Annotated in this window: 50 protein-coding genes (1 of these 50 running past the window's edge); 19 read left to right on the plus strand and 31 right to left on the minus strand. The window is 69.9% G+C overall.

The genetic code is table 11. From position 1 onward, the window contains the following. The 5 genes from F3S47_RS00540 to purC form a co-directional block, all read right to left on the minus strand. Nucleotides 1-630, minus strand: the start of a protein-coding gene (locus tag F3S47_RS00540; RefSeq protein WP_191090035.1) for a sensor histidine kinase. The gene continues 1,083 nt to the left of window position 1, outside the view; only the first 630 of its 1,713 coding nucleotides appear in the window; it begins with the start codon at nt 628-630; its stop codon lies off the left edge, out of view. Between the two features lie 94 nt (nt 631-724). Continuing rightward, nucleotides 725-1,393, minus strand: a complete 669-nt coding sequence (gene purQ / locus F3S47_RS00545; protein WP_150443277.1) for a phosphoribosylformylglycinamidine synthase subunit PurQ — start codon at nt 1,391-1,393, stop codon at nt 725-727. A 141-nt stretch (nt 1,394-1,534) separates the two neighbouring features. Then, on the minus strand, nt 1,535-2,572 hold the full coding sequence (locus tag F3S47_RS00550) for a zinc-binding dehydrogenase (RefSeq protein WP_150443278.1): 1,038 nt from the start codon (nt 2,570-2,572) through the stop codon (nt 1,535-1,537). Further along, nucleotides 2,572-2,799: a phosphoribosylformylglycinamidine synthase subunit PurS gene (gene purS / locus F3S47_RS00555; RefSeq protein ID WP_150443279.1), complete on the minus strand. Its 228-nt coding sequence runs from the start codon at nt 2,797-2,799 to the stop codon at nt 2,572-2,574. The genes F3S47_RS00550 and purS overlap by 1 nt, the downstream gene beginning before the upstream one ends. A gap of 51 nt (nt 2,800-2,850) precedes the next feature. After that, nucleotides 2,851-3,612, minus strand: a complete 762-nt coding sequence (gene purC / locus F3S47_RS00560) for a phosphoribosylaminoimidazolesuccinocarboxamide synthase (RefSeq protein ID WP_150443280.1) — start codon at nt 3,610-3,612, stop codon at nt 2,851-2,853. A 184-nt stretch (nt 3,613-3,796) separates the two neighbouring features. On the opposite strand from purC, the gene F3S47_RS00565 reads away from it, so the two are divergent. From F3S47_RS00565 to bmt, 3 genes are all read left to right on the plus strand, one after another. After that, complete coding sequence (locus F3S47_RS00565) at nt 3,797-4,114, plus strand: DUF1476 domain-containing protein (protein WP_150443281.1); 318 nt, start codon at nt 3,797-3,799, stop codon at nt 4,112-4,114. Between the two features lie 148 nt (nt 4,115-4,262). Then, nucleotides 4,263-6,119 carry a phosphatidylglycerol lysyltransferase domain-containing protein gene (locus F3S47_RS00570; RefSeq protein WP_150443282.1) on the plus strand — a complete coding sequence of 619 codons (1,857 nt, stop codon included), beginning with the start codon at nt 4,263-4,265 and terminating at the stop codon, nt 6,117-6,119. Between the two features lie 33 nt (nt 6,120-6,152). Continuing rightward, on the plus strand, nt 6,153-7,166 hold the full coding sequence (gene bmt, locus F3S47_RS00575; RefSeq protein ID WP_150443283.1) for a betaine--homocysteine S-methyltransferase: 1,014 nt from the start codon (nt 6,153-6,155) through the stop codon (nt 7,164-7,166). Nucleotides 7,167-7,170: 4 nt separating this feature from the next. Here bmt and F3S47_RS00580 read toward each other — a convergent pair whose 3' ends face one another. Beyond that, the gene (locus F3S47_RS00580) at nt 7,171-8,250 is read right to left on the minus strand and encodes a PA0069 family radical SAM protein (protein ID WP_150443284.1); all 1,080 of its coding nucleotides are present in this window, start codon (nt 8,248-8,250) and stop codon (nt 7,171-7,173) included. Between the two features lie 171 nt (nt 8,251-8,421). Here F3S47_RS00580 and F3S47_RS00585 point away from each other — a divergent pair, with 171 nt between their 5' ends. The 7 genes from F3S47_RS00585 (at nt 8,422) to F3S47_RS00615 (ending at nt 13,367) form a co-directional block, all read left to right on the plus strand. Next, entirely contained in the window at nt 8,422-9,129 is a 708-nt protein-coding gene (locus F3S47_RS00585) for a corrinoid protein (RefSeq protein ID WP_150443285.1), read from the plus strand. A 76-nt stretch (nt 9,130-9,205) separates the two neighbouring features. Then, nucleotides 9,206-9,424, plus strand: coding sequence for a hypothetical protein (locus F3S47_RS00590; protein WP_150443286.1), 219 nt, complete (start codon nt 9,206-9,208; stop codon nt 9,422-9,424). Beyond that, on the plus strand, nt 9,424-9,738 hold the full coding sequence (locus tag F3S47_RS00595) for a YbjQ family protein (RefSeq protein WP_150443287.1): 315 nt from the start codon (nt 9,424-9,426) through the stop codon (nt 9,736-9,738). Before F3S47_RS00590 ends, F3S47_RS00595 begins: the two co-directional genes overlap by 1 nt. After that, entirely contained in the window at nt 9,735-10,370 is a 636-nt protein-coding gene (locus F3S47_RS00600; protein WP_150443288.1) for a DUF1638 domain-containing protein, read from the plus strand. The genes F3S47_RS00595 and F3S47_RS00600 overlap by 4 nt, the downstream gene beginning before the upstream one ends. A 103-nt stretch (nt 10,371-10,473) precedes the next feature. Then, nucleotides 10,474-11,463, plus strand: coding sequence for a hypothetical protein (locus F3S47_RS00605; RefSeq protein WP_150443289.1), 990 nt, complete (start codon nt 10,474-10,476; stop codon nt 11,461-11,463). A 39-nt stretch (nt 11,464-11,502) separates the two neighbouring features. Next, nucleotides 11,503-12,024, plus strand: a complete 522-nt coding sequence (locus F3S47_RS00610; protein WP_191090036.1) for a DUF421 domain-containing protein — start codon at nt 11,503-11,505, stop codon at nt 12,022-12,024. Between the two features lie 56 nt (nt 12,025-12,080). Then, nucleotides 12,081-13,367 carry an O-acetylhomoserine aminocarboxypropyltransferase/cysteine synthase family protein gene (locus F3S47_RS00615; protein ID WP_150443291.1) on the plus strand — a complete coding sequence of 429 codons (1,287 nt, stop codon included), beginning with the start codon at nt 12,081-12,083 and terminating at the stop codon, nt 13,365-13,367. Nucleotides 13,368-13,406: 39 nt separating this feature from the next. On the opposite strand, the gene F3S47_RS00620 is transcribed toward F3S47_RS00615, so the two are convergent. After that, nucleotides 13,407-14,111, minus strand: coding sequence for an SIMPL domain-containing protein (locus F3S47_RS00620; RefSeq protein WP_191090037.1), 705 nt, complete (start codon nt 14,109-14,111; stop codon nt 13,407-13,409). A gap of 198 nt (nt 14,112-14,309) precedes the next feature. Between F3S47_RS00620 and F3S47_RS00625 the strand changes: the two genes are divergently transcribed. Together F3S47_RS00625 and F3S47_RS00630 are read left to right on the plus strand one after the other, a co-directional pair. Beyond that, nucleotides 14,310-18,479 carry a hypothetical protein gene (locus F3S47_RS00625; RefSeq protein WP_150443293.1) on the plus strand — a complete coding sequence of 1,390 codons (4,170 nt, stop codon included), beginning with the start codon at nt 14,310-14,312 and terminating at the stop codon, nt 18,477-18,479. A gap of 98 nt (nt 18,480-18,577) precedes the next feature. Further along, entirely contained in the window at nt 18,578-20,497 is a 1,920-nt protein-coding gene (locus F3S47_RS00630; protein WP_150443294.1) for a cation:proton antiporter domain-containing protein, read from the plus strand. 2 nt (nt 20,498-20,499) lie between these two features. On the opposite strand, the gene cobT is transcribed toward F3S47_RS00630, so the two are convergent. After that, nucleotides 20,500-21,516, minus strand: coding sequence for a nicotinate-nucleotide--dimethylbenzimidazole phosphoribosyltransferase (cobT, locus tag F3S47_RS00635; RefSeq protein WP_150443295.1), 1,017 nt, complete (start codon nt 21,514-21,516; stop codon nt 20,500-20,502). An 84-nt stretch (nt 21,517-21,600) separates the two neighbouring features. On the opposite strand from cobT, the gene cobS reads away from it, so the two are divergent. After that, nucleotides 21,601-22,353, plus strand: coding sequence for an adenosylcobinamide-GDP ribazoletransferase (gene cobS / locus F3S47_RS00640; RefSeq protein ID WP_150443296.1), 753 nt, complete (start codon nt 21,601-21,603; stop codon nt 22,351-22,353). A gap of 1 nt (nt 22,354) precedes the next feature. Here cobS and F3S47_RS00645 read toward each other — a convergent pair whose 3' ends face one another. Together F3S47_RS00645 and F3S47_RS00650 are read right to left on the minus strand one after the other, a co-directional pair. After that, nucleotides 22,355-23,074 carry an FG-GAP repeat domain-containing protein gene (locus tag F3S47_RS00645; protein ID WP_150443297.1) on the minus strand — a complete coding sequence of 240 codons (720 nt, stop codon included), beginning with the start codon at nt 23,072-23,074 and terminating at the stop codon, nt 22,355-22,357. Beyond that, nucleotides 23,074-23,397 carry a 2Fe-2S iron-sulfur cluster-binding protein gene (locus F3S47_RS00650; RefSeq protein ID WP_150443298.1) on the minus strand — a complete coding sequence of 108 codons (324 nt, stop codon included), beginning with the start codon at nt 23,395-23,397 and terminating at the stop codon, nt 23,074-23,076. The genes F3S47_RS00645 and F3S47_RS00650 overlap by 1 nt, the downstream gene beginning before the upstream one ends. Nucleotides 23,398-23,513: 116 nt before the next feature. On the opposite strand from F3S47_RS00650, the gene F3S47_RS00655 reads away from it, so the two are divergent. The 4 genes from F3S47_RS00655 (at nt 23,514) to F3S47_RS00670 (ending at nt 27,583) form a co-directional block, all read left to right on the plus strand. Next, on the plus strand, nt 23,514-23,984 hold the full coding sequence (locus F3S47_RS00655; RefSeq protein WP_223877669.1) for a methyltransferase family protein: 471 nt from the start codon (nt 23,514-23,516) through the stop codon (nt 23,982-23,984). Nucleotides 23,985-24,094: 110 nt separating this feature from the next. Further along, on the plus strand, nt 24,095-25,669 hold the full coding sequence (locus F3S47_RS00660) for a Re/Si-specific NAD(P)(+) transhydrogenase subunit alpha (protein WP_150443299.1): 1,575 nt from the start codon (nt 24,095-24,097) through the stop codon (nt 25,667-25,669). A 13-nt stretch (nt 25,670-25,682) separates the two neighbouring features. After that, nucleotides 25,683-27,137, plus strand: coding sequence for an NAD(P)(+) transhydrogenase (Re/Si-specific) subunit beta (locus F3S47_RS00665; protein ID WP_150443300.1), 1,455 nt, complete (start codon nt 25,683-25,685; stop codon nt 27,135-27,137). 68 nt (nt 27,138-27,205) lie between these two features. Beyond that, a complete protein-coding gene (locus F3S47_RS00670) occupies nt 27,206-27,583 on the plus strand; it encodes a VOC family protein (RefSeq protein ID WP_150443301.1) in 378 nt (125 codons plus the stop codon). A 4-nt stretch (nt 27,584-27,587) separates the two neighbouring features. Here the strand turns inward: F3S47_RS00670 and F3S47_RS00675 are convergent, their stop codons facing one another. After that, complete coding sequence (locus tag F3S47_RS00675) at nt 27,588-29,126, minus strand: bifunctional GNAT family N-acetyltransferase/carbon-nitrogen hydrolase family protein (protein ID WP_223877670.1); 1,539 nt, start codon at nt 29,124-29,126, stop codon at nt 27,588-27,590. A gap of 405 nt (nt 29,127-29,531) precedes the next feature. On the opposite strand from F3S47_RS00675, the gene F3S47_RS00680 reads away from it, so the two are divergent. After that, nucleotides 29,532-31,079 (plus strand): Do family serine endopeptidase, encoded by a 1,548-nt coding sequence (locus F3S47_RS00680; RefSeq protein WP_150443303.1) that lies wholly within the window; start codon nt 29,532-29,534, stop codon nt 31,077-31,079. Between the two features lie 256 nt (nt 31,080-31,335). On the opposite strand, the gene F3S47_RS00685 is transcribed toward F3S47_RS00680, so the two are convergent. The 12 genes from F3S47_RS00685 to rpiA form a co-directional block, all read right to left on the minus strand. Beyond that, nucleotides 31,336-31,935, minus strand: coding sequence for a M35 family metallo-endopeptidase (locus F3S47_RS00685; RefSeq protein ID WP_150443304.1), 600 nt, complete (start codon nt 31,933-31,935; stop codon nt 31,336-31,338). Between the two features lie 44 nt (nt 31,936-31,979). Further along, on the minus strand, nt 31,980-32,696 hold the full coding sequence (locus F3S47_RS00690) for an alanyl-tRNA editing protein (RefSeq protein WP_150443305.1): 717 nt from the start codon (nt 32,694-32,696) through the stop codon (nt 31,980-31,982). Further along, complete coding sequence (locus F3S47_RS00695) at nt 32,693-35,143, minus strand: DUF3772 domain-containing protein (protein WP_150443306.1); 2,451 nt, start codon at nt 35,141-35,143, stop codon at nt 32,693-32,695. The genes F3S47_RS00690 and F3S47_RS00695 overlap by 4 nt, the downstream gene beginning before the upstream one ends. After that, the gene (locus tag F3S47_RS00700) at nt 35,140-36,168 is read right to left on the minus strand and encodes a cysteine synthase A (protein WP_150443307.1); all 1,029 of its coding nucleotides are present in this window, start codon (nt 36,166-36,168) and stop codon (nt 35,140-35,142) included. Before F3S47_RS00700 ends, F3S47_RS00695 begins: the two co-directional genes overlap by 4 nt. A 58-nt stretch (nt 36,169-36,226) precedes the next feature. After that, nucleotides 36,227-37,333 (minus strand): NUDIX domain-containing protein, encoded by a 1,107-nt coding sequence (locus F3S47_RS00705; RefSeq protein WP_150443308.1) that lies wholly within the window; start codon nt 37,331-37,333, stop codon nt 36,227-36,229. Further along, entirely contained in the window at nt 37,333-37,779 is a 447-nt protein-coding gene (locus F3S47_RS00710; protein ID WP_150443309.1) for a TrgA family protein, read from the minus strand. Before F3S47_RS00710 ends, F3S47_RS00705 begins: the two co-directional genes overlap by 1 nt. A 35-nt stretch (nt 37,780-37,814) precedes the next feature. Next, entirely contained in the window at nt 37,815-39,023 is a 1,209-nt protein-coding gene (locus tag F3S47_RS00715) for an SAM-dependent methyltransferase (RefSeq protein WP_150443310.1), read from the minus strand. Between the two features lie 91 nt (nt 39,024-39,114). Continuing rightward, complete coding sequence (locus F3S47_RS00720) at nt 39,115-39,309, minus strand: DUF2065 family protein (RefSeq protein WP_150443311.1); 195 nt, start codon at nt 39,307-39,309, stop codon at nt 39,115-39,117. Beyond that, nucleotides 39,309-40,397: a protease modulator HflC gene (hflC, locus tag F3S47_RS00725; protein ID WP_150443312.1), complete on the minus strand. Its 1,089-nt coding sequence runs from the start codon at nt 40,395-40,397 to the stop codon at nt 39,309-39,311. The genes F3S47_RS00720 and hflC overlap by 1 nt, the downstream gene beginning before the upstream one ends. Further along, on the minus strand, nt 40,397-41,596 hold the full coding sequence (gene hflK, locus F3S47_RS00730) for an FtsH protease activity modulator HflK (protein ID WP_150443313.1): 1,200 nt from the start codon (nt 41,594-41,596) through the stop codon (nt 40,397-40,399). Before hflK ends, hflC begins: the two co-directional genes overlap by 1 nt. A gap of 75 nt (nt 41,597-41,671) precedes the next feature. Beyond that, nucleotides 41,672-43,123: an FAD-dependent oxidoreductase gene (locus F3S47_RS00735; protein ID WP_150443314.1), complete on the minus strand. Its 1,452-nt coding sequence runs from the start codon at nt 43,121-43,123 to the stop codon at nt 41,672-41,674. Between the two features lie 149 nt (nt 43,124-43,272). Next, nucleotides 43,273-44,058, minus strand: coding sequence for a ribose-5-phosphate isomerase RpiA (gene rpiA / locus F3S47_RS00740; protein ID WP_150443315.1), 786 nt, complete (start codon nt 44,056-44,058; stop codon nt 43,273-43,275). Nucleotides 44,059-44,200: 142 nt separating this feature from the next. On the opposite strand from rpiA, the gene F3S47_RS00745 reads away from it, so the two are divergent. Further along, complete coding sequence (locus F3S47_RS00745) at nt 44,201-45,577, plus strand: L-serine ammonia-lyase (RefSeq protein ID WP_150443316.1); 1,377 nt, start codon at nt 44,201-44,203, stop codon at nt 45,575-45,577. A gap of 136 nt (nt 45,578-45,713) precedes the next feature. Here F3S47_RS00745 and murD read toward each other — a convergent pair whose 3' ends face one another. From murD to F3S47_RS00785, 8 genes are all read right to left on the minus strand, one after another. After that, nucleotides 45,714-47,108 (minus strand): UDP-N-acetylmuramoyl-L-alanine--D-glutamate ligase, encoded by a 1,395-nt coding sequence (murD, locus tag F3S47_RS00750; RefSeq protein WP_150443317.1) that lies wholly within the window; start codon nt 47,106-47,108, stop codon nt 45,714-45,716. 180 nt (nt 47,109-47,288) lie between these two features. Next, a complete protein-coding gene (gene mraY / locus F3S47_RS00755; RefSeq protein ID WP_150443318.1) occupies nt 47,289-48,371 on the minus strand; it encodes a phospho-N-acetylmuramoyl-pentapeptide-transferase in 1,083 nt (360 codons plus the stop codon). A gap of 4 nt (nt 48,372-48,375) precedes the next feature. Next, nucleotides 48,376-49,818 carry a UDP-N-acetylmuramoyl-tripeptide--D-alanyl-D-alanine ligase gene (locus F3S47_RS00760; protein ID WP_150443319.1) on the minus strand — a complete coding sequence of 481 codons (1,443 nt, stop codon included), beginning with the start codon at nt 49,816-49,818 and terminating at the stop codon, nt 48,376-48,378. Beyond that, a complete protein-coding gene (locus F3S47_RS00765) occupies nt 49,818-51,314 on the minus strand; it encodes a UDP-N-acetylmuramoyl-L-alanyl-D-glutamate--2,6-diaminopimelate ligase (RefSeq protein WP_150443320.1) in 1,497 nt (498 codons plus the stop codon). The genes F3S47_RS00760 and F3S47_RS00765 overlap by 1 nt, the downstream gene beginning before the upstream one ends. Nucleotides 51,315-51,328: 14 nt before the next feature. After that, nucleotides 51,329-53,107 carry a peptidoglycan D,D-transpeptidase FtsI family protein gene (locus F3S47_RS00770; RefSeq protein WP_150443321.1) on the minus strand — a complete coding sequence of 593 codons (1,779 nt, stop codon included), beginning with the start codon at nt 53,105-53,107 and terminating at the stop codon, nt 51,329-51,331. After that, nucleotides 53,104-53,454 carry a cell division protein FtsL gene (ftsL, locus tag F3S47_RS00775; RefSeq protein ID WP_150443322.1) on the minus strand — a complete coding sequence of 117 codons (351 nt, stop codon included), beginning with the start codon at nt 53,452-53,454 and terminating at the stop codon, nt 53,104-53,106. Before ftsL ends, F3S47_RS00770 begins: the two co-directional genes overlap by 4 nt. Then, entirely contained in the window at nt 53,451-54,416 is a 966-nt protein-coding gene (gene rsmH / locus F3S47_RS00780) for a 16S rRNA (cytosine(1402)-N(4))-methyltransferase RsmH (RefSeq protein WP_150443323.1), read from the minus strand. The genes ftsL and rsmH overlap by 4 nt, the downstream gene beginning before the upstream one ends. Nucleotides 54,417-54,419: 3 nt before the next feature. Beyond that, nucleotides 54,420-54,941, minus strand: a complete 522-nt coding sequence (locus tag F3S47_RS00785) for a division/cell wall cluster transcriptional repressor MraZ (RefSeq protein WP_150443324.1) — start codon at nt 54,939-54,941, stop codon at nt 54,420-54,422. Nucleotides 54,942-55,561 lie beyond the last annotated feature (620 nt).

Below are 55,561 nucleotides of genomic sequence, written 5' to 3' on the forward strand. Positions count from 1 at the left end.
CTGACGCTCCAGCGCCTCGGCCTCCTGGAGCCCGCGCCACCGCGGCTCGGTCGAGAGGATGATCCGGCCCTCGCTGTCGGCCACGAAGACGGCGTCGGCCACCCCCGCCCACTGCCGTTCGAGCTGGGCGAGGTCGACGGCCACGGCGATGACGCCGAGCGTCTGGCCGCCCTCGTCGATCTTGCGGGAATAGGTGTACTGGAAGCCGCCCGACTCCCGCTCGGTCACCGAGAAGACGGTCGAGGAGGCGCGCAGCGCGTCGACGAAGTAGGAGCTCTGCGGATGCGTCTCGCCCAGGCGGTTGCGGTCGGTGGCGGCCACCATCCGCCCCTCGCGGTCGAGCAGCATGATCTCCGCCGCGCCGATCTCGTCCACGAAGGAGAGTAGCCGCTGGGTGGACTGGGTGTAGTCGCCCGAGTTCAGCGCGCCGATCAGCTGCGGGTCGCGCGCGAGCAGCTGCGGCACGATGGAGGCCCGCTGCAGCTCGCTCATCAGGTTTCCGACGTAGAGCGTCGAACGGACCTCGGAGCGGTTGCGCGTGGACTCGGTGAAGCGCTCGGTCAGGAACTGGTTGGTGACGTAGACGACGATGATCGCCAGCACCACGAGCACGCCGAAGGCGGTGCGCATGGGCCAGCGCGCTCCGGCGCGGGAAAGGGACGGCGTTTCCGTCGACATGGGCGCGAATCTACGGGGCGGGACTGCCGGTCACAAGCGCGGGGCCTCAGGCCTCGGCCAATGCGCCGACAAGGGAGCGGAAAAACGCCTGCCCGTCGGTGCCGCCGTGGCCCGCGTCCACCGCCCGTTCGGGGTGGGGCATCATGCCCAGGACGCGGCGGTTCGGGCTGAGGATGCCGGCGATGTCGTCGCGGCTGCCGTTGGGGTTCTGCGCATAGCGGAAGGCGATGCGGTCCTCGCCGCGCAGCCGCTCCAGCGTCGCGTCGTCGGCGTAATAATTGCCCTCGTGGTGGGCGACCGGGATCATGATCTCCTGCCCCGCCCGGTAGCCGGAGGTGTAGTCGCTCTCGGTCGTGGCGACCGTCAGCGGCAGGGTCTTGCAGATGAACTTGAGGCGGGCGTTGCGCATCAGGGCGCCGGGCAGAAGGCCGGTTTCCGTCAGGACCTGGAAGCCGTTGCAGACACCGAGGACGTATCCGCCCCGCTCCGCGTGAGTCTTCACCGCCGCCGCGACGGGCGACTGCGCGGCGATGGCGCCGCAGCGCAGGTAGTCGCCGAAGGAGAAGCCGCCGGGCACCGCGACGAGGTCGAGGCCCGCGGGCAGCTCGGCCTCCTTGTGCCAGACCATGGAGACCTCGGCGCCCGCCTGGCGCAAGGCCACCGCGATGTCGCGGTCGCAGTTCGATCCGGGAAAGACGATGACGGCAGCCTTCATCGCGCGGTCTCCTCTCTGGGAATGGGCGGCAGGAACCACAAAAGCGCAGCGGTGTCCATCCGGGCGGCAAGGGCCTTCGAAGGCCCTTGCGCAAGCGGCTTCGAAGCCGCTTGCGCACGCGATTTCAAATCGCGTGCGGCGCTAGTGCCGGAAGTCCGTGACGACCGCCACGCCGGGCGCGGTGGGGCCTTCCATCGCGGCGAGCTCGGCGGAGACCTCCGAGAGCGCGATCTGCCGGCCGATCATCGGCGTGAGGTCCACCGCCCCGCTCTCGATCAGGCTGAAGAGCTGCGGGTAGCGGTGCGCCGGCATTCCCTTGGAGCCGTAGACCGCGAGGTTCTTCATGAAGACGCCGTTGAGGTCGATCTCCATCCGCGCGGTATGGCCGATGGGCATGCCGCACTGGACGTGCCGCCCGAGCGGCCGCAGGCAGGCGATGGAGCCGTTCAGCGTAGGCTCGATCCCCACGGCTTCCAGCGAGACATGGGCCCCGCCGCCGGTGATCTCCCGGATCCGCTCCGCCGCGCCGGGCTCGGAGGCGAGGACGGCGGCCTCGGCGCCGTGGGCCAGGGCGTGGTCGAGCTTCTCCTGCACGAGGTCGACCGCGACGACGCGCGCGCCCATGGCCCGGCCGAGGAGCACCCCCGCGAGCCCCACCCCGCCGGTGCCGTGCACCGCCAGCCATTCGCCCGGCTGCAGCGCTGCACGGTCGGTGAGCCCGTGCCAGGCGGTCATCACGCGGCAGCCCAGACCGGCGGCGAGCACCGGGTCCATGCCCTCCGGCAGGCGTTGCAGGTTGTGGTCGCGCGGGACGGCCACGTACTCGGCGAAGGCGCCGTCCGTGCCGAGGCCGGGGTAGAGCATGTCCGGGCAGGTATGCTCCTCTCCTGCCCGGCAGGCCGGGCAGGCGCCGCAGCTCAGCAGGAAAGGCGCCACCAGCACGTCGCCCACCGCCCAATCAGAGCGCGGCCCGGCTGCGACGACCTCGCCGCAGTACTCGTGCCCGCCCACGGCACCGGGCTTGACCCGAGGATGCTCCCCGGCCCAGGCGTGCCAGTCCGACCGGCAGACGCCGCAGGCGATGACCCTGAGGACCACGCCGTCCTCGGGGCAGTCCGGCTCTGGCCGGTCCTCGAGCGCAAGCGGGGCGCGGTAGTCGCGCAGGACGGCCGCGCGCATCAGCTCTCGATCCGGTAGCTCTCGATCACGGTATTCGCGAGAAGCCGTTCGCACATCTCGCGCACGCGCTCCTCGGTGGTGCCCTCGGCCAGGTCGAGCTCGATCACCTTGCCCTGGCGCACGCCCTCGACCCCGTCGAAGCCCAGCGCGCCCAGCGCGTGGCGTACCGCTTCGCCCTGGGGGTCGAGCACCCCCTCCTTGAGCATGACCGTGACTCGCGCCTTCATGGCGTCCCCCGTTCGCTTGGTGCGGGCCGGGGCGCGCGGCCCCGCCCGGTGTCAGTTGATGAGCGTCGGCTTGGTGATGTGCGTGGCGTTCGTCGGCATCACACCCAGCCGGCGGGCGACCTCGGCGTAGGCGTCGGTCAGGTTGCCCAGGTCCCGGCGGAAGACGTCCTTGTCGAGCTTCTCGCCCGACTGGAGGTCCCAGAGCCGGCACGAATCGGGGCTGATCTCGTCGGCCACCACGAGCCGCTGGAAGTCGCCGTCCCAGATGCGCCCGACCTCGATCTTGAAGTCGACGAGCTTGATCCCGACGCCGTACATCGCGCCCGACATGAAGTCGTTCACCCGCAGCGCGAGGCGCACGATGTCGTCGAGGTCCTGCTGCGAGGCCCACTGGAAGGCGATGATGTACTCCTCGGGGACCAGCGGGTCGCCGAGCTTGTCGTCCTTGAGGCTGAACTCGATGATCGGCTGCGGCAGGGCCGCGCCCTCTTCCATGCCCAGCCGCTTGGCCATCGAGCCCGCGGCGAAGTTGCGCACGATGATCTCGAGCGGGATGATCTCGACCTGGCGGACGAGCTGCTCGCGCATGTTGAGCCGGCGCAGGAAGTGGGTCGGAATGCCCACCTGGGCGAGACCGGTCATGAAGAACTCGCTCAGGCGGTTGTTGAGCACGCCCTTGCCCTCGATCACCGCGTGCTTCTCGGCGTTGAAGGCGGTGGCGTCGTCCTTGAAGTACTGGACCAGAGTGCCTGGTTCGGGGCCTTCGTAGAGAATCTTCGCCTTGCCTTCGTAAATCTTCTTGCGGCGCGCCATGAAGGGTCCTCGAAATGAGATGGGTCCGCGGAGGGAGCCCCTTGCGGACGGTGCGCCCCTCTTATGGCATGGCCCCCGCTTTGCCAAGCGGCGGGCCCGTCCCGCGACACGGGCGCAGTTGCGCCGCGCGGGAGGCTGCGCCATATGGAGGGAAGAGGGAAATCCAACCGGCAGGAGAGGTCCGATGGCCAGCTTTGAAGACCGCGAGCATGCCTTCGAGGCGAAATTCGCGCATGACGCCGAGATGCAGTTCAAGGCCGAGGCGCGCCGCAACAAGCTCGTCGGCCTCTGGGCCGCCGGGCTGCTGGGCAAGGAAGGCGCCGATGCCGACGCCTACGCGCTCGAGGTGGTGAAGGCCGATTTCGAGGAGGCGGGCCACGAGGACGTGGTGCGCAAGCTCGTCGGCGATCTGGGCGACAAGGCCTCCGAGCAGGACATTCGCGCCAAGATGGTCGAATGCCTGACCGAGGCGAAGGCGCAACTGGTCCAAGAGGTCGGCTGACCCGCCACCCGGCCAGCAAGCGTTAACCAGGGGCCGCGCGAGCGGCCCTTTTTTCGTGTGGCCCTGCCCGCCTTGACCCGCCGTTCACGGCTCGCCCGCTATCCGTCGCCCGGGCCGCTTTGGCCGACGCTCTCAAGGGATCACCGACATGCCGCTCCGCCTTTCGCCCTGGCAGGCCCTTGGCCTGGCCGTGGGGCCTGTCCTGCTCTGGATGCTCGCCCGCCGGCTGGACCATGTGGACCTCGGCGAGGTCATGGCGGCGCTCGGCCGGATCGGCCCCGGGGCCCTGCTGCTCGCGCTCGCCGCCACGGGGGCGAGCTTTCTCTGCCTCGGCGCCTACGACGCCACGGTGCAGGCCGCGCTGGGGACCGGCGTGCCCCGGGGCCGGGCCGCGCGGGCGGGCCGCCGGGCCGTCGCGATCGGCCAGGTGACCGGGCTCGGGACGCTCGTCGGCGCGCTCGTCCGGTGGCGGGCGCTTCCGGAGCTTTCGCTCGCCGCCTCGGTGCATGTCTCGGCGCTGGTCAGCCTCAGCTTCCTCGCAGCGGCGGCGCCGGTCACGGTGATGGCCGCCCTGGTCTGGCTGCCGGACATGCCGCTGCGCACGCCGGTCGCGGTCGGCGGGGCGCTCACGCTGGTGGCGGTCACGGCGCTGCCGTTGCTCGCGCCGCGGCGGCTCCGGGAGCTCGTCGGCGGACTGGACCATGGAAAGGGTCTGCGGCTCGCGCTCTGGGCCACCGCCGACACGGCCTTCGCGGCGCTCGCCCTCTGGGCCTGCCTTCCGGCGGGGGTCGAGATCTCCTTCGGCCCGCTCTTCGCCGCCTATCTCGCCGCGCTCTCGGCTGGACTGCTGACCAATGCGCCCGGCGGCCTCGGGGCCTTTGAACTGGTTCTGCTGGCCCTCCTCCCCGGAGTGGCCGCGCCGGACCTGTTGGCCGGAGTGCTGGCCTTCCGTGCGGTCTACTATGCCCTGCCCGCCCTCGTCTCTCTGCCGGGACTGGTCGCGCCGCGCCGCCCGGCGGAGGGGCTGACGAAGGCCGACCCGGTCCGGCGGGCGCGCGAACTCGCGACGCCGCCCTGCCCCGAATGGGGCCTGGCCCGGCAACAGGCGGAGATCTGGACCGCCGGCCCGGACCGTGCGCTCTGCCTGTCCCGCGCGCCGAGGGTGCTTGCCGCGCTCGGGCCGGTGAGGGGCGGCGTGCCGCTCGCCGAACTCGCCCGCCGTGCGCGCGTGGAAGGCCGGTGGCCCGCGCTCTACAAGTGCGACGCGCGGACGGCCCTCGTGGCGAGACAGGCGGGCTGGACCGTCCTGAGGGTCGCGGCCAATGCCCGCATCGACCTCTCGCACTGGGACCTCGAGGGACCCGCCCGCCGGCAGCTGCGGCGCAAGTTGCGGCAGGCGGAGAAGGCGGGCGTCCGGATTTCCGAGGCGGGCGAGCTTCCGCTGGAGGAGATGCGCGCGCTGGGGCGGGCGTGGGCCGAGGCGCATGGCGGCGAGCGCGGCTTTTCCTGCGGCACGCTCACCGCATCGCTGGTGCGGCATCAGCGGGTCTTTCTCGCCCACCGCGACGGCCGGCTCATGGCCTTCGCGACCGCCCACGCGACCCCCGGGGCCTGGGCGCTCGACCTGATGCGGCACGGGGAGGATGTGCCCGCAGGGACCATGCACGGCCTCGTCGCCGCGATGATCGGGACGGCCCGCGCCGAGGGCGCCGCGCACCTCTCCCTCGCCGCGGTGCCCGACCTCGCGCCACCCGCGCAGGAGCTCGGCCCGCGTCTCTGCCCCGGCCTGCGCCAGTTCAAGGAGAGCTTCGGACCAGCGTGGCAGCCGCTCTACCTCGCCGTGCCGAACCGTCTCGTGCTGCTGCCCGTCGTCGCGGCGCTCGTCTGGCAGATCCGACTGGGTCACCGGCTCACGGCGGGGAACATCGATGCGATGCAGGACGATCTTGAGGAAAATGCGATTGCACTCGCTCCGGGTGCATGCAACGCGCCTTGGACGCCCTAAGCAAAGTTACTGGCCCAACGGCACGAGGATACCATGACCGACGCCCTCAGCGCGCTTCTCGCCGACCGCGACTGGCTCCTCGCCGACGGGGCCACGGGGACCACGCTCTTCAACATGGGGCTCCAGTCCGGCGAGCCGCCGGAACTGTGGAACCTCGATCACCCCGACCGCATCCGCGCGCTCTACTCGGGCGCGGTGGAGGCCGGGTCCGACCTGTTCCTGACCAACTCCTTCGGCGGCAACGCCTCCCGTCTCAAGCTGCACGACTCTCAGGACCGGGTCGGTGAGCTGAACCGCGCCGCCGCCGGCATCGGCCGCGAGGTGGCGGATGCCTCGGGCCGCAAGGTCGTCGTCGCGGGCTCGGTGGGGCCCACGGGCGAGATCATGGCCCCCATGGGCAGCCTCACCCACGAGAGTGCTGTCGAGATGTTCCACGAGCAGGCCGAGGCGCTGAAGGAGGGCGGCGCCGATGTCCTCTGGCTCGAGACCATCTCCTCGCCCGACGAGTACAAGGCCGCCGCCGAGGCCTTCGGCCTTGCGGACATGCCCTGGGTCGGGACCATGAGCTTCGACACCGCGGGCCGCACGATGATGGGCGTGACCTCCGCCGACATGGTGAAGATGGTCGGCAAGCTCGCCCATCCGCCGCTCGCCTTCGGAGCGAATTGCGGCACCGGCTCCTCGGACCTGCTCCGCACGGTACTGGGCTTCGCCGCCGCCGCGCCGGAGCGGCCCATCGTCGCGAAGGGCAACGCGGGGATCCCGAAGTACGTCGACGGCCACATCCACTACAACGGCACGCCGGAGCTCATGGCGGACTACGCCGTGATGGCCCGCGACGCCGGCGCCACGATCATCGGCGGCTGCTGCGGCACGACGCCGGAGCACCTCGTGCTCATGCGCGAGGCGCTGGAGACCCGGCCTCCGGGCCCCGCTCCGACGCTGGAGCAGGTGACGGCGGCCCTGGGAGAGTTCTCCTCCGCCGACGACGGCACAGGCGAGACCACCGGCCCCACCCGCCAGCGCCGCGGCCGCCGCCGGGGCTGAGCGCCTAGAAGAGCGAAAGCTGGTCGCCCGGCCGCGGCGGCACGCGGAAGAGGTCGGTCCTCAGAGGCGGCAGGTCCTCGCTGAGGCCGGTGCGCGCCAGCGCGACCTTGAAACGCTTGCGCATGAGGTCCGCCCAGACCCCCTGCCCCGTCATCCGCTGACCGAAGGCCGGATCGTAGTCGCGCCCGCCGTGCAGCTCGCGCACGCGGCCAATGATCCGCTCCGCGCGGTCGGGATAGGTCTCCGCCACCCAGTCGCGGAATAGCCCCGAGACCTCGCGCGGCAGGCGCAGCACGATGGAGGAGGCGGCGACGGCGCCAGCCTCCGCCCCCTGCTCGAGGATCGCCTCCATCTCGTGATCGGTGAGCGCGGGCACGACGGGCGAGACCATGACCCGCACCGGCACGCCCGCCTCGGCCAGTACGCGGATCGCGCGCAGCCGCCGGGCGGGCCCGGGAACGCGCGGCTCCATCGCGCGCGAGGTGCGCGGGTCGAGGGTCGTCACGGAAATGCCCACGCGCGCCAGCCCCTCGGCCGCCATCTCGCCCAGGATATCCGCGTCGCGCTCGATGATCGCGCCCTTGGTCACCACCGAGACCGGGTGCCGGAAGTCCCGCAGCACCTCGAGGATGCGGCGCATGATCCCCTGGTCCCGCTCCACCGGCTGGTAGGGATCGGTGTTCGTGCCGATGGCGATGACCGCCGGGCGGTAGCCGGGTTTCGAGAGCTCCCGGCCCAGGACCTCGGGCATCTCGGGCCGTGCGATCAGCCGGGTCTCGAAGTCGAGGCCCGGGGAAAGCCCCAGGTAGGCGTGGCTCGGCCGCGCGAAGCAGTAGATGCAGCCGTGCTCGCACCCCCGGTAGGGATTGAGCGACCGGTCGAAGCCCACGTCCGGCGAGGTGTTGCGCGTGATCGCCCGGCGCGGCCGCTCGATGCTGAGCTCGGTGCGCAGGGGCGGCAGCTCTTCCCGCTCCCAGCCATCGTCGACCGCCTCCGTCGCCAGCCGCTCGTAGCGGTTGGTCGCGTTGGTCAGCGCGGCGCGGCCTCGGCGGCGGCTTTCGGGAATCGGCAGGCTCTCGGACATGGGCCCAATCTAGAACAAATTAGGAACATGTGAACCCTCCTCACGGTATGCATGCCGCGAATTCATTTGTGTCCAAGTCGGTTGCGGGGCACTTGATGTCGCAATCCGCGCAGCCCGACCGCCCACGTCAAGGCACACCGCGACAAACTGCCTCTGGAGAGGACGCCTGCCATGGCCGACGAAGACGACGATCTCATCCTGTCGGAACTCGACGACGAGGAGCTCGTCGCGCAGATGTTCGACGACCTCTACGACGGTCTCAAGGAAGAGATCGAGGAAGGCGTGAACATCCTGCTCGAGCGCGGGTGGGAGCCCTACCGCATCCTGACCGAGGCGCTCGTCGGCGGCATGACCATCGTCGGCAAGGACTTTCGCGACGGGATCCTCTTCGTCCCCGAGGTGCTGCTGGCCGCCAACGCAATGAAGGGCGGCATGTCGATCCTCAAGCCGCTGCTGGCCGAGACCGGCGCGCCGCGCATGGGCAAGATGGTGATCGGCACGGTCAAGGGCGACATCCACGACATCGGCAAGAACCTCGTCTCGATGATGATGGAGGGCGCGGGCTTCGAGGTGGTGGACCTCGGCATCAACAACGCGGTCGAGAAATACCTCGAGGCGCTGGAGACCGAGCAGCCCGACATCCTCGGGATGTCCGCCCTGCTCACCACGACCATGCCCTACATGAAAGTCGTGATCGACACGATGAAGGAGAAGGGCATCCGCGACGACTACATCGTGCTCGTCGGCGGCGCCCCCCTGAACGAGGAGTTCGGCAAGGCCATCGGCGCCGACGCCTACTGCCGCGACGCGGCCGTGGCGGTGGAGACGGCGAAGGACTTCGTCGCGCGCAAGCACAACCAGATGTCGGCGCAGGCCTGACCGGGCCCGCCTTCCGCCGCGCGGCCGGTCTTCCTATATCGGGAGGACCGCCTCGCGCGGGCTGAAAGGAGCCGTCATGCCGCTCGACCGTTTCGTCCTGATCCTCGTCGCCGTGGTCGCCGCCGCGGGTGCGACCGTGGTGATCGCCACGCTGCTGCTGGGCACCTGGCTCTCTCCAGGGCTCGGCCTCGCCGCCGCGATCCCGGTGCTGCTGGTGGCCTATGTCCTCTGGCGGGTCATCTCCCACCGGATCGCCGAGGCTCCTGACGACCGCTACGACGGGATCGACAACTGATGCTCGTCTGCACGACCGAGGGCGTCGCGGGACGCGAGGTGGCCGAGACGCTGGGCCTCGTCCGCGGCTCCACCGTCCGGGCCAAGCATCTCGGGACCGATATCGTCGCCTCTCTCAAGAACCTCGTGGGCGGCGAGATTGCAGGCTATTCCTCGATGCTCGGCGGCGCGCGCGAACAGGCCATCGACCGGATGGTCGAAGAGGCGCGCGGGCTCGGCGCCGACGCCGTCGTCGGAGCGCGGCTGGAGACCTCGACGGTGGCCAGCAACGCCGCCGAGATCGTGGCCTACGGCACCGCCGTCCGGCTGAGATGATCCCCGACGACGCGACCCTCACCACCACCGGGACCGCCCCCGAGGGCGGGGGCCGCGTCCTGATCCTGGCCTGCGGTGCGCTGGCGCGGGAGATCACCGCGCTGATCCGGCTGAACGGCTGGGACCACATCGACCTGCAGTGCCTGCCCGCCATCCTGCACAACCACCCCGAGCGGATCGCCCCCGCCGTCGACGCGGCGCTTGCGGACCATCAGCCCGAGTACGAACGCGTCTTCGTCGCCTATGCCGACTGCGGCACCGGCGGTGCGCTGGAACGGGTCTGCGCGGAGCGCGGCGTCGAGATGATCGCGGGGCCGCACTGCTACGCCTTCTTCGAGGGGGTGGAGGCCTTTGCCGACCGGGACGAGATAACCGCCTTCTACCTGACCGATTTCCTCGCCCGCCAGTTCGACGCCTTCGTCACGCGGCCGCTCGGCCTCGACCGCCACCCCGAACTGAGAGATGCCTATTTCGGCCACTACGAAACTCTCGTCTACCTCGCCCAGACCGACGATCCCGCGCTGACCGAGAAGGCGCGCCGGGCGGCGGAGGCACTGGGCCTCGCCTTCGAGCGGCGGTCCACCGGATACGGCGATCTCGCGCCTGCCCTCGCCGCCGCCGCGCGCGGCTGAGGCTTTCGCGCGCCGCCCCCGGCCCAATCGCCTCCGGTCCGGTTTTCCCGCGACCGGGGCCTGCCTATAGTCCGCGCGAACCGCAGCGAGGGACCGCGCGATAATGGGCACCGCCCCCGCCTTCAACATCATGGTCGTCGGCCAGTCCGGCCGCGTGGGCTACGAGGCCCTGCTCTTCGCGGCCTCCCTGCGCGCCAGTTCCCCGAAGTTCGCCGGGCGGCTGATCGTGGTCGAGCCGCAGCCCGGGCCGCTCTGGCCCGGCGATCCGCGGATGCCGGGCGACCTCCGCGGCGCGCTGCAGGAGCTGGGCGCGGAGATCCGGCCATTCGAGTCCCGCGACTTCGGAGCGGCCTATCCCAACGGCAACAAGATTGAGGGCCTTCTCGCCCTGCCGGAGGGAGAGCCCTTCGTCTTCTTCGACAGCGACACGCTGGTCACAGGCGAACTCCAGGAGGTGCCCTTCGATTTCGACCGGCCCGCCGCTTCCATGCGGCGCGAGGGGACCTGGCCAGAGGAAGAGCTCTACTGGCCGGGCTACACCGCCACCTGGCGCGCGCTCTACGACCGCTTCGGGCTTGAGTTCGAAAGCTCGCTCGATCTCACGCAGCCCGACGAATACTGGCAGCGCTACCTCTACTTCAATGCGGGCTGGTTCTTCGGCGCCGATCCCCAGGCCTTCGGCACGCGGTTCCGCGACTATGCCACCGAGATCCGCAACGACCCGCCGGAGGAGCTGGTGCTGCAGTCTCTCGATCCCTGGCTCGACCAGGTGGCGCTGCCGCTGGTGATCCACTCCTTCGGCGGCGGTCGGCCCGGGCCAGAGCTCTCCGGGCTCGACGGGGACGTGACCTGTCACTGGCGCGTCATGCCGCTTCTCTACGCGCGGGAGAGCGACCGGGTGGTCGAAGTGCTGGAGGAGGTCACCGCGCCGAACCGGATCAAGAAGGTCCTGAAGGGGCACGAGCCCTTCAAGCGCTTCATCTACCAGGGACGCGGGCGAAAGGTTCGTGCCCTCTTCGACCAGTCGAACCTGCCCCGGCCCGAGCGCAAGCTGCGCAACCGGATCAAGAAGGAGGGCTTCTGGATGCGCTGAGGCGGGACCCGTCGCGCGGCCCGCCGCGTTCTGAGCCCCATGAGCGCCGACATGTTCTTCCAGGGGTGGTCCGGCATCCTCCGCGTCCTCGTCGTGGGCGCCCTGGCCTATGTGGCGATGGTGCTCTTCCTGCGGGTCTCGGGCAAACGGACGCTGGCCAAGCTCAATGCCTTCGACCTCGTGGTGACCGTGGCCCTCGGCTCGACGCTGGCCTCGATCCTCCTTTCCTCCTCGGTCGCACTGGCCGAGGGCGTGGCCGCGATGCTCACCCTCATCGGCTGCCAGTACATCGTCGCCTGGTCCTCGGTGAGGTCGCGCCGCGTGGCGCGGCTGGTCCGTTCGGAGCCCACGCTGCTGCTGCGGGACGGCGAGATTTGCGAGCGGGCCCTGCGCGAGTGCCGGATGACGGAGGCCGAGTTGCGCACGGTCGTCCGGTCCAACGCCAATGCCGAGCCCTCGGAGGTGGCGGCGGTGATCCTGGAGTCCGACGGGTCCTTCAGCGTGATCCCCAGCCCGGAGGAGGGCCGCGCCTCCTTCGCGGAGACCGGCCTGCGCCTCTGACGTTGTGCCTGTCGCCCCGCCCCGGTAGCCTCCGCGCAAACACCGAGGAGGACCACATGGCCGACACGAAACAGGGCTTCGACACGATCCAGATCCACGGCGGCGCCGTGCCGGATCCGTCGACGGGCGCGCGCCAGACGCCGATCTACCAGAGCACGTCCTACGTCTTCAAAGACGCCGACCACGCCGCGCGGCTCTTCAACCTCGAGGAGGTCGGCTTCATCTACTCGCGGCTGACCAACCCGACGATCAACGCGCTGCAGGACCGGATCACCGCGCTCGAGGGCGGGGCCGGCACCGTATGCTGCTCCTCCGGACACGCCGCGCAGATCATGGCGCTCTTCCCGCTCATGGGGCCGGGCAAGAACGTGGTCGCCTCGACCCGCCTCTACGGCGGCACGGTCACGCAGTTCTCCAACACCATCAAGCGCTTCGGCTGGTCGGCGAGCTTCGTTGACACCGACGACCTCGACGCCGTGCGCGCGGCCATCAACGAGGACACCCGCGCGCTCTTCTGCGAGAGCATCGCCAACCCGGGCGGCTATATCACCGACCTGCCGGCCATGGCCAAGATCGCCGAGGAGGCGGGCATCCCGCTGATCGTCGACAACACCTCGGCCACCGCCTACCTCTGCCGGCCCATCGAGCATGGCGCGACGCTCGTGGTGAACTCGCTGACCAAGTACATGACCGGCAACGGTACGGTCACCGGCGGCTCGATCACCGACTCGGGCAAGTTCGACTGGATGGCCTCGGACAAGTTCCCTTCCCTCAGCCAGCCCGAGCCGGCCTACCACGGCCTGACCTTCGGCGAGGCGCTGGGTCCCATGGCCTTTACCTTTCACAGCATCGCCATCGGTCTGCGCGACCTGGGCATGACGCTCAATCCGCAGGCGGCGCACTACACGCTGCTGGGGCTCGAGACGCTCAGTCTGCGCATGAAGAAGCATGTCGAGAACGCTGAAATCGTTGCGAAATGGCTGGAAGGCCATCCTGCGGTCGAGGCGGTGACCTATGCCGGTCTCGACAGCTCGCCCTACAAGTCGCGCATGGCGACGGTCTGCCCCAAGGGCGCGGGCGGACTTTTCACTTTCGCGATGAAGGACGGCTACGACGCCTGCGTGAAGTTCGTGAACGCACTCAAGCTCTTCTCGCACGTCGCGAACCTGGGCGACACGCGCAGCCTTGTGATCCACTCGGCGTCGACCACGCACCGCCAGCTCACGCCCGAGCAGCAGGCGGCGGCGGGGGCGGCCCCGAACGTGGTGCGCCTCTCCATCGGCATCGAGGACAGCGACGACCTGATCGCGGACCTCGACCAGGCGCTCAAGGCCGCGTCCTGAGGGTGGGCGGCGCGGCCAACCGAGCCGCGCCGCACACCTTTACTCGCCGGAGAGGGAATAGCTCAGCGAGACCTGCGCGCTGATCGTCATCTCTCCGGCCGGGACCGGGACGGATTCCATCCGCGCGTCCATCATCATCGGCTGCGGTCCGCCCCCGCCGGTTTGACCTTCGGTCAGGAACATCAGGTCGCCCAGCCTGACCCCCGCGGCCTCGGCGAAGACCTGCGCCTTGGCCTGAGCGTCGGCCACGGCCGCGCGCCGCGCCTCGGCCAGCGCCTCCGACCGGTCGGCGAGATCGAAGCTCACGCCGTCCACCCGGTTCGCGCCCTGCCGCACCACGGCGTCGAGCACCCCGCCCAGGTCGTCGAGGTCGCGCACGGTGACGCTGAGCCCGATCTCGGCGGCAAAGCCGGTGACCCGCATCCCCTCGCGGGATTCGTAGGAGCTCAGGATCGGATCGACCCGCAGCGTCCCGGTCGAGATGTCGGCATCCGCGACCCCGGCCTGCGAGAGCGCCGAGAGCACGGCCTCCGTGCCCGCGGACATCCGGTCGACGGCCTCCTCGGCGGTCTCGGCCTCTACCCGTACGCCCAGCCGGACCACGGCCATGTCGGGCTTCACGTTGACCTCGCCCTGCCCGGTCACCTGCAGCGCCGGGGGCTCCACCACCTGCGCCGCGGCAGGCCCCGCGAGCAGGACCGTCGTCGCCAGCGCCGCGCAGGCGGCGCGCGTTGCGTTTACCAAATCTTTACCTCGTCTCGACAGCATCACGCCCTCCTTAGGCACGCCGTTTCTTTCCGCTTCGCCACATGTGACGCACTCCGCCGGCTCTGCCTTGGTCATTCTTTGCCTCGGCTTTCATTGGGCGGAAAGCTGCTGTAGTTTCGCGCCGCTCGGCCGGCGCGCTTGCACCGATCCGACCACCTGCTAGAGCGAGATCGAATGACACCGAACTTCGCGCTTTCCCTTGGTTTCGACGCCATCCGCCTTCTCGCCCGCGACGAGGCCGGCTGGCTCCTTGTCGGCGAAGTGCCCCTCGCGACCGAGGACATGCACGCCGCCCTCTCCGACCTCCGCCGCCGGGGCGAGGCCCTGGAGAAGGGGCCCTTCGAGACCAAGATCCTGATCCCTAACGCGCAGATCAGATACCTGGCGATCGACGGCACCATGGCGACCGACGATCAGATCCGCCAGGCGGTCGACGAGGCCACGCCCTACGCGCTCGAGGATCTGACCTGGGACGTCACGCGGGGCGGCGGCCGGACCTATGTCGCCGCGGTGGCCCGCGAGACGCTGGACGAGGCCGAGAAATTCGCCCGTGATCACGACATGGCTCCCGTGGCCTTCGCGGCCGCACCGGAGCCCTTCACCTTCGTCGGCGAGGTCTCCTTCGGCCCGGTCACCGGGCCCGGCGGCCGCGACCTTCCGCGCGAAGCCGAACCGGTGCAGGTCGTGGGCACCGCCCGCCTGCCCCAGGGAGCCACGTTGACCGCCGCGCCGGCCGCCGCCGAGGCGCTGAGCCCCGGCGTAGCGGATGCTTCGACCGAAAGCCTGGCCGGTCACGAGGGCGCCGGTGCGGACAGGCCCGTTCCCGAGCCTGAGCCCGAGCCCGAGACGGCCTTCGCCGCGCAGGACACGCCAGAGCCGCCGCCCGGCCCCTCCGTGGCGGAGCCGTCTCAGGCGGACGACGCGGACCAAACGGAGGCCCCGGAAACCCCGGTAGACGCAGCAGCGCTCTCTGAGCCTGAGCCTGAGCCTGAGCCTGAGCCTGAGCCTGAGCCTGAGCCTGAGCCTGAGGAAGAGACGCCGCCGAGCGAGAGCGCGCAACCCGCGCCGCTCTTCGCGACCCGTCACCAGAGCGGCCCGGGCCACGCGGCGCCCCCCGTCAGCGCCCCACCCGTCACACCCCAAGCCTCGCACCGGCCCGCCGATGACCGCGCCATGAGGGAGGAGCCCTCCCTGAGCTTCCGCCGCAATCGGACCGAGACCGGGGCTGATGGCCAGGCGGCACCGCCTACCGCCCCCGAGACGCAACCGGCCTTCGGTCAGCCGATGCCGGTCATGTCGCGCCGGAGCGAACTCGACGAGGCCCCGGCCGCGCCGCCGACGGCTCAGGAAGACACGCCCGCCGGGCCCCAGCCCGCAATGGACGAGCCGCCGGCCAGCGCCGGGGCCACCCTCCCGGACCATGCGGCCCCCTCCGCCGCGCCGACCGAGCGGGCGGCCTTCGGGACCCGGACGCCGGATCCCGCCGCCCAGACACCTCCGCCTGCCCCCCGCGCGACGCGCGGGACCGGCACCCCGCCCGCCGAGACCGAGGAGCCCAAGAGCTCCTGGCGCGGCGCGCTCTCGCGGCGCTGGAAGAAGGGGGAGCGCGAAGGGCCCGTGGCCTCCACGGCCCGCAGTGCGCCGCTCTCCTTCAACCGGCAGGAATCGCCCGCCACCGGGCCCTCGCTCGGCAAGGCCGCATCCGCGACGGCCGCTACGGCTGCCGCCACCTCTGCCGCCGGGACCGCCGCACCGGAGCCTCAGCCCGCAGCCGGAACCGGCACCCCGCCGCCCGAGACGGACGCCGGAGACCTCGGCCCCGTGCGAGAGACGCCCGCGGTCGGGACCTCGCCGGAGACCAGGCGGCGCAGGGCTCCCGCCGCCCCCGCCCGCACGGCTGCCGCCGACAAGGAACGGGCCCAGATGACCGTCTTCGGCGCCCGTCGCGAGGAAGAGGCCAAGCGCTCCCGCGGCGGCCGCCCGCTGCTCGGGCTGGTGCTGACTGTCCTCCTCCTGCTGGGGCTCTTCGTCGTCGGCGCGCTCGCGGCGGTCGGCCCCGAGGGGCTGTCCCGCCTCTTCGGCCTGGACGGCGACCGCACCGAAGTGGCCGCCGCGCCGGAGGCGGAGACCGCCACGGACACCCAGGCCCAGGGCAGCAGCCTGCCCCCGGCCTCCGTCCCTGCTTCGCCCGATGCGCCCACCTCCAGCGGCAGCGCTCTCCCCGAGGGACCCGAGGTCGCGGCCACGGCCCCCAACACCGCGACGGATCCCGATCTGCAGGCCCTCCCCGGCCAGCCCGAGGCCGAGGCGCCGGTGGCCAGCGCCGGATCGCCCACCTCGGTCGGCCGCGTCCTGAGCCCGGCCGAGGCGCAGCGCATCTATGCCGCGACCGGCGTCTGGCAGCGAGCACCACGCCTCTCCGTCACTCCGCGCACCGAAGACGCGAGCGGGGTCGAGGCCGATCCCGCCGCCGGCTTCGAGCGCAGCCCGCGTCCAGAGGGCCCGATGGAGCTCCCCGCCGAGGCGATGGATGTCCGCATCCCGACGCCCGCCGATCCCCCGCCCCCGGGCTCGACCTTCGAGCGGGACGAGGAAGGCTTCGTGCTCGCCACCGAAGAGGGGTCGCTGACCCCGGCCGGCATCCTCGTCTATGCCGGTGCGCCCACGCTGGAGCCGCCGGTCCGCCCCGGCACCGAGCCGCCGCAGCCCGACCCGACCGACATCGCCCCCGAGGGCTCCGAGCCGCAGGTCGCCAACGGCACCGTCGTGATCGCCGGCCTGCCGGACCTCCTGCCGCCGACCCGCCCCGGCACCGTCACCGAGAGCGCCGCCGAGACCGATCCGGTCGAGGCCGTCGCCGCCGAGCTCGGGGCCGAACTGGCGGAGGCCGCTGACGCGGCGCCCGAGGACGAGGCAGCGGCCGAAGAGGTGGCCGCGGCACCCGCCCCGCCGCAGATCCGGATGCTCGACCGCCGTGGGATCATCCCGCCGACGCGGCCCGCCGGCTTCGGCCCCCGGAGCCCTGCCGAGGCCACCCTCGAAGCCGTGGCCTCTGCCTCCGTCGAGGCAGAGGCCGAGATCGATGCCGCGCCCGGAGCCGAACTCGCCGCAGGCGAAACCGCTGAACCAGAGGTGCCGGTCATCGAGGATCCCGCCGTCGATCCTGAGCTACGCCCGGCGGATGCCGAGACCGAAGACGCGACCGCCGCGCCCGAGACGCTGGTCAACCTCGTCGCCGCGCCGGGCATCGTCCCGCCGAGCCGGCCCGAGAGCGTCGTGACACCGGCAGACGACGCCGCGGCCTCCGCCCCGCCCGCCGAGAGCGACGCGCAGGAGAGCGGACCGGCAGACGTCCTCACCGTTTCCGACCCCGCCGTGACGCCGCCGACGCGCCCCGGAACCGAGCGGTCGCAGGCCGCGCCTCCCGCCGGCCGGACCGAGAGCGAGATCGCCCTGCTCGACACGCCGCGCGTCGATCCCCCCAGCCGTCCTGCGGCGACCGAGGCTGCGCCCGCGCAACCGTTGGAGGCCGTCGCACTGCTCGATGCCATCGACTTCGACCCGCCCTCGCGGCCCTCCTCGGTCGTCCGGGCCTCCGCGCCGCAGCCCGCGCCCGACGGGCCGCGCCCCAGCCTCGCCGCCTCCCTGGGCGGCGTGTCCCTGTCCAGCCTCTCGCCCCAGCTTCGCCCCGCGAGCGCCGAGGTTCCGACGGCGGACCTCGATCCGGCCGACGGTCCGCTCGCCACGGCGGCCAGCCTGCGCCCTCGGTCCCGGCCCGCTTCAGCCGCCCCCGCCGACGACGAGACCGAGACAGCAGAGGCCGAGGAGGTCGAACAGGCGCCCGACCGCCGCGAGGACCTTCAGGCGGCCCTGACCGCCGCGGCAGCGGCGCTGGAAGGCACCGTGCCGGCCAACGCGACCAATCTCGCCGTGGCCTCCTCCGTCCGGCCCGACAACCGGCCGCGCAATATGTCGACGATCGTCAACCGGACCCGCCAGCAGCAGCAGCTTCAGCAAGCCCGCGCGCAGCAGGAGCGCCAGCAGCAGCAGGTCGCCGCACAGCGCCAGGCCGCGGCCTCCTCCATGCGCCCGACCGGCCCGACCTCCGGCAGCGTCGCCGCGGCGGCCACGCTCAGCGACCAGATCAACCTGCGCAGCATCAACCTGATCGGCGTCTACGGCACCCAGTCCGACCGCCGCGCCCTCGTGCGGCTCTCGAACGGGCGTTACGTGCGGGTGACCGTGGGCTCCCGGCTCGATGGCGGACGCGTGACCGGCATCGGCGACGGCTACATCGTCTACAGCCGCTCGGGCCGGAACCTGCGTCTCGACGTGGCAGGCTGAGGCCGGCGCGGCTCACTTTTTCGCCATCGCCCCGCCACGGCCCGCGCGGGTGACGCCGGGAGATTGCCAAGGCCCCGGCCCCCTGCGATACCCTTGGTATGCAAGAATTCCTGCTGACAGCCACGATCTATCTCGGTGCCGCCGTGATCGCCGTGCCCTTCGCGGCGCGGCTCGGTCTTGGCTCGGTTCTGGGCTACCTGCTGGCCGGGATCGCCATCGGCTTCATCCCGACCGTGGGGTCGAACACGCAGGAGCTTCAGCACTTCGCCGAGTTCGGCGTGGTCGTCATGCTCTTTCTCATCGGGCTGGAGCTTGAGCCCCGCGCTCTATGGGACATGCGCGACCGGCTGATCGGCATGGGCGGGCTGCAGATCACCGTCACCACCGGCCTCATCATGGCGGGCGCGATGGCGCTCGGGCAGCCCTGGCCCACCGCCCTGGCCATCGGACTGATCTTCGCGCTCTCGTCCACCGCCATCGTGCTGCAGACGCTCTCGGAGAAGGGCCTGACCCATACCTCCGGCGGGCGGTCCACCTTCTCGGTGCTGCTGACGCAGGATATCGCGGTCATCCCGATGCTCGCCCTGATGCCGCTTCTGGCGGTGCGCCACTCCGTGCAGGTCAACGAAAACGGCACGATCATGCGGAACGGGGAGGGACACGGAGCGGGCGGCGAAGAACACGCCGTGAGCCTGGTGGAGGGCCTGCCCGCCTGGGGCGTGACGCTGGTCACCCTCGGCGCGGTCGCCGCCGTCATCCTCGCCGGGGTCTACCTGACGCGGCCGGTCTTCCGCTACATCCACCAGGCGCGCCTGCGCGAGATGTACACCGCCCTCGCCCTGCTCATGGTGACCTCGATCGCAGTCCTGATGCAGATGGTCGGCCTCTCTCCCGCGCTCGGCACCTTCCTCGCGGGCGTCGTGCTCGCGAACACCGAGTTCCGGCACGAGCTCGAGTCCGACCTCGAGCCCTTCAAGGGGCTGCTCCTCGGCCTCTTCTTCATCACCGTCGGCGCGGGCATCGACTTCGAGCTGCTCTTCTCGCGGCCCTTCGCGCTCTTCGGACTCGCGATGGGCGTGATCGCGGTGAAGGGGCTCGTCCTCTACGGTCTGGCGCGCATGTTCCGCCTCAAGGGCCGGGACCGGTGGCTCTTCACGCTTGGGCTGGCGCAGGCCGGTGAATTCGGCTTCGTGCTGATCGCCTTCTCGCTGACCCAGCAGGTGCTCAGCCCGCGGCTGGGCGCGACGCTGCTGCTGATCGTGGCGCTGACCATGCTGCTCACGCCGCTGCTCTTCATCCTCTACGAGTGGCTGGCGAAGCGGATGGAGGCGGCGGCGCAGGACCAGCCCGCCGACGAGATCGACGAGCAGGGACAGGTCATCATCGCCGGGATCGGGCGCTTCGGGCAGGTCGTGAACCGCCTCGTGCAGTCGGCGGGCTTCTCGACCGTCGTGCTCGACAACAACCTCGCCACCGTCCAGACCATGCGAAAGTTCGGCTACAAGGGCTTCTTCGGGGATCCGACCCGGCCCGACCTGCTGCACTCGGCGGGGTTCGACGACGCGAAGGTGCTCGTCGTGGCGCTCGACGACCGTGCGGCGGCCACGCGGCTCGTCCGCTATGCCCGCAGCGCCCGGCCCGACATCCACATCGTCGCCCGCGCCCGCGACCGGATCCACGTCTATGAGCTTTATCAGGCCGGGGCGGATGACATCGTGCGGGAGCTCTTCGACAGCTCTCTGAGGGCAGGTCGCTATGCGCTGGAAAAGCTCGGCCTGACCGAGTTCGAGGCCAACGAGGCCGAGCTCTACTTCTACCACCACGACCGCTCGGCCCTGCGCACGCTGGCCGAGCTCTGGAAGCCCGGCGTGCCGGTCAGCCAGAACCCCGAATACGTCGCCCGGTCGCGCGAGCTGGCGAAGGACCTCGAGACGGCCCTTGCCGGAAATTTCGACGTCGAGGAAGTGCGGCTCGACCAGAACCGACACGGCGTGGCGGGCGGCCGCAACAAGGGCTGAGGTCAGCCGCCGGAAACACCGGCCTCGGCGAAGGTCGCCATGCCGGAATGGCAGGCGACGGCGGCCTTGAGAATGCCGAGCGCCACCGCGGCGCCCGAGCCCTCGCCCAGACGCAATCCCAGGTCGAGTAGAGGCTCCTTGCCGAGTTGCTCTAGCAGCCGCCCGTGCGCGCCCTCGGCCGAGAGGTGACCGGCGACGACGTGATCGAGCGCGCCCGGCGCCGCGCGATGCAGGACGGCCGCCGCGGCGCTGGCGATGAAACCGTCCAGGATCACGGGGATGCGCTGCGCCCGGGCCGAGGCGATGGCGCCCGCCATGGCGGCGAGCTCCCGCCCGCCCAGACGGCGCAGCACCTCGAGCGGATCGGAGAGCGCCCCCGAGTGGAACGCGAGCCCGGCGTCGATCACCTCGGCCTTGCGGGCGAGCCCGGCCTCGTCGACCCCGGTCCCCCGGCCCGCCCAGTCGGCCCCGGTGCCGCCGAAGAGTCCGGCGGCGAGGGCGGCGGCGGCGGTCGTGTTGCCGATGCCCATCTCGCCCGCGATGACCACGTCGGCCTCTTCGCTCACGGCGTTCCACCCGGCGGCGAAGGCCCCGGCGCAGTCGGCCTCGCTCATCGCGGGGCCCTCGGTGAAGTCCGCCGTGGGCCTGTCGAGCTCCAGCGCCGTGACCGACATCTCGGCCCCGAAGGCCCGGGCGAGCTGGTTGATCGCGGCGCCGCCCGCTTCGAAGTTGCCGACCATCTGGGCGGTGACCTCCGCGGGGAAGGCCGAGACGCCTCGGGCGGTCACGCCGTGGTTTCCGGCGAAGACTACGATCTGGGGATTCTCGATCACCGGCCGGTCGGTGCCGCGCCAGCCGGCATACCAGATCGCGAGGTCCTCGAGCCGCCCCAAGGAGCCCGGAGGCTTGGTCAGCTGGCCGTTACGCTCTTCCGCCCCGGCACGGGCCGCGGCGTCGGGGGCGGGCATCGCGTCGAGCCGCGCGCGGATGTCGTCGAGGACGGAGAAGAGAACGGTCATCGGGGGGCCTCGTTGCAAAGTGCTTGTCTCCTCTCTAACGGATGACGCGGGGGCGGACAGCCCCGGCGAGGCGGATCGGGGCGCATGAGCGACAAGGGCCTGTTTTCACCCGGCGATCCCGGCGCGGCTTTGGCGCTGCTGACGCGGCTGCCAGCGCCGGGGGCCGATCATGCGCGCGGCGCCCGCGCCGCCTGGGCCTGGCCATTGGCCGGGCTGGCCGTGGGAGTGCTCGCCGGACTGGCGGCGGAGATCGGAGGCTGGCTCGGCCTTCCACCGGCCGTGGTGGCGGGCGTGGCGCTCACGGCGATGGCCCTGGCGACGGGCGGACTGCACCAGGACGGGCTGTCGGACACGGCGGACGGGCTCTGGGGCGGCCATGACCGGGCGCGGCGGCTGGAGATCATGCGCGACAGCCGCGTCGGGAGCTACGGCGTGCTCGCACTCGTGCTGGTGCTCGGCATGCAGTGGGCCGCGCTCTCGGCGCTCGCGGCGGAGGGGGCGATCTGGCCCGCGCTGATCGTCGCCGCCATGGCGAGCCGGGCCTCCATGGCGGGCGTGATGGCCGCCCTGCCCCATGCTCGCGAGGACGGGCTCTCCCGCCTGACGGGACGGCCCTCCACGGCGACGGCGGGCGCGGCGGCGGTCCTCGCCTTCATCGCGGCGCTCGGTCTGACGCCCGGGGGCGCGATCCTGCTGGCGGTGCTCCTGCCCCTCGCGGCGGCGCTGGTGGCGACCGCCGCCAAGGCCAAGATCGGCGGGCAGACCGGCGACGTCCTCGGCGCGACGCAGCAGGTGACGGAGCTGTTGGCGCTCGCGACCCTCGCCGCCCTGGTCTGAGCTAGCTGCAGGCGAGCGCGGCGGCCATGTCTCCCGGCCCGCGGTAGGGGCCGAGGTCGCGCGTCGTGATCTGCTCCCGGTCGACGCGCGCGGCGACCACGCGGGACCAGTCTCCGCTGGCCAGCACGATCTCCGGGCCCGCACCGCAATCGCGCAGGCCGCCCGAGATCTCGATCTCGCCGAACCGGTGGTTCGTGAGCCCCGGCGCCTCGGCCACGGGCGTGAGCCCCCCTTCACCGAACCGCCAGATGCGCAGCACCTTCGCCAGATGAGGCCGGTCGACGTAGGCCAGTTCCACGGCGCCGTCCCCGTCGAGATCGGCCACCGCCGCAGGAGCCAGCCATCGGAAGTGCTGGCCGATGAAGGGCGTGGCGGCGACGAGGCCCTCGGGACCGTAAATCGCGAGCCGCGCGCCCTGCTCGGCATCGCTCTCCACGACCACGGCCTCGCGCCGCCCGTCGCCGTCCACATCGACAAGACGCGGCGCGGTATCCTCGAAGACGCGCGTTTCGGGCAAGCGGATGAGCCGCCGGGTCGGCTCGCATCCCTCGCAGGGCCGGACGTCCAGCTCCAGCGCGCCCCACTCGCTCTCGTCACCGAGGGCGCCGTGAGGGTAGCGGGTCGTGGGCTCGGCATAGCGCCCGCCCGTCACGTCGGCGGGTTGCGCGGCACAGACACCGGCCCAGAGCGCGAGGGCGAGCGTCAGGCCCGCCCCGCGCATCAGATCTGCTTTTCGGGCATCTGGACGACGAGCCCGTCTAGCGCGTCGGTGACCTTGAGCTGGCAGGTCAGACGCGACCGGTGCGGGTCCGGCTCGAAGGCGAAATCGAGCATGTCCTCTTCCATCGGATCCTGCGGCGGCAGCTTGTCCACCCAATCCGGCGCGACGTAGACATGGCAGGTCGAACAGGCACAGGCGCCGCCACAGTCGGCCTCGATGCCCGGAATGCCGTTGTCACGGGCGCCTTCCATGACCGTCAGGCCGTTCGCGACCTCGACGACGTGCTCGGTGCCGTTGTGTTCGATGTAGGTGATCTTCGCCATGTCTGCCCTTCCCGGCTGATCTCGGGGGACTGTCTAGATCTCCCTCCGGGGTGCGGCAAGGCACGGCGCCGCTCGACAGGCCCGCGCGGCTGTGCTTCGTTTCGGACATGAGCCTGATGCCCCGCAAGATGACCCCGCTGCAATGGATCGATATTCCGCCCGTCTGGCTCGCGGGGATGATCGTCCTCGTCTGGCTCACCCGCCGCCCCGGCTGGATCCTGCCCGAGGGCATGGAAGCCGCCATCGATATCCTGGGCTGGGTGCTGATCCTCGCGGGTCTCGCGCTGCTCGTGTTGGCGCTCGGCACCATGATGCGCCGGGGCACCTCGCCGGTGCCGCACCAAGAGGCCGAGGAACTCGTCACCTCGGGCGTCTTCCGGATCAGCCGCAACCCGATCTACCTCGGCGATACGCTGATCCTCACCGGGCTCATCTTTCTCTGGCTCTCGCCGCTCGCGCTGCCGCTGATCCCGATCTTCGTCTGGATCGTCACGCGCCGCTTCATCGAGCCCGAGGAAGAGGGCCTCGCCCGCAGCCATCCCGAGGCCTTCGAGGCCTACGCGGCCCGGACCCGCCGATGGCTCTGACCGAGAATTGGGGTTGTGCAAACGTTTGCTCAACTGATAAACCGACGTTGTTGAACTTTTCTGAGCGCTATTATCAGCTGTGATGTCACGTTGAAGTGAGGGGGATGCCCGTGAAGATCGGAGCACCGACAGAGATCATGCCAGGCGAGGCCCGGGTCGCGATGACCCCCGCCTCGGCCAAGGAATTACAGAAACTCGGGCATGAATGCCTGGTCCAGTCGGGCGCCGGCGAACGGGCCGGCTTTCTCGACAGCGCCTACGAGGAGGCGGGCGTCGAGGTGGTCAAGGACGCGGACGCGCTCTGGCAGCAGGCCGAGATCGTCGCCAAGGTTCGCCCGCCGACCGAGGACGAAGCCGATCGCCTGCGCGAGGGCCAGCTGCTGATTTCCTTCTTCTGGCCCGCCCAGAACGAAGCCCTGATGGAGCGCGCCCGCGACAAGGGCGCCTCGGTCATCGCCATGGACATGGTGCCGCGGATCAGCCGCGCGCAGAAGATGGACGCGCTCTCCTCCACCGCCAACATCGCCGGCTACCGCGCGGTGATCGAGGCGGGCAGCCACTTCGGCCGCTTCTTCACCGGCCAGGTCACCGCCGCGGGCAAGGTCCCGCCGGCCAAGGTGCTCGTCGTGGGCGCCGGCGTCGCCGGGCTCGCCGCGATCGGCACCTCGACCTCGCTGGGCGCGATCACCTACGCCTTCGACGTGCGGCCCGAGGTCGCCGAACAGATCGAATCCATGGGGGCCGAGTTCGTCTACCTCGACTTCGAGGAGGACCAGCAGGACGGCAGCTCGACCGGCGGTTACGCCGCGCCCTCCTCGCCCGAGTTCCAGGAGAAGCAGCTCGAGAAGTTCCGCGAGCTCGCGCCCGACATCGACATCGTCATCTGTACCGCCCTGATCCCGGGCCGCGACGCGCCGAAGCTCTGGACCAAGGACATGGTCGAGGCGATGAAGCCCGGCTCGGTGATCGTCGACCTCGCCGCAGAGCGCGGCGGCAACTGCGAACTGACGGTCAAGGACGAGAAGGTCGTCAGCGAGAACGGCGTCACCATCGTCGGCTACACCGACTTCCCCAGCCGGATGTCGACCCAGGCCTCGACGCTCTACGCGACCAATATCCGTCACCTCATGACCGACCTGACGCCCGAGAAGGACGGCAAGGTCGTGCACGACATGGAGGACGACGTCATCCGCGGCAGCACGGTGGTCCACCAGAAGGAGATCACCTACCCCCCGCCGCCGCCCAAGGTGCAGGCCATCGCGGCCCAGCCGAAGAAGGAAAAGCCGAAGGAGCTGACGCCAGAAGAGAAGCGCGCGCAGGAGGTCGCCGCCTTCAAGGCGCAGACCCGGAGCCAGGTCACGATGCTCGGCATCGGCGCGCTGGTGATCCTGCTGCTCGGCCTCGTGGCGCCGCCCTCCTTCATGCAGCACTTCATCGTTTTCGTGCTGGCCTGCTTCATCGGCTTCCAGGTCATCTGGAACGTCTCGCACTCGCTCCATACGCCGCTCATGGCCGTTACGAACGCCATCTCCGGCATCATCGTGCTCGGCGCGGTGCTGCAGATCGGCTCGGGCAACTGGCTGGTGGTGATCCTCGGCGGCATCTCGGTGCTGATCGCGACCATCAACATCGTCGGCGGCTTCCAGGTCACGCGCCGGATGCTCGCCATGTTCCAGAAGTCCTGAAGGAAGCGGCATAATGTTCGGACAACAACTCGTCACCGCCGCCTCCATCGCGGCTTCGGTTCTCTTCATCCTCTCGCTCGGGGGGCTGAGGGACCAGGAATCGGCCAAGCGCGCCGTCTGGTACGGCATCGCGGGCATGGCCCTCGCGGTCTTCTTCACAATGTTCGGGCCGGGGATCGGCGGCTACTGGCTGATGATCCCGATGATCGCCGTGGGCGCCGTGATTGGCGCCGTGGTGGCCCAAAGGGTTCAGATGACGGAGATGCCGCAGCTCGTCGCGGCGCTTCACTCCTTCGTCGGCCTCGCGGCGGTCTTCGTCGGCATCAACGCCGAGATCGAGCGCCTTCGCGTTGCCGCCGAGATGGCCAGGCCCGCCTCGACGCTCAACTTCTCGGCCTTCGCGGCGAAGGTCGCCGAAAAGACCCCGGCCGAGATCACCTTCCTGCAGATCGAGGTCGTTCTCGGCGTCTTCATCGGCGCGGTGACCTTCACCGGCTCGGTGATCGCCTTCGGCAAGCTCGCGGGCAAGGTCGACGGCAAGCCGAAGAAGCTGCCGGGCGGGCACATGCTCAACCTCGGTGCGGTCATCGCCTGTCTTCTGCTCGCGATCCTCTATTTCACCACCGAGAGCGGCGCGGTCTCGATCCTGTCGCTGCTGCTGATCGCGGCGCTGGCCTTCTTCGTGGGCTACCACCTGATCATGGGCATCGGCGGCGCCGACATGCCGGTCGTGGTCTCGATGCTGAACAGCTACTCCGGCTGGGCCGCGGCGGCGATCGGCTTCACCCTCTCCAACGACCTGCTCATCGTGACCGGCGCCCTGGTGGGCTCCTCGGGTGCGATCCTGAGCTACATCATGTGCAAGGCGATGAACCGTTCGTTCATCTCGGTCATCCTGGGCGGCTTCGGCGGCTCGACGGGACCCGCGGCCGAGGTCGAGGGCGAGATGGTCGCGACCTCCACCGACGAGGTGGCGAGCGCGCTGGACGAGGCCGACTCGGTGATCATCGTGCCCGGCTACGGCATGGCGGTCGCCCAGGCCCAGAACGCCGTGAGCGAGCTGACCAAGCGCCTGCGCGACAAGGGCAAGGAGGTGCGCTTCGCCATCCACCCCGTCGCGGGCCGCCTGCCCGGCCACATGAACGTGCTGCTGGCCGAGGCCAAGGTGCCCTACGACATCGTTCTCGAGATGGAGGAGATCAACGACGACTTCCCCGAGACCGACGTGGCGATCGTCATCGGCTCGAACGACATCGTGAACCCCGCGGCGCAGGACGATCCCAACAGCCCCATTGCCGGCATGCCGGTGCTGGAGGTCTGGAAGGCCAAGCAGGTCTTCGTCTCCAAGCGCGGCCAGGGCACGGGCTACTCGGGCATCGAGAACCCGCTCTTCTTCAAGGACAACACGCGGATGCTCTACGGCGACGCGAAGAAGTCCTTGGACGAACTGCTCACCAAGATGAGCTGATAGTACGGACGGGCCGGCGCATCGCCGGCCCGCTCGCTTTCGGGGCCGCGCCGGTGTAGCGTGGTGTCATGGAAAAGGTGACCGGCATCGGCGGCGTCTTCTTCCGGGCCAACGACCCGGCGGCCCTTTCGGCGTGGTACCGCTACCATCTCGGCATCGACCCGGTCTCGGAACACGGCGCCTGGTCGCAGGCCCCCGGCCCCACCGTCTTCGCCCCCTTCGCGCGCAACACCACCTACCTCGGCGACCCGGAGCAGCAGTTCATGCTGAACTTCCGCGTGGCGGACCTCGGCGCGATGATGGCGCAGCTCGACGCCGCCGGGATCACGGTGGAGACGCGCGAGGAATGGGACAGCCCGGAGATCGGCCGCTTCGCCCGTATCCACGACCCCGAGGGCAACCCCATCGAGCTCTGGGAACCGGCGCCGGGCGCGATCCCCTCCTGAGGCCTCAGCCTCCGTCGAACCACCGCGTGCGGTAGAGATCGAACCGCCGGTCGCGCATGTTGCGGACCGAGCCCTGCGCCCGCGCCCAGCTCACCGTGGCGAGGTTCAGGTCGGCCACGATGATCATCTCGACGTTCTCCGAAGCCTCCGCCGCGATGCCGTCGCGGGCGAAGGGAAAGTCGCAGGGCGTCAGGATGGCGGCCTGCGAGTACTGGATGTCGATGTTGGAGACGTTGTCGAGGTTGCCGGTCATGCCGGAGGTGACGACGTAGCACTGGTTCTCGATCGCCCGGGCCTGGGCGCAGTAGCGGACGCGCAGGTGCCCGTGCACCGTGTCTGTGTTCTGCGGCACGAAGAGGATGCGCGCCCCCTCGTCGGAGAGGCGCCGCACCTGCTCGGGGAACTCCGCGTCGTAGCAGATCGCCACGCCGATGGGGCCGCAGTCCGTCGGGATCACGTCCACCGCCGAGCCGCCCTGGATGTTGAACGACACCCGCTCGTCCGGCGTGGGGTGGATCTTGTCCTGGGTATGCACCGCCCCGTCGCGCAGGAAGACGTGCGAGACGTTGTAGATGCCGTCCTCGCGCTTCACCGGGATCGAGCCGCCGACGATGTTGATCGCCCGGGCGATGGCCATGTCGCGCAGCCGCCGGACGAATTCCTCGGCGAAGCCCGCCGCACGGTCGATCGCCTCGAGCGGCGGCAGCTCCACCCCGTCGCAGCTCAGCAGCTGCAGCGAGAAGTACTCGGGGAAGAGAACGAAGTCCGCGCCGTACTCCGAGGCGATGTTCACGAAGTAGTCGACGTTGCGGTAGAATTCCTCTGGATCGGTCAGCGTCGCCGCCCGGAGCTGGACGGAGGCCACGCGCACGAGGTCCGGGTCGGCCCGGGTGATCGGCTGGTCCTCGGACCATTCGCCCGCATGAGGATTGCGCCAGATCATCAGGACCGCGTGCCCGCCGGAGGCCTTGTCGTCGGGCGCGTAGCGCGGCAGCAGCATGACCGGCTCGAACCCGGCCTTGGCCTGGAAGGACAGCACCGGATCGCGCACCGCGCCGTCGCGGACGGCCTCGAAGTAGTCCTGCGGATCGGGGTGGCTCTTGCGGTGACGGCGGTAGCCCGGGATGCGCCCGCCGAAGGCGATGCCCGTCAGGTTGCGCTCCTTGCAGAGCCGCTCCCGCGCCCGGTAGATCCGCTGGCCGATGCGCAGACGCCTCCGGGACGGGTCGACCATGACCTCGATCCCGTAGAGCCAGTCCCCCGCGGCGTGGAACTGGGAGCCGTAGCCGGCCCCGGTGATCTCGTCCCAGGTGTGCCGGGCGAAGACAGTCTTTTCCTGCACCAGCGTCGAGGCGGCGTAGCCCACGACCTCGCCCTCGTAGAGCGCGACGAAGCAGCCCTCGGGAAAGGCATGGATCTGTCCGAGGATCTGGCCGCGCGTGTAGGGCGGCTCCTCGGGGTAGACCTTGGCGGAGAGCGCGACGATGCCCTCCACGTGATCCAGCGTGGCGTTTTCGACCTCGAGACGGGGTTTTCTGTCCAAGACGGCTCTCCTGCGGGGTGCCGCCCTTGTTCTCCCCTCGCGGCGCCGGATGCAACCGCTCCGGAAAGGACAGGCGGGGCGAGAGACGCCGTTCCCAGTACGCCTCTCCGCCCCGCCCGGACGCGTCCCCCGACGCGCGCCTGCCGCAATCCGCTCCGGCAAACTGCGCATCCGGGGAACCGCGATCCTTCCTTCTACGCGGCGCACGCCGGAGCGGATTGCCGAGGAGCGGAGAATCTCCGCCGATCGTCGCTTTTTTCCGTGATCCGGCGCTCGCGGTCCGTCACGCGGCGGTTACAGAACGTGCGCGCTCTTTGAGTTGCGGCTCCGGAAGCATACATTCACTGTCGCCGCAGATGCCGACCCCGGGGGTCGGCTCGAGAATTGACCAGAGGAGAACGCAACGTGACAGCACAGGCGATCGCAGCCGCCTCCGCGCCCGAGACCCAGGTCCGCCGCCTTCGCGCGGTGGTTACCGGCCTGTCCCTCGGCGCAGCGGTGGCGCTCACCCAGGCCCTGCCCGCATACGCCCAGGAGGAACGGCCCATGTCGTTCTCGGAGCTGGCCGAACAGGTCAGCCCCTCGGTGGTGAACATCACCACCTCGACGATGGTGGCCGGCGGCGCCGGACCGCAGGGCATCGTGCCCGAGGGCTCGCCCTTCGAAGACTTCTTCCGCAACCTCCCCGAAGGCGGCGACGGCCCCCGCCGCTCCTCCGCCTTGGGCTCCGGCTTCGTGATCTCTCCCGACGGCTACATCGTGACGAACAACCACGTCATCGAGGGCGCGGACGAGATCCTGATCGAATTCTTCGATTCCGACCGCGAACTCGAGGCCGAGATCGTGGGCACCGATCCCAACACCGACATCGCCCTGCTCAAGGTCGACGCCACCGACCTGCCCTATGTCTCCTTCGGGGACAGCAACGGCGACACCGCCGAGGTCGGCGACTGGGTCATGGCCATGGGCAACCCGCTCGGCCAGGGCTTCTCGGTCTCCGCCGGCATCGTCTCGGCGCGGAACCGGGCCCTCAGCGGGACCTACGACGACTACATCCAGACCGACGCGGCCATCAACCGCGGCAACTCCGGCGGTCCGCTCTTCGACATGAACGGTGACGTCATCGGCGTGAACACCGCGATCCTCTCGCCCACCGGCGGCTCGATCGGCATCGGCTTCGCCATGTCGGCCTCGGTGGTCGAGAACGTGGTCGACCAGCTGCAGGAGTTCGGCGAGACCCGCCGCGGCTGGCTCGGCGTCCGCATCCAGGACGTGACGCCCGACATGGTCGACGCGATCGAGGGGATGCAGGAGGCCAACGGCGCGCTCGTCACCGACGTGCCCGAGGGCCCCGCGATGGAAGCCGGCATGGAAGCCGGCGACGTCATCCTGACCTTCGACGGCCAGAACGTGGTCGACACCCGCGAGCTCGTCCGCATCGTCGGCAACTCGCCGGTCGGCAAGGACGTCTCCGTGGAGGTGCTGCGCAACGGCGAGGAGATGGACCTGACCGTCACCCTCGGCCGCCGCGAGACCGCCGAAGCCGCGCAGCCCGCGGCCCAGCCCGGTCCCGACGCCACCGAGCCGGAGGAGACCAGCATCCTCGGCCTGACGCTCTCGGAAGTCTCCGAGGAGCTGACCGAGCAGTACGGTCTCGACACCGAGGACGGCATCGTCATCACCGACATCGACCCGGCCTCCGAGGCCGCTTCCAAGGGTCTTGTCGCCGGTGACGTGATCACCGAGGCCGGCCAGCAGGAGGTCGCCACCGTGGCCGACCTCGAGGCCCGCATCGAGGAGGCCCGCGACGCCGGCCGCCGCTCGCTGCTCCTCCTCGTCCGCCGTGGCGGCGACCCGCGCTTCGTCGCGCTGTCGCTGATGGAGGACGAAGGCGACGCCGAAGAGGGCGACGCCGAGGACGACGGTGCCGAGGAGAACGCGGACGACGAGTGATCCTTACGGAGCGATCGATACGGACGGGGCGCCTTCGGGCGCCCCGTTTTCGTTCGGGACCGTCATCTTGCGGAGCGGCCTAGCGGCCGCGCTGCCTTGAGCCCGGTCCCGCCTGTCGGGCGGGCCCGGGCGGAAGGGGGGCTGTCCGCCCCCCTGCCTCCGCGGGGCGGAGGCACCCCCCGAAGGTATTTCGGGCTAGATGAAAGATCTTTTGGATCAGAGGCTTAGGCGGGCGTCCAAATTTGGACGTCTTGACCTAGTCGCGCGGCAGGGCGGCGACGTCCTCGGCGAAGTACTGGTAGCTGTCCGCGTTCCGCACGAGGCTCCGCGTCAGGGCCATCGCCGCGCAGTCCGTGCGCGTGTAGCAGAGATCGTCGGTGCCGGCGACGACGTCGAAGTGGCTCACCTCGTGGATGATCGTCCCCGCCCGCGTCCCGTTCTCCATGATCGCGCTGGTGTTCGAATGGGCGTGGATCTCCGGCATCCCGAAGAACGAGGGGCAGAGGTTGATCGCGTAGGCGTCGTGCCGAAAGACGTTGGCATACATCGAGGCATTGCAGTCGTCCTCGCCGACATTGGCGCAGACGACCTTGAGATCGTTGTCGCGGATCGCGGCGTGGATCGCCTTGAAGCTGGAGCGCACGGTGGCGCCGTTCTCCTTGGACCACGCGCCGAACCAGAGCGCGAATTCCGGCGTGTCGCCGATGGAGACCGCGGCGCGGAGGGCGATCTTCTCCGCCGCCGTCAGCGCCTCGAGCACCGCGGCGATCTCGGGCTTCTCGCAGCGCTCGAAGTCATGGGCCGCGGCCTGTCCCGCCCAGAGCAGGGCGGCGAGGATGACACCGGATCGGATCATGGGCGGTCTCCCTGCAATCGCGCTGCAGGATAGGCGCGGCGGGCTCAGTCCAGCAAGAGCGTCACGCGGCGGTTCTGCTTGCCCTTCTTCTCGATCTTGCCCAGCCGGACGCGGCCGATCTCGGCGGTGGTCGCGACGTGGGTCCCGCCGCAGGGCTGGAGGTCGACGGTCTCCCCGCCCAACCCGATGCGGACCAGGCGAATGCGCCCGGCCCCGCGCGGCGGCTGGACCGACATGGTCTTGACCAGGCCGGGGTTGGCGTCGAGCTCCGCCTCTGTGATCCATTCCTCGGTCACGGGAAAATCGCAGGCAATGAGGCGGTTGAGGGTCTCGTCCAGCTCGGCCTTGTCCTCCGGCGCCTCGGGCATGTCGAAGTCGAGCCGGCCCTTCTCCGAGCCGATGGAGCCGCCGGTCACCGGCAGCGGGATCACCACGGAGAGCAGGTGCAGGGCCGTGTGCACGCGCATGTGGCGGTGGCGGCGGTCCCAGTCGAGCTCCTGGTCGACGCGGGCCCCCTCCGAGGGGAGCGGCGCGGGCTCGGCGGGGAGGAGGACGATCTCCTCCCCCTCGCCCTTCACGGCGGTGGCGATCTCGATCTCGCCGCCCGGCCAGGTCAGCTTGCCGCTGTCGCCGGGCTGACCGCCGCCGGTCGGGTAGAAGACCGTCCGGTCGAGGACCAGCCCGCCCTCCTCGGTCACGCGCATCACCCTGGCGGCGGCATCACGCGCGTAGGCGTCGCTCCGGTAGAGGGCCTCTGTCATCCTTCTTCTCCCTTCACCACACCGGGGGTCTCGCCCTTCAGGGCCTCGCGCCAGTCGCCTTCGGTGCCGGCCTCGCGGGCCTGAGGCGCCGCGCCGGGACCGGCCCGCAGCGACTCCGGGTTGCGCAGCCAGAGGTCGCGCTGCGGGAAGGGGATGTCGATCCCCTCTTCGGCGAAGCGCTTGGCGATGGCGTGGTTCATCTCGGTCTGGACGGCGAGGACCCAGTTGATGTCTCGCAGGATTGCCCTGATCTCGAAGTCGAGCGAGCTGTCGCCGAAGCCCTTGAAGTAGACGTATGGCTCGGGGTTCATCAGCACCATCGGATGCTCCCGCGCGATCTGCAGCAGGATGTCGGAGACCTTCTGCGTATCGGTGCCGTAGGCTACGCCAACCGGTACGATGACCCGGCCTACGGAATTGCCCCGGGTCCAGTTGATGACCGTGCCGGAGATGAAATCGGCATTGGGCACGATGACGTCGGTCCGGTCGAAGGTCTCGATGCGGGTGGCGCGGACCGAGATGTCCTTCACGTAGCCCATCTGGCCGCCGACCTCGATCCAGTCGCCCTGGCTGATCGGCCGTTCGATGAGCAGGATGATGCCCGAGACGAAGTTCGAGACGATGTTCTGCAGGCCGAAGCCGATGCCGACCGAGAGCGCACCGGCCACGTAGCCGAGCGCCGAGAGGTTCACCCCCGCGGCCGTGATGGCGATGATGGCAGCCGAAATCACGCCGACGTAGCCGATGCCCGCGGCGATGGCGTTCTGCCCGCCGATGTCGAGCTTCGTCTTGGGCAGCACCGCGTTCCGGAGCCCGCCCTGGAGCAGCCGCGTGCCGAGGTAGCCACCTGCGAAGACCGCGGCGAAGACAAGGAAATCCGAGGGCGAGATGGTCGTCTCGCCGATCACGAAGCCCGAGCGGAAGCGGGCCCAGATCTCGGTCAGGTCCGAAACGCGAGCGCCCCAGATCAGCGCGAGGATGGGCAGCGCCACCACCGCGAGGGCGAATGCCACGAGAACGGGCGCCAGCGCGTCGGTCTGGCCCTCCCTACGGCGCGTGGCGAGCGCGTAGAGGTCGAAGACCAGCCGCTGCAGGAGCATGACGCTTCCCACCAGGGCCAGCGTCAGTGCCGTCGGGCGCAGCAGGTAGGTCGAGGCGGCATCGAACCCCAGCGCCGCGACGATCGGCCCGACGATGCCGGCCAGCATCGCCAGCCGCCCGATGACGTTCACCAGCCCGTCCCGGAAGCCACGCGGGTCCTCTTCGTCCTGCGCGGCGAAGCGGTTGGCCGAGAGCGTGCGGCCGAACTCGAAGAGGATGAGACCCTCCACAACGTGGATGGGGAAGAGCAGGACCGCCCGTCCGGCCGGGCTCGACTCGGCGATCTGGATCAGCGCGGCGACCACGATATGGACGGCGAAGACCCAGCCCATGGCATTGGCCAGGCGCCGCAGCCGCGCCGCGGCCTCGGGAGGGACCTCGAGCGGACCGGAGGGCTCCTCGGCGGCGTCGGGGAAAAAATGATCCATCAGCCAGCGCGCGATGAGCACGTAGAGGCCGGCGGCGGGAATCGTCTGGAGGACCTGCTCGGTGCGCAGGCCGACGGCGCCGGTGAGTTCGAGCGCGACGTAGAGGCTGAGCAGTCCCATGAAGGGCAGCGCGATCTCGCCCAGCGAGACGATGAAGGCGATGGCGCCGCCGCCGGTCCGGTCGTGGCGGAGCGCGCCCCGCTCCAGCCGCTTCGACCAGGTGCGCCCCCGAAAGATGAGGAGGAGGCCCGCGAGCGTGAACAGGATCACCGCCGGAAGAACCTGCCCGATGGCGCGCAGCCGGGTTTCGCTGCCGAAGCCCCGCTCCGCCTCGAGGCGCAGTGCCGTCGTGGCCTGGCCCACCGCCTCGGCCGCGTCCGGCCAGTCGGCAGGATTGACCGGCAGCGGACCGCGGTCGCTCAGCGTCCGCGCCTGCCGGTCGCGCAGGAGGCCGTCGATCTCTGCGATCAGGCCGTTGGCGCGCGCGAGCGACTCCGCCGTGAGCTGGGCCGGCGCGCGCAGCCGGTCGAGCTGTTCCTCGAGTGCGGCGCGGCGCTCGGCGATCCTCGGATCCTCGTCGCTTGGCTCGGAGGGCGCCTCGCCGAGCGCCTCGAGCTGGGCCTGCACCGTCGCCCTGCGGGCTTCGTTGGTATTGGCCTGCATCAGCCGGTCGCGGGCCGCCGCCAGGTCCTCGCGCAATGAAGTGAAGGCGAGGGTCGAGGCCCGGCCGCCCTCGATGGCCGCCTCGGCCCGTTCGGCGAGATCGCGGAACTCGGGATAGAGCTCCTCGATCTGCGGCCTTGGCTCCGTGCCCCGCAGTCCGTCGCCGGCCTCTCCCCCGGCAGAGGCGTGCTGGGCCGCCGCCGGCAGGGCCAGCAGCAGCGCCCAGAGGAGCGCGGCTGCGAGCGTGCGGATCATGTGTCCTCGAAGACGCCCGGAATGGACTGCGGGCTACCGTCCATCCAGTCCGGTACGGGCAGGCCTTTTTCCTTGAGGAAGGTCGGGTTGAAGAGCTTCGACTGGTAGCGGTTGCCGTAGTCGCAGAGAATGGTGACGATGGTGTGCCCCGGCCCCAGCTCCCGGGCCATGTGGATCGCGCCGGCGATGTTGATGCCCGAAGACCCGCCGAGGCAGAGGCCCTCTTCCTTCACGAGGTTGAACACGATGGGCAGCGCTTCGCTGTCGGGGATCTTGTAGCAGAGATCCGGGGTGAACCCTTCGAGATTCCCCGTGATGCGGCCCTGACCGATGCCCTCGGTGATCGAGTCGCCGCCCGCTTCCTTGCCGGTGTAGAGCTTGTAGATGCCCGACCCCTCTGGATCGGCGAGGCCGATCTTCACGCCCTTGTCCTGCAGCGCCATGCCGACGCCCGCCAGCGTGCCGCCCGTCCCCACGGCGCAGATGAAGCCGTCGACCCGGCCATCGGTCTGTTGCCAGATCTCGGGGCCGGTGCCGTCGATGTGGGCCTGCCGGTTCGCGGTGTTGTCGAACTGGTTCGCCCAGATCACGCCCTCCGGCGTCGACTTGGACAGCTCCTCGGCCAGCCGGCCGGAGTACTTCACGTAGTTGTTGGGGTTCTTGTAGGGCACCGCCGGGACCTGGACGAGCTGGGCGCCGGCCAGGCGGATCATGTCCTTCTTCTCCTGGCTCTGGGTCTCGGGAATCACGATGATCGTCTTGAAGCCCATGGAGGCGCCGACGAGCGCCAGGCCGATGCCCGTGTTGCCGGCCGTGCCCTCGACGATGGTGCCGCCCGGCTTGAGATCGCCGCGTTCCACGGCGTCCTTGATGATCGAGAGCGCGGCGCGGTCCTTGACCGACTGGCCGGGATTCATGAACTCGCACTTGCCGAGGATCGTGCAGCCGGTCTCCTCGGAGGCGCGGCGCAGCTTCAGAAGCGGGGTGTTGCCCACCGCGTGGGCCAGATCGGCATGGATCGTCATCCTGAGGGCTCCTCGGCTACGTCGTCTCCAGCGGGTTTAGGGGTGCGTCCCCGGGAACTCAAGAAGCGGCGGCGTAGCGGTCACGATGCCGCCAGAGCCAGTGAAGCATCATGGCGAGCGGCGCGACGTTGACCTCTCCGGTCTCGAAGAGATCGAGCGCAGCCTCCAGCGTCATCACGTGGGTCCGGATGTCCTCCATCTCGTCTTCCGCCCCGGCGAGCCGCCGGTCGGCGCCGGAGAGATCGGCGAGACCGAGGAAGCAGTGGTGATACTCCGTCGAATAGCCCGGGCTGGGGTAGATCCCGCCGATGGAGATGAGCTCCCTGAGTTCCAGCCGGGCTTCCTCGAGCGTCTCGCGCCGGGCGCAGTCCTCCGGCTCCTCTCCCGCCTCGATGAGGCCCGCGACGGGCTCCAGACAGACCGGGTTCGGATCGCCGCGGAGCGCGGCGGCAAGGCGGAGCTGCTCGATCAGCAGGACCTCTCCGCTGGACGGGTCGTAGGGCAGAACGAGCGCCGCGTCGAAACCGACGAAGCACTCGCGTGTGAACTCGGGCGTCATGCTGCCGTCGAACTGCCGGTGCCGGAGATCGAGGTGGCGGAACCGGAAGAACCCCTCGAAACCCCGGTGCTCGCGCGTGACTTCCATCGGGTTGCCGGCCTGGCGGACGGTGGCCGGGGAGCCGCGCGCGGCGAGCCTGCGCGCCCAGGCGCGGGCGGAGATCGCCGGGAAGTGGCCGTAAATCTGCTGGAGCGGCTCGCCGCGGTCGAAGCGGCGCACGAGCTCCGCCGCCGCATCCACCGCCATTTCGCCCCAGCGCGCGCGCCAGACGTCGAGATCGAACGGCGGCCCTTCCGGAAAGCTCTCGCCGGCGGGGAAGTAGACCTCGGCCTGGACCGGGCCGGCGTCGGTCTCGACGGTCACCTCCGCCGTCCGGAAGACGAAGCCGCCCTCATAGGCATCCAGCCGCTCGACGTCGCCCGGCTCCGGCTCGAAGAGCAGGCCCTCGGCCTCCCCCGTGCCACGCCGGATAAGGGGGAAGTTGTGCCCCTCCACCCAACGGGCCTCGTGCCCGGGCAACCGGCCGGGGCGGAGCTCCCCCGGATCCCGGCCGATGACGGCCTCGAGCAGCGGCCTGTGCCGCAGTGTTCCGTAGAAGAAGAGCATCAGCGCCAGATGCGCCCGAAGAAGCCGGTGACAAGTCCCGCCAGGACTCCTCCCACCAGCAGCGCGACCCAGACCTCGACCGTGGACATCAGCACGAGGTTCTCCGCGATCATCTCGAAGACCGCGACGATGGCCTCCATGCCGCCGTCGTACTGCATCTCGAGCGAGCGCCGGATCATCTCCCAGAAGCTCTGCACGAAGAGGCACCAGAAGACGACCATGATGGTGGTCGTGAAGCCGATGCTGATCGAGCCCCCGAGGCCGACGCCGGCGGCGCGGCTGCCCATCACGATCCAGCCGGTGAGCGCGCCGACCGCCGCGTTGACCTCCGCGAAGTAGCCCGGGTTGAAGCCCTCCGGAAACAGCGGCTCGATCAGGATTTCCGACACGCCCCAGGCCAGGGCGCCGTAAAGCACGGCGGCCACGACATGGGCGAAGGTCAGCATCGGCGGGCTCTCCCTCGTAGGCGCGGCGGCCGCGGTCAGGCGGGACGTTCCACGGTAATCTGCGTCACGTCGCAGTTGTGCCGATGAAAGGTCGCGGCGCAAGAGGTGAGGTAGACATTCCACATCCGGCGGAACCGCTCGTCGAAGCCCAGACGCGCGATCTCGTCCCACTGTTCGTTGAAGGTCTCGTGCCAGCGCCGCAGCGTGATCGAGTAGCTCTCGGCGAAGTCGATCTTGCGCTTGAGAGCGAGCCCCGCGCGGTCGATCTCCTCGCGCAGCTTGCCGGGAGAGGGCAGCATGCCGCCCGGGAAGATGTACTTCTGGATGAAGTCGCGGGAGCGGCGATAGAGCTCCCAGCGCTCGTCCTGCACCGTGATGATCTGAAAGGTGCCGGTCCGGCCGGGCTTCAGCCGGTCGCGAACGGTCTGCCAGTAGGTCGGCCAGTAGCGCTCGCCCACCGCCTCGAACATCTCGATCGAGGCGATGCCGTCGTAGGTTCCGCGTTCGTCGCGGTAGTCCTGCAGCTTGAAGGTCACCTGGTCCTGCAGGCCTGCCTTGCGGATGCGCTCCTGCGCGAAGTCGAACTGCTCGCGCGAGATCGTCAGGCCGGTGACGTGGAGCCCGCGCTCCTTGGCGGCGTATTCGGCGAAACCGCCCCAGCCGCAGCCGATCTCGAGCACGTGGTCACCGGGCTTGGTGCCCATCTGGTCGACCATGCTGGCGTATTTCTTGGTCTGCGCGGCTTCGAGGCTCTCCTGCCCGGTCTCGAAGAGGGCCGAGGAGTAGGTCATCGTCTCGTCGAGCCAGAGGCCGTAGAAAGCGTTGCCGAGGTCGTAGTGGGCGGCGATGTTGCGGCGCGCCTGGCTCCTGGTGTTGCTGTGCATCCAGAACCGCAGTTTCTCGTAGGCCCGGACCAGCGCGAAGCCCGGGAAGCCGTCGAACAGTGCGGCGTTGTCCGCGTGCATGAAATCGAAGAAGGCGAGCAGGTCCGGGGTCGTCCACCAGCCGTCGACGTAGGCCTCGCAGAACCCGAGATCGCCATCGCGGATCAGCCGGGCGAAGCAATCGGTGTTGTGGATGTGAGCCTCGGCCACCGGCCCGGGGTTCGGTCCCTCGGCCCGGAAGACCCGCCCGTCGGGCAGGTGAATGTCGATCCGGCCATGATCGAGCTTCTGCGCGATGTCGAAGACCCGCGCGAAATATCGCGGCAGGTTTTCCTGCCCCTCTGTGCTGGTGAGGACCATCCCCGTTCCCTTTTCCCAAACCTTTGCGCGAAGTTAGGGCATGGCTCGGGGAAGTCACCATACCAGGTTCGCTGATCCTCGCGCCGTTGCGTCAGACCCCCGCGGCGCGGGCGGCCCAGAGCAGGGCGAGCCCCAGGGTAATCGCCCCGAGGCCCATCAGGCGGCGCTGTTCGAGCGTGAGACGTCGGAGGGCGTCGAGCAGGTCCTCAACGAGCGAAGGGGCCAGCGCGTAGACCAGCCCCTCCACCACGAATACCAGACCCAGGCCCCAGAGGGCGAGGCCCATCAGCCTTCGCTCTCCGGCGCGACCTCCACGGCGGCGGGCGCGTCGTCCTCGCCGGTGTCGGTCTCGTCAGTCCCGGCGTCGTCCCCGCTGTTCACCGGGCTTTCCGGCGGCGGCAAGGTGCCCTCGTCGGGGTTGAAGGTCTCGCCCACGGGCTCTTCGTCGAGCTCCAGCGTCTCCAGCTGCTCGGCGACCGACTGCGCCGCCGCCCCGAGGTCCACCTGGCGCGGGTTGTCTTCCCGCAGGTAGGTGAAGAACTCGCTGTTGGGCGAGAGTAGCATCCGCGTGTTGCCGGACTGCAGCGCCCGGCCGTAGGCGGTCATCGACCGGTAGAACTCGAAGAACTCGGGGTCCGCGCCGAAAGCCTCGGCGTAGATCGAGTTCCGCTGCGCGTCCGCCTCGCCTCGGATGATCTCGGACTGGCGGCCCGCGTCGGACACCAGCTCGACCACCGTCCGGTCGGCCGAGGCGCGGGTCCGCTGGGCGGCCTCGTTACCCCGGGCGATTTCGTCGGCGGCTTCGCGTTCCCGCTCGGAAATCATCCGCTCGAAGGTGGCGTTGAGGTTCGCCGGCGGCAGGTCGGTCCGCTTCAGACGCACGTCGATGATGGAGACGCCGATGGCGTCGGCCTCTTCGATCGCGCCGTTGCGGATGCGCAGCATGAGCTCCGCCCGGTCAACCGACAGGATGTCGTTCGAGGACACCTGGCCCAGGACCTCACGGGTTTCGGCCCGCAGGATCGAGTCCAGCCGCCGCGCCGCGGCCTCTTGGCCGCCGGCGCCGACCGCCTGCCGGAACCGCTCCACGTCGGTGATGCGGTAGCGGGCGAAGGCGTCGACCACGAGGCGCCGGTCGTCGAGCGGGGTGACCTCGATGGGGTCGAGGTCACGGCTCAGGATCCGGTCGTCGTAGCGCACGACCTGGTCGAGGATCGGCACCTTGAAGGCGAGCCCGGGGTCCTCCTTCACGTCGACCACGCGGCCGAACCGGAGGACGAGGCCCTTTTCGCGCTCGTCCACGATGAAGACCGAGGAGAGCAGCAGCGCGATGGCCACCACGAGGATGGGGATGAGGAAAGCGGAGCGGCGCATCAGTTCGACCCTCCCGTCGTAGAGGACTGCTGCTGGGCAGCCGTCCCGCTGGTGGTGTTCCGACGAAGTTCGTCGAGCGGCAGGTAGGGCACGACGCCCGGCCCGTTGCCTTCGCTGTCCTCGTCGAGAAGGACGATCTCGGTGTTGCCGAAGACCTGCTCCATCGTCTCGAGGTAGATCCGCTTGCGCGTGACCTCCGGGGCATTGGCGTATTCGCCGAGGACGGCGGCGAAGCGGCTCGCCTCACCCTGTGCCTCGTTGACGACGCGGGCCCGGTAGGCTTCGGCCTGTTCCAGCCGCTGCGCGGCCTCACCGCGAGCCTCTGCGAGCACCCGGTTGGCGTAGGCGTCGGCCTGGTTCTGCAGCCGGTCCCGCTCCTGCTCGGCGTCCTGGACCGCGCGGAACGAGGCGATGACGCGCTCCGGCGGGTCGGCCTTGTCGAAGTTCACGCGGATGATGTTCACGCCGCTGTCGTAGCTGTCGAGCGTGTTCTGGATCAGCTCCTCGAGCCGCTGGGCGATGGGCCCGCGGTCCCGGTTGAGGATCGGCGCCAGTTCGGACTGGGCGATGATCTCGCGCATCGCCGATTCCGAGACCGCCTCGATGGTGGACGGCGGGTCGGCGAGGTTGAAGAGGTAGCGCGCCGGGTCGGTGATGTTCCAGACGACCTGGAAGTCGATGTCGACGATGTTCTCGTCCCCGGTCAGCATCAGGCCCGCATCGCCGCCGGCGCGGGCCGCACCGATGTCGATGGTCTGTTCGCGGGTGACCGGGATCACCTCGGCGGTGACCACGGGCCAGGGCGCGAAGTTCAGGCCGGGACCGCCCGTCGAGGAATAGTCGCCGAGGAAAAGCTCGACCGACTGTTCTTCCGGACGGACCGTGTAGAACGACGCGAAGAGCCAGAGGCCCAACGCCACGAGCGCCGCGATGCCGAGCGTGCCGCGGGTCAGCATCGGGCCGCCACCGCCGCCCGAGCCGTTCGGTCGCCGACCGTTCGAGCCGCCGCCGCCCATCAGGACGCGCAGCTGGTCGCGTCCGCGGTTCATCAGGTCGTCGATGTCGGGGATCTGCGATCCGCCACCGTCACCCGGTCTGCGGCCGGGCGCCGGACGCCGGTCGTCGTCGTTGCCGTTCGACCCCGACCCCCGGTTTCCGCCGCCTGAGCCCCCCCAGGGGCCTCCGCTATTGCCTGCCATGGGCCATTTCCCTCCTCGTTACCCCCGTGGGGACGTTCTCTGTCGGTTCTACAGGTGTGGGCATGCCGCCCGAAATCAACCAGTCCTGACGGGCTCACGCATTGTCACGATTTCTTCCGCCATGGTCGGATGGACCGCCACGGTGCGATCGAAGTCTTCCTTGGTCGCGCCCATCTTCACCGCGATGCCCGCGAGCTGGATCATCTCGCCCGCCTCCGGTGCGACGATATGGCATCCGAGAATGCGCCGTGTCTCCTGGCTGACGATCAGTTTCATCAGCACCCGGTCGGGCCGTCCGATGAAGGCGGTCTGCATCGGCCGGAACGAGGTGCAGTAGACCTCCACCGGTTCCTGGTCGCGCGCGGCCTCTTCCGTCAGCCCGATGGTGCCAAGCTCCGGCTGGGTGAAGACGGCCGAGGGGATGAGGTCGTGGTCCACCGGGGTCGGCGTGTCGCGGAAGACGGTATCCACGAAGGCCATCCCCTCGCGGATCGCCACGGGAGTCAGCTGCACGCGGTTGGTCACGTCGCCGATGGCGTAGATGTTGTCGACCGACGTCGCCGAGTATTCGTCGACCTTCACCTCGCCCATGCGGCCGAGCTCGACCCCGGCTTCTTCCAGGCCCATGTGGTCGGTGTTCGCCCGGCGCCCGGTGGCGAAGAGAACGGCGTCGAAGACCTTTTCCCGCCCGTTCGTCGCCTTGACCCAGACTGGCCCCTGCCCGGTCGCGCGCTCCAGCAGTTCGTCCGACTGCTTGGGGTCCGCGCCCATGGCCGCGTCCGAACCGGTGCCGTGGTCGAAATGCTCCTCGCTCGCACGCGCCATCTCGACGATGTTCGTTCCGCAGTGCAGGTCGATGCCGCGCTCGCGCATGGATTCCGCGATGAGCCCGCGCGCCTCGTCGTCGAAGCCGCGCAGGATCTGCGCCCCCCGGTAGTACTGCGTCACCTCCACGCCCAGCCCGTTGAGGATGTAGGCGAACTCGCAGGCGATGTAGCCGCCGCCGATTATCAGCAGCGACTTCGGCAATTCGTCCAGCAGGAAGACGTCGTTGGAGGTGATGCCGAGATCCGCGTTCGGCAGATCCGGGATCACCGGATGCCCGCCGGTCGCCACGAGGATCGTCTTCGCCGTCACGATCTCGCCCGTGGAGAGTGCCAGCGTGTTGCGATCCTTGAGCGTCGCGCGGGCGTCGATGACGTGGACGCCAGAATTGTCGAGCAGCTTGCGGTAGACCCCCTCGAGCCGGTCGAGCTCGTGGTGCAACCGGCCCCGGAAGCTCGGCCAGTCGAAGCTGCCTTCCTCGATCTCCCAGCCGTAGCCCTTCGCGTCCGAGCACATCTCCCGGTAGCCCGAGGCGAAGACCATGAGCTTCTTCGGCACGCAGCCCCGGATGACGCAGGTGCCGCCCATCCGGTACTCCTCGGCCAACGCCACCCGCGCGCCGGCGGAGGCCGCCTGCCGCGCGGCACGGACGCCGCCGGAACCGCCGCCGATGACGAAGAGATCAAAGTCGTGGTCGCTCATGCCTGGCCTCTCTCGATCCGGTCAGGGCGGTATCCCACAGCAGGCCGGGGAAGGCCAGACGCAGGCCTCTACGGGCCGCTCCCCCGGGAGGGCCGGATTGTCGCGGCGCCACAAGCACCTGCGGCCAACGGCGGGCCGCCGACCGGAGCTCAGTCGAGGATGTCGTCGAAGAGGTTGTTGGTCTCGAGAAAGTCCAGCCGGCCCTCCTCGACGCTGCCCTCGTTGATGTCGCGCACCTGCACCCGGCCGTCGCCGTGGCCGATCACCAGGATGTCGCAGATGTCGAGGAAGAGCCCGTTCTCCACCACGCCCGGGATCTGGTTCAGCACCAGGCTCAGCTGCCGGGCATTGCCGATCCGGTTTAGGTGCAGATCGAGGATGTGGTTGCCCTCGTCCGTCACGTAAGGCGCGTCGCCGTCCATCCGCAGCCCCGCGTCGCGGCCCAGCACGTCCATGCCGATGAGCGCCTCTTCCACGAGCACCTTCGTGGTCTGCCAGCCGAAGGGGATCACCTCCACCGGCAGGGGAAAGCTGCCCAGGGTCTCGACCTGCTTGGACACGTCGGCGATCACGATCATCTGGTCTGAGGCCGTGGCGACGATCTTCTCCTGCAGGAGCGCGCCGCCGCCACCCTTGATGAGGTTCAGGTCGCCGTCGACCTCGTCCGCCCCGTCGATGGTCATGTCGAGCCACTTCGCCTCGTCGAGCGAAACCACCCGGACCCCCACCTGCCGCGCGAGCTCGGCGGTGCGGGCCGAGGTCGGAACGCCGGTGATCCTCAGCCCCTCCTCTCGGACCATCTCGCCCAGGCACTTGACCAGCCAGGCGGCGGTGGAGCCCGTGCCGAGCCCTACGCGCATGCCATCCTCCACGAAGGACGCGGCGCGCTTGGCGGCGGCGAACTTGGCCTTGTCGAGGGGCGAGAGGTCGGGCATCGGTCAGCTCCTTTTGTTGGCCTTTCCCTACACCGGAAGAGCCTCCGGGGGCGAGGGCCAATCTCCGGTGATGTCGCGGATGATCGCGCGGGCGTCTCTGCGGGGTCTGGTGAGCCCGCGCGGCGGTGCTAGGTGACGTACCATGTTCCTTTCCGTCTTCGAACTCTTCAAGATCGGCGTCGGCCCCTCGTCCTCCCACACGATGGGCCCCATGGTCGCCGCCGCGCGCTTTCTCGACCACCTGCGCGCGCAGCCTTTCACCGTCTCCGGCCTCCGGGCGAGCCTGCACGGCTCGCTGGCCTTCACCGGCGTGGGCCACCACACCGACCGCGCGGTGATCCTCGGCCTCGCGGGCTTTCGCCCCGAGAGCTACGACCGCGACCGCGCGGACGCCGAGCTCGCCCGCCTCGCCGAGGAGAAGACCGTCACGCCCGAGGGCCTGCCGGAGCTCGCCTTCGACCCCTCGGGGGACCTCCGCTTCGACTACGAGCGCGCCCTGCCCGGTCACGCGAACGGTCTCGTTCTCAGCGCGACCGACGCCCAGGGAGACGTGGTGGCCGAGGTCACCTACTACTCCATCGGGGGCGGCTTCGTCCTGACCGAGGCGGAACTCTCCGAGGGCCGCGATACCGACGCCGGGGGCGCGCCCGTCCCCTACCCCTTCAAGACGGCCGCCGAGATGCTGGAGATGGCCTCCGCCTCCGGCCTCACCGTGGCCGGCATGAAACGCGCCAACGAGCGCGCCCGCGCGCCGGACCGCGACCTCGACGCCGGGCTCATGCGGGTCTGGGAGGTCATGGAAGCCTGCATCGACCGCGGCCTCGCCGCCGAGGGGACCCTGCCCGGCGGCCTGAAGGTGCGCCGCCGCGCCCGGGGCGTGCACGAGAGCCTGCAGGCCGAGCGCGGCATGAACCTCGCCCCGCCGCATACCATCAACGACTGGATGTCGGCCTATGCCATGGCGGTGAACGAGGAGAACGCCGCCGGCGGCCAGGTGGTGACCGCGCCCACGAACGGCGCGGCGGGCGTGATCCCCGCGGTGATCCGCTACTGGCTCGACCACGTGCCGGGCGCCGCCCGCTCGCGGATTCCCGACTTGCTGCTGACGGCGGCGGCCATCGGCGGGCTCATCAAGTTCAACGCCTCGATCTCAGGCGCGGAATGCGGCTGCCAGGCCGAGGTGGGCTCCGCCGCCGCGATGGCCGCCGCCGGCCTCTGCGCGGTGCTCGGAGGCTCGGCCGAGCAGATCGAGAACGCCGCCGAGATCGCGCTCGAGCATCACCTCGGCATGACCTGCGACCCGGTCCGCGGGCTCGTCCAGATCCCCTGCATCGAGCGCAATGGCCTGGGCGCCATCAAGGCGGTCTCGGCCGCCTCCCTCTCGCTCCGCGGCACCGGCGACCACTTCGTGCCCCTGGACGCCGCGATCGAGACCATGCGCCAGACCGGCGCCGACATGAGCGAGAAATACAAGGAAACCGCTCTCGGCGGCCTCGCCGTGAACGTCCCCAACTGCTGAACCTTCATCTAGCCCCAAGTACCCTCGGGGGAGTCCGCGGCCCTGCCGCGGACGGGGGCAGAGCCCCCCAGCCGCACGGAGCCGCCGCAGGCGGGTCCGGGCTTGCCATGGGCGGCCGCAAGGCCGCTCCGCCGGATCAGGTCAGGGCATCGACCAGGACCGCGAAATCCTGCCCGCGCTTCTCGAAGTTGTCGTATTGATCGAAGCTCGCGGCGGCGGGGGCGAGGAGCACGGTGTCGCCGGCTTCCGCCTCCTCGGCCGCGCGCTCGACGGCGCGGGCCATGGTGGTGCAGACCTCGGCCTCGATGCCCTTGAGCTCGGTGGCGAAGGCCTCCGCCTCGCGGCCGATGACGTAGGCCTTCACGACCGATCCGGCGGCCTCGACCAGCGGAGAGAGGTCGCCCTCCTTCCGCAGCCCGCCGCAGATCCAGCGGATCCGCGAGAAGGCCCCCAGCGCCTTCACCGCGCTGTCGACGTTGGTCGCCTTGCTGTCGTTGATCCAGGCGATCCCGTCCCGCTCGGCCACGAGCTGGGAGCGGTGAGGCAGGCCCGGGAAGGTCTCGAAGGCCGCGGCGATGGTGCGCGGCGCGAGCCCCAGGGTCCGTGCCACGGCATAGGCGGCGCAGGCGTTCTGGTGGTTGTGCGCCCCCGGCAGGCCCTTGATCTCGCGCAGGTCGATCGTGCCGACCTGCCTGCCCTTGCGGTATTCCGAGAGCCAGCCCTTGCGGGCGAAGACGCCCCAGCCGCGGGTGATCTTGCGGTTCGCCGAGACGCGGATGAGGCGGTCGTCGCCGGTGCCCTCGACCAGCTGGTTGGCGAGATACTGCCCCTCGGGCTCGTCCACGCCGATCACGCAGCGGTCGGGGCCGCCCTCGGAGAAGAGACGGCGCTTGGCGGCGAAGTAACCGCCGAGCCCGCCGTGGCGGTCGAGGTGGTCAGGCGTGAGGTTGGTGAAGACGCCGATGTCCGGCGTCATCCCGCGGGCGAGTTCCGTCTGGTAGCTGGAGAGCTCCAGCACGACGATCCCGCCATCCTCGGGCGGGTCGATGTCGAGTACGCCGCGGCCGATGTTGCCGGCCAGCTGGCTCGACTTGCCGGCCTCGGTCAGGACGTGGTGGATCAGCGCGGCGGTGGTGGACTTGCCGTTCGAGCCAGTCACCGCGACGACGCGGGGCGGCTGGTCCATGCGGGCCCAGCCGGAGGAGCCCAGCGAGGCGAAGAACAGGCCGATGTCGTTGTCGACCGGCACCCCGTGCTCCCAGGCCGCCGCGATTGCGGGATGGGGCGCGGGATAGAGATGCGGGATGCCGGGGGAGACGACGAGGAGGTCGACCTCCTCCAGCGCGCCCTGGCGGGCGGGGTCGCGCAGCTCGAGCCCCTCCTCCTCGACCGCGGCGCGGCCGGCAGGACCGTCATCCCAGGCGACGACGCGGGCGCCGCCGGACTGGAGGGCGCGGGCGGCGGTGCGGCCGGACCGGCCGAAGCCGAGCACGGCGACGGTCTTGCCCTCGTAACCTCGGACGGGAATCATCGGTTGGCCCTCCTCGACGACCGGTTATTCGGGCGATCCCGGGCCCGGTCAAGGGTGTCCAAGTTTGGACACCCTATCAAGACCCTGAAATCGCTCATTTTTCATGGTTAACGCGAAATCCGGCAACGGCGCGCAACACCCCGGCCCGGCACGCTGCGGGCGCAGCGCCCGGACAGCGGATCAGCGGACCTTGAGGGTGGCGAGGCCGATCATCGCGAGGATCAGCGAGATGATCCAGAAGCGGATCACGATCTGCGGCTCGGCCCATCCCTTTTTCTCGTAGTGATGGTGGATCGGGGCCATCAGGAAGACCCGTTTCCCGGTGCGTTTGAAATAGGCCACCTGGATGATGACCGAGAGCGCCTCGACCACGAAGATGCCGCCGACGATGGCCAGCACGATCTCGTGCTTGGTCGCCACCGCGATGGCCCCCAGCGCGCCGCCGAGCGCGAGGCTGCCGGTGTCGCCCATGAAGACCGCCGCGGGCGGCGCGTTGTACCACAGGAAGCCGAGACCGCCCCCGATCAGGCCGGCGGAGAAAACCAGGATCTCGCCGGTACCGGGCACGTAGTGCACGCCGAGATACTCGGTGAAGTCGGTGCGGCCCACCGCGTAGGCGATCACGCCGAAGGTACCGGCGGCGATCATGACGGGCATGATCGCGAGGCCGTCGAGACCGTCGGTGAGGTTCACCGCATTGGCCGAGCCCACGATCACGATCATCGCGAAGGGCACGAAGAGGAACCCGAGGTTCAGCAGCAGGTCGGCGAAGATCGGGAAGGCGAGCTGGTTGGTGAGCTCCTCGGGGTGGAACTGCGCGGCCCAGAAACCGGCGACCCCCGCGATGAGAAAGCCCAGCAGCAGGCGCATCTTGCCCGAGAGGCCGGCGTGATCCTGCTTGGTGACCTTGGCGTAGTCGTCGGCGAAGCCGATCGCCGCGAAGGCGAGCGTCACGAAGAGCACCATGATCACGAAGGGATTGTCGAGCCGCGCCCAGAGCAGGGTCGAGGTCGTGACGGCGCCGACGATCAGCAGCCCGCCCATGGTGGGCGTTCCGGCCTTGACCAGGTGTCCCTCCGGCCCGTCGGAGCGGATCGGCTGGCCCTTGCCCTGGCGCTTGCGCAGCACGTTGATGAGCGGCAGGCCGAAGACGAAGCCGAAGCACAGCGCCGTCAGGAAGGCGCCGCCGGCGCGGAAGGTGATGTACCTGTAAAGATTGAAGAAATCCCCGCCGTCGGAGAGGGCGGTGAGCCAATAGAGCATCGGGTTACAACTCCGCCTCGGGCATGTCTCTGCGATGCCCGAGTTTCCTGATGGCGTCAACGACGAGCGACACGCGGCTGCCCTTGCTGCCCTTGACCAACACGACGTCACCGGGATCCACGATGCGCGCGGCCTCGCGGACGAGGCTCTCCGCGTCGCCGGTCCAGCGGCCGCGCTTCTCGTCGGGCAGCGCGGCGTGGAGGTGACGCATCCGGGTGCCGACGCAGTGGACCACGTGCACCGACTTCATTGCGGGATCACGCGCGAGCTCGGCGTGCAGCTCGTTCTCGGCGGGGCCGAGCTCCAGCATGTCGCCCAGGATCGCGATGCGGCGGCCCCGGCCGACGTGGCCGAGGTTGTCCTGCGGCTGCGCGGCCGCGAGCACCGCGAGCGAGGCCGACATCGAGGCGGGATTGGCGTTGAAGGCGTCGTCGATGAGGTCGATCGTCCCCGCCGCGACTCCGTCGTCGAGCAGGAGCCGCTCGCGCGTGCCGCGGCCCGCGGGCGGCGCCCAGGTGCCGAGCGCCATGAGCGCGCGGGTCCGGTCCGCGCCGAGCGCCCCGACCACGGCCAGCACGCCAAGCGCGTTCATGGCGAAGTGCCGCCCCTCGGTCGCGACCTTGAGGTGCACCTGCGTACGCCAGAGCCGGGCCGTTCCGACGGTCGTGCCGTCCCGGACCAGCGCCTCGATCAGGCGGTGGTGGTTGCCGGGCCCCTCGCCGAAGCTGATCCGGTGCGTGGCGTGGCGTTCAGCGGCGGCCTCGAGGATCGGCGTGGTCTCGAGGTCGCCGTTCAGGACAGCGGTGCCGCCGGGCTCGAGGCCCTCGAAGATCGAAGCCTTCTCGTGGGCGATGCCCGCGAGGTCGTCGAAGGCCTCGAGGTGGGCCGGGGCGACGATGGTCACCATGGCGACATGGGGCCTGGCCTGCATGGCGAGCGGCGCGATCTCTCCGGGGTGGTTCATGCCGATCTCGATCACGGCATAGTCGGTGTCGCGCGGCATGCGCGCCAGCGTAAGCGGCACGCCCCAGTGGTTGTTGTAAGAGGCCTCGGCGGCATGGACGCGGCCCGAGGGTTCGAGCGCGGCGCGCAACATCTCCTTGGTCGAGGTCTTGCCCACCGACCCGGTGATGGCGGCGACGCGGGCGCGGCTCCGTGCGCGCCCCGCCCGCCCGAGGCCTTCGAGCGCGGTCTGCACGTCGTCGACGATCAGCAGGGGGGCGTCGTCGGGCACACCTTCGGGCACGCGGCTGACGAGGGCGGCCCCTGCCCCCTTCTCCAGCGCCTGCGCGACGAAGTCATGCCCGTCCCGCGCCGCCTTCAGGGCGACGAAGAGATCGCCCGGCGCGATGGTCCGCGTGTCGATGGAGACGCCGGTCGCCTCCCAGTCTCCGGTGGCACGTCCGCCGGTCGCTTCCGCGGCCTCGGCCGCCGTCCAGAGCGCCATCAGATATGCCCGTCGAGCGCGGCGACCGCGACGCTGGCCTGTTCGACATCGTCGAAGGGAAGGACGGCGTCGCCGACGATCTGCCCGGTCTCGTGGCCCTTGCCGCAGATCAGCAGCGCGTCTCCGGCCTGGAGCATGTCCGCGCCGCGCAGGATCGCCATGGCCCGGTCGCCGACCTCGAGCGCGCCGGGCGCGCCGGCCATGACCTCGGCCCGGATCGCGGCAGGATCCTCCGTGCGGGGATTGTCGTCGGTGACGATGACGTGGTCGGCGTGTTCGGCCGCGGCGGCGCCCATCAGCGGCCGCTTGCCGGTGTCCCGGTCGCCGCCCGCGCCGACGATGGCGACGATCCGCCCCATGACGTGGGGGCGCAGCGCCTGGATGGCGGTGGCGACGGCATCGGGCGTATGGGCGTAGTCGACGAAGACGGTCGCGCCGTTGTCGCGGGTGGCGGCGAGCTGCATCCGGCCCCGGACCGTGGTGAGGTGCGGCAGGGTATCGAAGACCTCCTGCGGGTCGGCGCCGGCGCCGATGGCGAGACCGGCGGCGACGAGGACGTTCTGCGCCTGGAAGCCCCCGATGAGGTCCATCCGGACGAGCATCGTCTTGTCCTGCCAGGCAAAGCGCAATTCCTGCCCGGTGGCGTCGAAGCGGTGGCCGAGGAGCCGCAGGCGGGCCTCGTCGGAAAGGCCGACGCCGATGACCTCCTGCCCCCGCTCGGCGCAGATCTGGGCGACGAGCGAGCCCTTGGGATCGTCCACGTTCACCACCGCCACGCCGTCGTCCGACAGGACGCGGGTGAAGAGGCCCATCTTGGCGTCGAAGTAGGCCTCGAAAGTCTTGTGATAGTCCAGGTGGTCCTGGCTGAAGTTCGTGAAGCCCGCGGCGGCGAGCACCATCCCGTCCAGCCTGCGCTGGTCGAGCCCGTGGGAAGAGGCCTCCATCGCGACGTGGGTCACCCCTTCGCGCGCGGCCTGGGCCAGCACGCGGTGCAGGGTGATCGGGTCCGGCGTGGTGTGGCGCAGCGGGTGGCTCCACGCCCCCTCGACGCCGGTGGTGCCGAGGTTCACGGCGGTCTCGCCCAGCTCCAGCCAGATCTGGCGGCAGAAGGAGGAGACGGAGGTCTTGCCGTTGGTGCCGGTGACCGCGACGGCGGTCTGCGGCGCGCGGCCGAACCAGAGCGCGGCCGTCTGCGCGAGGGTCTGGCGCGGGTCCTCGGCGAGGATCACGGCGGCGTCGCCCTCGATCAGCTCGTCGGCGGCGATGCGCGCGCCCTCGGCGTCGGTCAGGATCGCGCCCGCACGCTGCGCGAGGGCGGTCGCGATGAACTCCGCCCCGTGCACGCGGCTGCCGGGCAGCGCCGCGAAGAGATACCCCGGCATCACCTCGCGGCTGTCGGTGGTGATCCCGGTGATCTCGGCCTCGCGCCCGCCCTGGGCGGTGAGCCCGAGGCCTGAGAGGGTGCGGGTCTGTTCTTCGGGCCTCGCGCTGCTCATCTCGCCCCCGGTCGTCAGTTCGAGGTGAGTGTTACACCGGTGGGCCGGAGGGAGTCCACGTCGGGCCGCAGCCCCATGAGCGGAGCGGCGCGACGGATGATCTCGGCGGCGACCGGCACGGCGGTCCAGCCGGCGGTGCGGCGGGGCTCGTCGCTGCTGGTCTCCACGGGCTCGTCGAGCGAGACGACGAGGACGTAGCGCGGGTCGTCGGCGGGGAAGACGCTGGCGAAGGTCGCGATCACCTTGTCGTCATAATATCCGCCCTGCGGGGTGGGCTTGTCGGCGGTGCCGGTCTTGCCGCCGACCTCGTAACCCGGAACCTCGCCGAAGCTCGCGGTGCCGCGCACGACGACCTGCCGGAGCATGTGCCGCGCGAGCGCCGAGGTCTGTTCGGAGACAATGCGCTCACCCTGCTGCGGCCGGGTCCGGCGGAGCAGCGTGGGCGTGACCCGCGTGCCGCCGTTCAGGAGGCTCGCGTAGGCCTGAGCGAGGTGGACCGGCGAGGAGGACAGGCCGTGGCCGTAGGAGATCGTCATGGTGGAGATCTCGGACCAGTTCGGCGGCAGAAGCGGCCGGCCCGTGGGGGCCTCGACCATCTCCAGGCCCGTCGGCTCCAGGAGTCCCAGCTCGCCCAGGAAGTCACGTTGCCGTTCGGCGCCGATCTGCATCGCCACGCGGGCCGTGCCCACGTTGGAGGACTTCACGATGACGTCCGTCGCTGTCAGCTCGGGGCCGTAGTTGTGGAAGTCGCGGATGCGGAACCGGCCCCAGGTGAGCGGACCGGTGGTGTCGATCATGGTCTCGCCGTTCAGCAGACCGAGCTCGACCGCCTGGCCGATCGTGAAGATCTTGAAGACCGAGCCCAGTTCGTAGACGCCCTGCACCGCCCTGTTGAAGAGCGGGCTGTCTGCGCGGTCGCCCTGCGTGATCGGCGGCCGGGTGTTCGGATCGAAATCAGGAAGGCTGACCATCGAGACGATCTCGCCCGTGTGCACGTCCATCATCACCGCGGACGCACCCCGCGCGTTCATGAGCATCATGCCGCCCGCGAGCACCCGCTCGACCGCCGCCTGCACGGAGAGGTCGATCGAAAGCTCGAGCGGCGCGCCCTCGTTCGCGGGATCGCGCAGGTAGTCGTCGAAGTACTTCTCGACCCCGGCCACGCCCTCGATCTCGGCGGCGTTCACGGCCTCTTCGCCGTACTTGGTGCCGCCGAGGATATGCGCGGCGACGGAGCCGTTGGGATAGAGCCGCATCTCGCGCGGGCCGAAGAGCAGCCCCGGTTCGCCGATCTCGTGGACGGCCTGCATCTGCTCGGGGCTGATCTGCCGGCGAATCCAGAGGAAATGACGGTTGCCGGTAAAGTCCTTGTAGAGTTCCTCGGCCTCGAGGTCGGGGAAGATCGCCGCCAGCCCGTCGGCCGCGGCGCGCGGATCGATCATGTCCCGCGTCTGGGCGTAGAGGCTGTGGGTCTCGAGGTTGGTGGCAAGGATACGGCCGTTCCGGTCGGTGATGTCCGCGCGGCTGCTGATGATCGGGTTCCCGCCGCCGGCGACCTGCGGCTCGCTGGGCTCGGAGCCCGCCAGCACGCCCATTCGGCCGCCGACCACAGCGAAGGCGAAGAAGAAGAGCGCGCCCAGCACCAGCAGGCGCCCCTCGGCGCGGACGCGGGCGCGGTCGCGCATCTCCTCGTGGCGCAGGCGCAGGTTCTCGGCCTCGATGACGTCGGGATTGGCCCCCTCGGCACGGGCCTTGAGGATACGGGCAAGAGGACGCAGCGGACGGCGGATCATGGGAATTCCACTCCGGGCTCGTGGGCGATCTCGACGGGATCGGTGATGGGCGACAGCGGCGGGACCGGGAAGTTGATCGTGTCGATCCGGCCGAAGGCCTCGGGCATCAGCGGCAGCAGGCCCAGCCGGTCGAAGTTCAGCTCCGCGAGGTCCATCAGGCGGTCGGGCCGGTTGAGATAGGCCCATTCGGCGCGCAGGACGGAGAGGCGCTCGTGCGCGCGGCCGATCTCGCGGTGCAGCTCCTGCACCTCGGCGATCGCCTCCTGCGTCTGGTAGTTCTGCCGGTAGGCCCAGAAGGCCAGCGCGATGACGGCGAGGGCAGAGACAAGGTAAAGCGCTGATCTCATAGCTTGAATCCCTTCACGACGGGCATTCCGAGGGTTTTCGGGTCGATGGGTTTGGCGGGCGCCTCCGTGCGCCGCGCCACGCGAAGGCGGGCGGAGCGGGCGCGCGGATTGCGCCCGGTTTCCTCGGCATCGGGGCCGATGGCCTTGCGGCTGACGAGCGTGAAGGCCGGCGGTTCGGTCTCCTGCATCGGCTGGTGGCGGCTGGGCCCGCCAGTCTGGCCGGCGCGGGACTGCATGAACCGTTTGACCATGCGGTCCTCGACGGAATGGAACGTCACCACGGCCAGATACCCCCCGGGGGAGAGCGCGCGCTCGGCCGCCATAAGTCCCTCCGCGAGTTCGCCGTACTCGTTGTTCACGGCGATCCGCAAGGCCTGGAAGCTGCGGGTGGCGGGGTGGCTCTGTCCGGGCTTCTGGCGCGGCAGGACGCCCTCGACGATCTCGGAGAGACGGCCGGTCGTCGTAATGGGGCGCTCCCGGACGATGGCGCGGGCGATGCGGCGCGACGCGCGCTCCTCCCCGTACTGAAAGAGGATGTCGGCGAGCAGGCCTTCGTCCGCCTCGTTGACCAGCTCCGCGGCGGAAGGGCCCTCCTGGCTCATGCGCATGTCGAGCGGGCCGTCGGACTGGAAGGAGAAACCGCGCTCGGCCCGGTCGAGTTGCATGGAGCTGACGCCGAGGTCGAGAACGACGCCGTCGAGCGCCTCGGCGTGCTCGTCAAGCCGGGAGAAGTTGCCCTGCACGAGCCGAAGCCGCGTTTCCTCCGCGGCCCATTCCTTGGCCAGTTCCAGCGCCAGCGGATCGCGGTCGAGGCCGATGACCTCATCGGCCCCCGCGTCGAGCAGGGCCCGTGTGTAGCCCCCTGCCCCGAAGGTGCCGTCGAGCCAGGTGCCGCGCACGGGGGATACTGCTCGGATGAGCGGGTCTATGAGAACTGGGATATGGGGTGCGGCAGCGGGCATTCCCTATAGGCCGTCCAGCTCCGACATGAGATCGTAGTGCGGGTTCTCGGCCTTCTTGTTCTGCAGCCACTCGTCCTCGCCGTCGACCTCGGTCGCGGTCTGGTCGAGCCAGATCTCGAAGCGGTCGGCGTAGCCCTGGAACTGCAGGACCCCGCCGCCCTCGGCGCCGATCTTCTCGCGGAGCTCCTTGGTGAGGACGGTTCTGCCGTCATCGTCGATCTCCAGCAGGGTCGAGGCGCGCAGGATATTGCGCTCCATCGAGCGGCGCATCGGGTCGCCGCGCGGGATGCGGGAGATCTTGGCGGAGATCTGGGCGAACTTCTTTACGGTATAGGCCTCGACGTGATCGTCGAGGTGGGGGCCATGCACCACGTAGACGCGCGCGCGGGAGCTGGGCGGGGGAGCGGTCTCTTCGGTGTCGGAGGTGCCATTGACCACAAGCTCTTCGCGGAAGGCCGACGGGATCGAGACCCGCCCCTTCGCGTCTACCTTGGGGTAGAATGTGCCCGTGAATCCGACCGACACGTCACCGTCCTTCCCCCAGCGCTTGTGGATATGTTAAAATCGAAAACGGCGGATCAGGAGGCTGCCAACTCCCGATCCGCCGTCGTCGTCCCTCGCGGGATGTCCGACTGCGTGCGCGCCACCTGGGGGGATGTCTGCTCGCCCGCACACGCCGGATCTCTTCGTTCTGAAAGCGATTGCCTGTATGAAACCTGCTCTGGTTTTCTTTTCGCCGTTGGGGTTCTTGGCGCCCCGTCGTTGTTGTCTGCTCGCTTTCTGGAATTGTTGTGCCATCGGGGCTTTGGGATTGAAAGGAAAAAGGTGGCACTTCATGGAACTTTTTGGATGAGCCTTTGAGCGCCTCGCCCTGCGACTCGGGAGTCAGCGAGCCCTTGGACCTCATATCTGCCCATCGGCAGAATTTGGCCTACCAGATATAGTTAACGCAGCCTCGGCCGCGCAGAATCTTGGGCCTCACGAAAATGTGGCCCCCGGGCAACGACCAAGCTTCTAGATCGCCTTATCCCCAGCTTATCCCCAGATTTTCGCGTGCCGGTTGCGGTTGAGTTCGGCGAATCTCCGGCCATTCCCCAGCAGGTTCCATGAGATTCCGGGCGTTCCATGCCGTCCCATTCAGTACC

The organism is Histidinibacterium aquaticum (assembly GCF_008710275.1).
GTDB classification, from domain to species: domain Bacteria; phylum Pseudomonadota; class Alphaproteobacteria; order Rhodobacterales; family Rhodobacteraceae; genus Oceanicola; species Oceanicola aquaticus.

What these genes read in the sequence shown, in the direction of transcription:
- F3S47_RS00715 (WP_150443310.1), bottom strand. Translation starts at nt 39,023, where the DNA reads ATGGTCCTCACCAGCACAGAGGGGCAGGAAAACCTGCCGCGATATTTC.
- purS (WP_150443279.1), bottom strand. Translation starts at nt 2,799, where the DNA reads ATGAAGGCGCGAGTCACGGTCATGCTCAAGGAGGGGGTGCTCGACCCC.
- F3S47_RS00655 (WP_223877669.1), top strand. Translation starts at nt 23,514, where the DNA reads ATGCCCCGCAAGATGACCCCGCTGCAATGGATCGATATTCCGCCCGTC.
- F3S47_RS00625 (WP_150443293.1), top strand. Translation starts at nt 14,310, where the DNA reads ATGACACCGAACTTCGCGCTTTCCCTTGGTTTCGACGCCATCCGCCTT.
- F3S47_RS00770 (WP_150443321.1), bottom strand. Translation starts at nt 53,107, where the DNA reads ATGATCCGCCGTCCGCTGCGTCCTCTTGCCCGTATCCTCAAGGCCCGT.
- F3S47_RS00735 (WP_150443314.1), bottom strand. Translation starts at nt 43,123, where the DNA reads ATGAGCGACCACGACTTTGATCTCTTCGTCATCGGCGGCGGTTCCGGC.
- F3S47_RS00580 (WP_150443284.1), bottom strand. Translation starts at nt 8,250, where the DNA reads ATGTCCGAGAGCCTGCCGATTCCCGAAAGCCGCCGCCGAGGCCGCGCC.
- F3S47_RS00685 (WP_150443304.1), bottom strand. Translation starts at nt 31,935, where the DNA reads ATGATCCGATCCGGTGTCATCCTCGCCGCCCTGCTCTGGGCGGGACAG.
- murD (WP_150443317.1), bottom strand. Translation starts at nt 47,108, where the DNA reads ATGATTCCCGTCCGAGGTTACGAGGGCAAGACCGTCGCCGTGCTCGGC.
- F3S47_RS00585 (WP_150443285.1), top strand. Translation starts at nt 8,422, where the DNA reads ATGGCCGACGAAGACGACGATCTCATCCTGTCGGAACTCGACGACGAG.
- bmt (WP_150443283.1), top strand. Translation starts at nt 6,153, where the DNA reads ATGACCGACGCCCTCAGCGCGCTTCTCGCCGACCGCGACTGGCTCCTC.
- F3S47_RS00665 (WP_150443300.1), top strand. Translation starts at nt 25,683, where the DNA reads ATGTTCGGACAACAACTCGTCACCGCCGCCTCCATCGCGGCTTCGGTT.
- hflK (WP_150443313.1), bottom strand. Translation starts at nt 41,596, where the DNA reads ATGGCAGGCAATAGCGGAGGCCCCTGGGGGGGCTCAGGCGGCGGAAAC.
- F3S47_RS00695 (WP_150443306.1), bottom strand. Translation starts at nt 35,143, where the DNA reads ATGATCCGCACGCTCGCAGCCGCGCTCCTCTGGGCGCTGCTGCTGGCC.
- ftsL (WP_150443322.1), bottom strand. Translation starts at nt 53,454, where the DNA reads ATGAGATCAGCGCTTTACCTTGTCTCTGCCCTCGCCGTCATCGCGCTG.
- rpiA (WP_150443315.1), bottom strand. Translation starts at nt 44,058, where the DNA reads ATGCCCGACCTCTCGCCCCTCGACAAGGCCAAGTTCGCCGCCGCCAAG.
- rsmH (WP_150443323.1), bottom strand. Translation starts at nt 54,416, where the DNA reads ATGCCCGCTGCCGCACCCCATATCCCAGTTCTCATAGACCCGCTCATC.
- F3S47_RS00565 (WP_150443281.1), top strand. Translation starts at nt 3,797, where the DNA reads ATGGCCAGCTTTGAAGACCGCGAGCATGCCTTCGAGGCGAAATTCGCG.
- F3S47_RS00760 (WP_150443319.1), bottom strand. Translation starts at nt 49,818, where the DNA reads ATGGCGCTCTGGACGGCGGCCGAGGCCGCGGAAGCGACCGGCGGACGT.
- F3S47_RS00595 (WP_150443287.1), top strand. Translation starts at nt 9,424, where the DNA reads ATGCTCGTCTGCACGACCGAGGGCGTCGCGGGACGCGAGGTGGCCGAG.
- F3S47_RS00610 (WP_191090036.1), top strand. Translation starts at nt 11,503, where the DNA reads ATGAGCGCCGACATGTTCTTCCAGGGGTGGTCCGGCATCCTCCGCGTC.
- F3S47_RS00650 (WP_150443298.1), bottom strand. Translation starts at nt 23,397, where the DNA reads ATGGCGAAGATCACCTACATCGAACACAACGGCACCGAGCACGTCGTC.
- F3S47_RS00550 (WP_150443278.1), bottom strand. Translation starts at nt 2,572, where the DNA reads ATGCGCGCGGCCGTCCTGCGCGACTACCGCGCCCCGCTTGCGCTCGAG.
- purC (WP_150443280.1), bottom strand. Translation starts at nt 3,612, where the DNA reads ATGGCGCGCCGCAAGAAGATTTACGAAGGCAAGGCGAAGATTCTCTAC.
- F3S47_RS00745 (WP_150443316.1), top strand. Translation starts at nt 44,201, where the DNA reads ATGTTCCTTTCCGTCTTCGAACTCTTCAAGATCGGCGTCGGCCCCTCG.
- cobT (WP_150443295.1), bottom strand. Translation starts at nt 21,516, where the DNA reads ATGACCGTTCTCTTCTCCGTCCTCGACGACATCCGCGCGCGGCTCGAC.
- F3S47_RS00605 (WP_150443289.1), top strand. Translation starts at nt 10,474, where the DNA reads ATGGGCACCGCCCCCGCCTTCAACATCATGGTCGTCGGCCAGTCCGGC.
- F3S47_RS00765 (WP_150443320.1), bottom strand. Translation starts at nt 51,314, where the DNA reads ATGAGCAGCGCGAGGCCCGAAGAACAGACCCGCACCCTCTCAGGCCTC.
- F3S47_RS00600 (WP_150443288.1), top strand. Translation starts at nt 9,735, where the DNA reads ATGATCCCCGACGACGCGACCCTCACCACCACCGGGACCGCCCCCGAG.
- F3S47_RS00590 (WP_150443286.1), top strand. Translation starts at nt 9,206, where the DNA reads ATGCCGCTCGACCGTTTCGTCCTGATCCTCGTCGCCGTGGTCGCCGCC.
- hflC (WP_150443312.1), bottom strand. Translation starts at nt 40,397, where the DNA reads ATGCGCCGCTCCGCTTTCCTCATCCCCATCCTCGTGGTGGCCATCGCG.
- F3S47_RS00705 (WP_150443308.1), bottom strand. Translation starts at nt 37,333, where the DNA reads ATGCTCTTCTTCTACGGAACACTGCGGCACAGGCCGCTGCTCGAGGCC.
- F3S47_RS00720 (WP_150443311.1), bottom strand. Translation starts at nt 39,309, where the DNA reads ATGGGCCTCGCCCTCTGGGGCCTGGGTCTGGTATTCGTGGTGGAGGGG.
- purQ (WP_150443277.1), bottom strand. Translation starts at nt 1,393, where the DNA reads ATGAAGGCTGCCGTCATCGTCTTTCCCGGATCGAACTGCGACCGCGAC.
- F3S47_RS00700 (WP_150443307.1), bottom strand. Translation starts at nt 36,168, where the DNA reads ATGACGATCCATGCCGATCTGGCCCACGCGGTGGGCAACACCCCGCTT.
- F3S47_RS00570 (WP_150443282.1), top strand. Translation starts at nt 4,263, where the DNA reads ATGCCGCTCCGCCTTTCGCCCTGGCAGGCCCTTGGCCTGGCCGTGGGG.
- F3S47_RS00670 (WP_150443301.1), top strand. Translation starts at nt 27,206, where the DNA reads ATGGAAAAGGTGACCGGCATCGGCGGCGTCTTCTTCCGGGCCAACGAC.
- F3S47_RS00690 (WP_150443305.1), bottom strand. Translation starts at nt 32,696, where the DNA reads ATGACAGAGGCCCTCTACCGGAGCGACGCCTACGCGCGTGATGCCGCC.
- mraY (WP_150443318.1), bottom strand. Translation starts at nt 48,371, where the DNA reads ATGCTCTATTGGCTCACCGCCCTCTCCGACGGCGGGGATTTCTTCAAT.
- F3S47_RS00615 (WP_150443291.1), top strand. Translation starts at nt 12,081, where the DNA reads ATGGCCGACACGAAACAGGGCTTCGACACGATCCAGATCCACGGCGGC.
- F3S47_RS00645 (WP_150443297.1), bottom strand. Translation starts at nt 23,074, where the DNA reads ATGCGCGGGGCGGGCCTGACGCTCGCCCTCGCGCTCTGGGCCGGTGTC.
- F3S47_RS00630 (WP_150443294.1), top strand. Translation starts at nt 18,578, where the DNA reads ATGCAAGAATTCCTGCTGACAGCCACGATCTATCTCGGTGCCGCCGTG.
- F3S47_RS00710 (WP_150443309.1), bottom strand. Translation starts at nt 37,779, where the DNA reads ATGCTGACCTTCGCCCATGTCGTGGCCGCCGTGCTTTACGGCGCCCTG.
- cobS (WP_150443296.1), top strand. Translation starts at nt 21,601, where the DNA reads ATGAGCGACAAGGGCCTGTTTTCACCCGGCGATCCCGGCGCGGCTTTG.